This is a genomic window from Kribbella sp. WER1 (genome assembly GCF_054189145.1).
Genome location: NZ_CM135186.1, coordinates 2,189,192 through 2,243,237 on the forward strand (window position 1 = coordinate 2,189,192; position 54,046 = coordinate 2,243,237).

At 69.2% G+C, this 54,046-nt stretch carries 61 protein-coding genes (2 of these 61 cut by a window edge); 17 read left to right on the top strand and 44 right to left on the bottom strand.

The window, feature by feature from the left end; genetic code table 11:
- On the top strand, nt 1-687 hold the end of the coding sequence (locus ACXJJ3_RS10695) for an ABC transporter ATP-binding protein (RefSeq protein ID WP_458169814.1). The gene continues 1,185 nt to the left of window position 1, outside the view; the window shows 687 of its 1,872 coding nt (coding positions 1,186-1,872); its start codon lies off the left edge, out of view; the stop codon is at nt 685-687.
- Nucleotides 688-730: 43 nt separating this feature from the next.
- On the opposite strand, the gene ACXJJ3_RS10700 is transcribed toward ACXJJ3_RS10695, so the two are convergent.
- Entirely contained in the window at nt 731-1,654 is a 924-nt protein-coding gene (locus ACXJJ3_RS10700; RefSeq protein WP_458169815.1) for an RNA polymerase sigma-70 factor, read from the bottom strand.
- The gene (locus ACXJJ3_RS10705) at nt 1,654-2,586 is read right to left on the bottom strand and encodes an NAD-dependent epimerase/dehydratase family protein (RefSeq protein WP_458169816.1); all 933 of its coding nucleotides are present in this window, start codon (nt 2,584-2,586) and stop codon (nt 1,654-1,656) included. Before ACXJJ3_RS10705 ends, ACXJJ3_RS10700 begins: the two co-directional genes overlap by 1 nt.
- A gap of 90 nt (nt 2,587-2,676) precedes the next feature.
- Here ACXJJ3_RS10705 and ACXJJ3_RS10710 point away from each other — a divergent pair, with 90 nt between their 5' ends.
- A complete protein-coding gene (locus tag ACXJJ3_RS10710; protein WP_458169817.1) occupies nt 2,677-3,828 on the top strand; it encodes an AAA family ATPase in 1,152 nt (383 codons plus the stop codon).
- Here ACXJJ3_RS10710 and ACXJJ3_RS10715 read toward each other — a convergent pair.
- From ACXJJ3_RS10715 to ACXJJ3_RS10765, 11 genes are all read right to left on the bottom strand, one after another.
- Nucleotides 3,825-4,661, bottom strand: a complete 837-nt coding sequence (locus ACXJJ3_RS10715; protein WP_458169818.1) for a hypothetical protein — start codon at nt 4,659-4,661, stop codon at nt 3,825-3,827. The two genes, ACXJJ3_RS10710 and ACXJJ3_RS10715, sit on opposite strands and share 4 nt — an antisense overlap.
- Nucleotides 4,661-5,383 carry a CDP-alcohol phosphatidyltransferase family protein gene (locus ACXJJ3_RS10720; protein WP_458169819.1) on the bottom strand — a complete coding sequence of 241 codons (723 nt, stop codon included), beginning with the start codon at nt 5,381-5,383 and terminating at the stop codon, nt 4,661-4,663. The genes ACXJJ3_RS10715 and ACXJJ3_RS10720 overlap by 1 nt, the downstream gene beginning before the upstream one ends.
- A 149-nt stretch (nt 5,384-5,532) precedes the next feature.
- Nucleotides 5,533-5,976, bottom strand: coding sequence for a nitroreductase family deazaflavin-dependent oxidoreductase (locus tag ACXJJ3_RS10725; RefSeq protein WP_458169820.1), 444 nt, complete (start codon nt 5,974-5,976; stop codon nt 5,533-5,535).
- A gap of 25 nt (nt 5,977-6,001) precedes the next feature.
- Nucleotides 6,002-6,463, bottom strand: a complete 462-nt coding sequence (locus tag ACXJJ3_RS10730) for a hypothetical protein (protein WP_458169821.1) — start codon at nt 6,461-6,463, stop codon at nt 6,002-6,004.
- Between the two features lie 48 nt (nt 6,464-6,511).
- A complete protein-coding gene (locus tag ACXJJ3_RS10735) occupies nt 6,512-7,606 on the bottom strand; it encodes a PP2C family protein-serine/threonine phosphatase (RefSeq protein ID WP_458169822.1) in 1,095 nt (364 codons plus the stop codon).
- 63 nt (nt 7,607-7,669) lie between these two features.
- Complete coding sequence (locus ACXJJ3_RS10740) at nt 7,670-8,497, bottom strand: Fpg/Nei family DNA glycosylase (RefSeq protein ID WP_458169823.1); 828 nt, start codon at nt 8,495-8,497, stop codon at nt 7,670-7,672.
- Between the two features lie 51 nt (nt 8,498-8,548).
- A complete protein-coding gene (locus tag ACXJJ3_RS10745; protein ID WP_458171879.1) occupies nt 8,549-8,746 on the bottom strand; it encodes a zinc ribbon domain-containing protein in 198 nt (65 codons plus the stop codon).
- The gene (locus ACXJJ3_RS10750) at nt 8,653-9,537 is read right to left on the bottom strand and encodes an RNA-guided endonuclease InsQ/TnpB family protein (RefSeq protein WP_458169824.1); all 885 of its coding nucleotides are present in this window, start codon (nt 9,535-9,537) and stop codon (nt 8,653-8,655) included. Before ACXJJ3_RS10750 ends, ACXJJ3_RS10745 begins: the two co-directional genes overlap by 94 nt.
- 280 nt (nt 9,538-9,817) lie before the next feature.
- Nucleotides 9,818-10,285, bottom strand: a complete 468-nt coding sequence (locus ACXJJ3_RS10755) for a ribose-5-phosphate isomerase (protein WP_458169825.1) — start codon at nt 10,283-10,285, stop codon at nt 9,818-9,820.
- Between the two features lie 17 nt (nt 10,286-10,302).
- Nucleotides 10,303-11,052: a hypothetical protein gene (locus ACXJJ3_RS10760; RefSeq protein ID WP_458169826.1), complete on the bottom strand. Its 750-nt coding sequence runs from the start codon at nt 11,050-11,052 to the stop codon at nt 10,303-10,305.
- Between the two features lie 82 nt (nt 11,053-11,134).
- A complete protein-coding gene (locus tag ACXJJ3_RS10765) occupies nt 11,135-11,749 on the bottom strand; it encodes a mycothiol-dependent nitroreductase Rv2466c family protein (protein ID WP_458169827.1) in 615 nt (204 codons plus the stop codon).
- 110 nt (nt 11,750-11,859) lie between these two features.
- On the opposite strand from ACXJJ3_RS10765, the gene pepN reads away from it, so the two are divergent.
- Together pepN and ACXJJ3_RS10775 are read left to right on the top strand one after the other, a co-directional pair.
- Nucleotides 11,860-14,433, top strand: a complete 2,574-nt coding sequence (gene pepN, locus ACXJJ3_RS10770) for an aminopeptidase N (protein WP_458169828.1) — start codon at nt 11,860-11,862, stop codon at nt 14,431-14,433.
- Nucleotides 14,434-14,601: 168 nt separating this feature from the next.
- Complete coding sequence (locus tag ACXJJ3_RS10775; RefSeq protein WP_458169829.1) at nt 14,602-15,039, top strand: hypothetical protein; 438 nt, start codon at nt 14,602-14,604, stop codon at nt 15,037-15,039.
- Here the strand turns inward: ACXJJ3_RS10775 and ACXJJ3_RS10780 are convergent.
- On the bottom strand, nt 15,036-16,028 hold the full coding sequence (locus ACXJJ3_RS10780; RefSeq protein WP_458169830.1) for an aldo/keto reductase: 993 nt from the start codon (nt 16,026-16,028) through the stop codon (nt 15,036-15,038). The two genes, ACXJJ3_RS10775 and ACXJJ3_RS10780, sit on opposite strands and share 4 nt — an antisense overlap.
- A gap of 33 nt (nt 16,029-16,061) precedes the next feature.
- Nucleotides 16,062-17,192, bottom strand: a complete 1,131-nt coding sequence (locus ACXJJ3_RS10785; RefSeq protein ID WP_458169831.1) for a serine hydrolase domain-containing protein — start codon at nt 17,190-17,192, stop codon at nt 16,062-16,064.
- Between the two features lie 257 nt (nt 17,193-17,449).
- On the opposite strand from ACXJJ3_RS10785, the gene ACXJJ3_RS10790 reads away from it, so the two are divergent.
- Complete coding sequence (locus ACXJJ3_RS10790; RefSeq protein ID WP_458169832.1) at nt 17,450-18,073, top strand: hypothetical protein; 624 nt, start codon at nt 17,450-17,452, stop codon at nt 18,071-18,073.
- On the opposite strand, the gene ACXJJ3_RS10795 is transcribed toward ACXJJ3_RS10790, so the two are convergent.
- The 6 genes from ACXJJ3_RS10795 to ACXJJ3_RS10820 form a co-directional block, all read right to left on the bottom strand.
- Nucleotides 18,055-18,636, bottom strand: a complete 582-nt coding sequence (locus tag ACXJJ3_RS10795; protein WP_458169833.1) for a GNAT family N-acetyltransferase — start codon at nt 18,634-18,636, stop codon at nt 18,055-18,057. The two genes, ACXJJ3_RS10790 and ACXJJ3_RS10795, sit on opposite strands and share 19 nt — an antisense overlap.
- 4 nt (nt 18,637-18,640) lie before the next feature.
- Complete coding sequence (locus tag ACXJJ3_RS10800) at nt 18,641-19,042, bottom strand: DUF5130 family protein (protein WP_458169834.1); 402 nt, start codon at nt 19,040-19,042, stop codon at nt 18,641-18,643.
- Nucleotides 19,029-19,310 (bottom strand): aa3-type cytochrome oxidase subunit CtaJ, encoded by a 282-nt coding sequence (gene ctaJ / locus ACXJJ3_RS10805; protein ID WP_458169835.1) that lies wholly within the window; start codon nt 19,308-19,310, stop codon nt 19,029-19,031. Before ctaJ ends, ACXJJ3_RS10800 begins: the two co-directional genes overlap by 14 nt.
- A 124-nt stretch (nt 19,311-19,434) precedes the next feature.
- Nucleotides 19,435-19,935, bottom strand: a complete 501-nt coding sequence (locus tag ACXJJ3_RS10810; RefSeq protein ID WP_458169836.1) for a hypothetical protein — start codon at nt 19,933-19,935, stop codon at nt 19,435-19,437.
- A gap of 76 nt (nt 19,936-20,011) precedes the next feature.
- A complete protein-coding gene (malQ, locus tag ACXJJ3_RS10815; protein WP_458169837.1) occupies nt 20,012-22,129 on the bottom strand; it encodes a 4-alpha-glucanotransferase in 2,118 nt (705 codons plus the stop codon).
- Between the two features lie 53 nt (nt 22,130-22,182).
- Nucleotides 22,183-23,190, bottom strand: coding sequence for a hypothetical protein (locus tag ACXJJ3_RS10820; RefSeq protein WP_458169838.1), 1,008 nt, complete (start codon nt 23,188-23,190; stop codon nt 22,183-22,185).
- A gap of 152 nt (nt 23,191-23,342) precedes the next feature.
- Here ACXJJ3_RS10820 and ACXJJ3_RS10825 point away from each other — a divergent pair, with 152 nt between their 5' ends.
- Entirely contained in the window at nt 23,343-23,999 is a 657-nt protein-coding gene (locus ACXJJ3_RS10825) for a mechanosensitive ion channel family protein (protein WP_458169839.1), read from the top strand.
- Between the two features lie 111 nt (nt 24,000-24,110).
- A complete protein-coding gene (locus ACXJJ3_RS10830; protein ID WP_458169840.1) occupies nt 24,111-25,106 on the top strand; it encodes a chitinase in 996 nt (331 codons plus the stop codon).
- 45 nt (nt 25,107-25,151) lie between these two features.
- On the opposite strand, the gene ACXJJ3_RS10835 is transcribed toward ACXJJ3_RS10830, so the two are convergent.
- Genes ACXJJ3_RS10835 through ACXJJ3_RS10850 form a run of 4 tightly spaced genes read right to left on the bottom strand, consistent with a single transcriptional unit; the run spans nt 25,152 to nt 26,895 of the window.
- Entirely contained in the window at nt 25,152-25,580 is a 429-nt protein-coding gene (locus ACXJJ3_RS10835) for an OsmC family protein (RefSeq protein ID WP_458169841.1), read from the bottom strand.
- 26 nt (nt 25,581-25,606) lie between these two features.
- Complete coding sequence (locus ACXJJ3_RS10840; protein WP_458169842.1) at nt 25,607-26,026, bottom strand: globin; 420 nt, start codon at nt 26,024-26,026, stop codon at nt 25,607-25,609.
- Between the two features lie 15 nt (nt 26,027-26,041).
- On the bottom strand, nt 26,042-26,458 hold the full coding sequence (locus ACXJJ3_RS10845; protein WP_458169843.1) for an acyl-CoA thioesterase: 417 nt from the start codon (nt 26,456-26,458) through the stop codon (nt 26,042-26,044).
- Complete coding sequence (locus ACXJJ3_RS10850) at nt 26,458-26,895, bottom strand: acyl-CoA thioesterase (RefSeq protein ID WP_458169844.1); 438 nt, start codon at nt 26,893-26,895, stop codon at nt 26,458-26,460. The genes ACXJJ3_RS10845 and ACXJJ3_RS10850 overlap by 1 nt, the downstream gene beginning before the upstream one ends.
- 78 nt (nt 26,896-26,973) lie before the next feature.
- On the opposite strand from ACXJJ3_RS10850, the gene ACXJJ3_RS10855 reads away from it, so the two are divergent.
- The gene (locus tag ACXJJ3_RS10855; protein WP_458169845.1) at nt 26,974-27,729 is read left to right on the top strand and encodes an SDR family oxidoreductase; all 756 of its coding nucleotides are present in this window, start codon (nt 26,974-26,976) and stop codon (nt 27,727-27,729) included.
- Nucleotides 27,730-27,739: 10 nt separating this feature from the next.
- Nucleotides 27,740-28,195, top strand: coding sequence for a MaoC family dehydratase (locus tag ACXJJ3_RS10860; protein WP_458169846.1), 456 nt, complete (start codon nt 27,740-27,742; stop codon nt 28,193-28,195).
- On the opposite strand, the gene ACXJJ3_RS10865 is transcribed toward ACXJJ3_RS10860, so the two are convergent.
- From ACXJJ3_RS10865 to ACXJJ3_RS10880, 4 genes are all read right to left on the bottom strand, one after another.
- Nucleotides 28,192-29,076 (bottom strand): GNAT family N-acetyltransferase, encoded by an 885-nt coding sequence (locus ACXJJ3_RS10865; RefSeq protein ID WP_458169847.1) that lies wholly within the window; start codon nt 29,074-29,076, stop codon nt 28,192-28,194. The genes ACXJJ3_RS10860 and ACXJJ3_RS10865 overlap by 4 nt on opposite strands.
- Before the next feature lie 91 nt (nt 29,077-29,167).
- The gene (locus ACXJJ3_RS10870; RefSeq protein WP_458169848.1) at nt 29,168-30,079 is read right to left on the bottom strand and encodes a GNAT family N-acetyltransferase; all 912 of its coding nucleotides are present in this window, start codon (nt 30,077-30,079) and stop codon (nt 29,168-29,170) included.
- A 192-nt stretch (nt 30,080-30,271) separates the two neighbouring features.
- The gene (locus ACXJJ3_RS10875) at nt 30,272-30,520 is read right to left on the bottom strand and encodes a WCX domain-containing protein (RefSeq protein WP_458169849.1); all 249 of its coding nucleotides are present in this window, start codon (nt 30,518-30,520) and stop codon (nt 30,272-30,274) included.
- A gap of 32 nt (nt 30,521-30,552) precedes the next feature.
- Nucleotides 30,553-31,251: a helix-turn-helix transcriptional regulator gene (locus ACXJJ3_RS10880; RefSeq protein WP_458169850.1), complete on the bottom strand. Its 699-nt coding sequence runs from the start codon at nt 31,249-31,251 to the stop codon at nt 30,553-30,555.
- Nucleotides 31,252-31,305: 54 nt separating this feature from the next.
- Here ACXJJ3_RS10880 and ACXJJ3_RS10885 point away from each other — a divergent pair, with 54 nt between their 5' ends.
- Entirely contained in the window at nt 31,306-31,881 is a 576-nt protein-coding gene (locus ACXJJ3_RS10885) for a TIGR03086 family metal-binding protein (protein ID WP_458169851.1), read from the top strand.
- Here ACXJJ3_RS10885 and ACXJJ3_RS10890 read toward each other — a convergent pair.
- The 3 genes from ACXJJ3_RS10890 to ACXJJ3_RS10900 are packed head-to-tail and all read right to left on the bottom strand — an operon-like array spanning nt 31,878 to nt 35,009.
- The gene (locus tag ACXJJ3_RS10890; RefSeq protein WP_458169852.1) at nt 31,878-32,630 is read right to left on the bottom strand and encodes an SDR family oxidoreductase; all 753 of its coding nucleotides are present in this window, start codon (nt 32,628-32,630) and stop codon (nt 31,878-31,880) included. The two genes, ACXJJ3_RS10885 and ACXJJ3_RS10890, sit on opposite strands and share 4 nt — an antisense overlap.
- On the bottom strand, nt 32,630-33,850 hold the full coding sequence (locus tag ACXJJ3_RS10895) for an acetyl-CoA C-acetyltransferase (RefSeq protein ID WP_458169853.1): 1,221 nt from the start codon (nt 33,848-33,850) through the stop codon (nt 32,630-32,632). The genes ACXJJ3_RS10890 and ACXJJ3_RS10895 overlap by 1 nt, the downstream gene beginning before the upstream one ends.
- A gap of 13 nt (nt 33,851-33,863) precedes the next feature.
- Nucleotides 33,864-35,009, bottom strand: coding sequence for an acyl-CoA dehydrogenase family protein (locus tag ACXJJ3_RS10900; protein WP_458169854.1), 1,146 nt, complete (start codon nt 35,007-35,009; stop codon nt 33,864-33,866).
- A gap of 74 nt (nt 35,010-35,083) precedes the next feature.
- Here ACXJJ3_RS10900 and ACXJJ3_RS10905 point away from each other — a divergent pair, with 74 nt between their 5' ends.
- Nucleotides 35,084-35,683: a TetR family transcriptional regulator gene (locus ACXJJ3_RS10905; RefSeq protein ID WP_458169855.1), complete on the top strand. Its 600-nt coding sequence runs from the start codon at nt 35,084-35,086 to the stop codon at nt 35,681-35,683.
- A 43-nt stretch (nt 35,684-35,726) separates the two neighbouring features.
- Here the strand turns inward: ACXJJ3_RS10905 and ACXJJ3_RS10910 are convergent, their stop codons facing one another.
- Entirely contained in the window at nt 35,727-36,296 is a 570-nt protein-coding gene (locus ACXJJ3_RS10910) for a YceI family protein (RefSeq protein WP_458169856.1), read from the bottom strand.
- A gap of 153 nt (nt 36,297-36,449) precedes the next feature.
- Between ACXJJ3_RS10910 and ACXJJ3_RS10915 the strand changes: the two genes are divergently transcribed.
- Nucleotides 36,450-36,908 carry a MarR family winged helix-turn-helix transcriptional regulator gene (locus tag ACXJJ3_RS10915; protein ID WP_458171880.1) on the top strand — a complete coding sequence of 153 codons (459 nt, stop codon included), beginning with the start codon at nt 36,450-36,452 and terminating at the stop codon, nt 36,906-36,908.
- A 7-nt stretch (nt 36,909-36,915) separates the two neighbouring features.
- Here ACXJJ3_RS10915 and ACXJJ3_RS10920 read toward each other — a convergent pair whose 3' ends face one another.
- Nucleotides 36,916-38,283, bottom strand: a complete 1,368-nt coding sequence (locus tag ACXJJ3_RS10920; protein WP_458169857.1) for an FAD-dependent oxidoreductase — start codon at nt 38,281-38,283, stop codon at nt 36,916-36,918.
- A gap of 83 nt (nt 38,284-38,366) precedes the next feature.
- Between ACXJJ3_RS10920 and ACXJJ3_RS10925 the strand changes: the two genes are divergently transcribed.
- Entirely contained in the window at nt 38,367-38,807 is a 441-nt protein-coding gene (locus ACXJJ3_RS10925) for a MarR family winged helix-turn-helix transcriptional regulator (RefSeq protein WP_458169858.1), read from the top strand.
- A 41-nt stretch (nt 38,808-38,848) separates the two neighbouring features.
- Complete coding sequence (locus ACXJJ3_RS10930) at nt 38,849-39,712, top strand: aminoglycoside phosphotransferase family protein (RefSeq protein WP_458169859.1); 864 nt, start codon at nt 38,849-38,851, stop codon at nt 39,710-39,712.
- 327 nt (nt 39,713-40,039) lie between these two features.
- On the opposite strand, the gene ACXJJ3_RS10935 is transcribed toward ACXJJ3_RS10930, so the two are convergent.
- The 5 genes from ACXJJ3_RS10935 to ettA all read right to left on the bottom strand — a co-directional run bounded on the left by ACXJJ3_RS10935 (nt 40,040) and on the right by ettA (nt 44,484).
- Nucleotides 40,040-41,065: a M4 family metallopeptidase gene (locus ACXJJ3_RS10935; protein WP_458169860.1), complete on the bottom strand. Its 1,026-nt coding sequence runs from the start codon at nt 41,063-41,065 to the stop codon at nt 40,040-40,042.
- Between the two features lie 224 nt (nt 41,066-41,289).
- On the bottom strand, nt 41,290-41,910 hold the full coding sequence (locus ACXJJ3_RS10940; protein WP_458169861.1) for a dihydrofolate reductase family protein: 621 nt from the start codon (nt 41,908-41,910) through the stop codon (nt 41,290-41,292).
- Nucleotides 41,907-42,383, bottom strand: coding sequence for an SRPBCC domain-containing protein (locus ACXJJ3_RS10945; RefSeq protein ID WP_458169862.1), 477 nt, complete (start codon nt 42,381-42,383; stop codon nt 41,907-41,909). Before ACXJJ3_RS10945 ends, ACXJJ3_RS10940 begins: the two co-directional genes overlap by 4 nt.
- Nucleotides 42,380-42,703, bottom strand: a complete 324-nt coding sequence (locus ACXJJ3_RS10950; protein ID WP_325037668.1) for an ArsR/SmtB family transcription factor — start codon at nt 42,701-42,703, stop codon at nt 42,380-42,382. The genes ACXJJ3_RS10945 and ACXJJ3_RS10950 overlap by 4 nt, the downstream gene beginning before the upstream one ends.
- 98 nt (nt 42,704-42,801) lie before the next feature.
- Nucleotides 42,802-44,484 carry an energy-dependent translational throttle protein EttA gene (ettA, locus tag ACXJJ3_RS10955; RefSeq protein WP_458169863.1) on the bottom strand — a complete coding sequence of 561 codons (1,683 nt, stop codon included), beginning with the start codon at nt 44,482-44,484 and terminating at the stop codon, nt 42,802-42,804.
- A gap of 129 nt (nt 44,485-44,613) precedes the next feature.
- Here ettA and ACXJJ3_RS10960 point away from each other — a divergent pair, with 129 nt between their 5' ends.
- On the top strand, nt 44,614-45,099 hold the full coding sequence (locus tag ACXJJ3_RS10960; RefSeq protein WP_458169864.1) for a single-stranded DNA-binding protein: 486 nt from the start codon (nt 44,614-44,616) through the stop codon (nt 45,097-45,099).
- Nucleotides 45,100-45,180: 81 nt separating this feature from the next.
- Nucleotides 45,181-45,798 carry an SRPBCC family protein gene (locus tag ACXJJ3_RS10965; RefSeq protein WP_458169865.1) on the top strand — a complete coding sequence of 206 codons (618 nt, stop codon included), beginning with the start codon at nt 45,181-45,183 and terminating at the stop codon, nt 45,796-45,798.
- A gap of 59 nt (nt 45,799-45,857) precedes the next feature.
- Here ACXJJ3_RS10965 and ACXJJ3_RS10970 read toward each other — a convergent pair whose 3' ends face one another.
- The 4 genes from ACXJJ3_RS10970 to ACXJJ3_RS10985 form a co-directional block, all read right to left on the bottom strand.
- Entirely contained in the window at nt 45,858-47,537 is a 1,680-nt protein-coding gene (locus tag ACXJJ3_RS10970; RefSeq protein WP_458169866.1) for a GTPase, read from the bottom strand.
- The gene (locus ACXJJ3_RS10975) at nt 47,534-49,453 is read right to left on the bottom strand and encodes an ABC transporter (RefSeq protein WP_458169867.1); all 1,920 of its coding nucleotides are present in this window, start codon (nt 49,451-49,453) and stop codon (nt 47,534-47,536) included. Before ACXJJ3_RS10975 ends, ACXJJ3_RS10970 begins: the two co-directional genes overlap by 4 nt.
- Before the next feature lie 458 nt (nt 49,454-49,911).
- Nucleotides 49,912-50,232: a hypothetical protein gene (locus ACXJJ3_RS10980; protein ID WP_458169868.1), complete on the bottom strand. Its 321-nt coding sequence runs from the start codon at nt 50,230-50,232 to the stop codon at nt 49,912-49,914.
- A 24-nt stretch (nt 50,233-50,256) separates the two neighbouring features.
- Entirely contained in the window at nt 50,257-50,568 is a 312-nt protein-coding gene (locus ACXJJ3_RS10985) for a hypothetical protein (RefSeq protein WP_458169869.1), read from the bottom strand.
- Nucleotides 50,569-50,951: 383 nt separating this feature from the next.
- On the opposite strand from ACXJJ3_RS10985, the gene ACXJJ3_RS10990 reads away from it, so the two are divergent.
- The gene (locus tag ACXJJ3_RS10990) at nt 50,952-52,001 is read left to right on the top strand and encodes a hypothetical protein (RefSeq protein WP_458169870.1); all 1,050 of its coding nucleotides are present in this window, start codon (nt 50,952-50,954) and stop codon (nt 51,999-52,001) included.
- Nucleotides 52,002-52,150: 149 nt separating this feature from the next.
- Here the strand turns inward: ACXJJ3_RS10990 and ACXJJ3_RS10995 are convergent, their stop codons facing one another.
- Nucleotides 52,151-54,046, bottom strand: partial view of a PrsW family intramembrane metalloprotease gene (locus tag ACXJJ3_RS10995; protein ID WP_458169872.1) — the 3' portion only. It continues 12 nt past the right edge of the window; only the last 1,896 of its 1,908 coding nucleotides appear in the window; its start codon lies off the right edge, out of view; it ends in the stop codon at nt 52,151-52,153.

Here is a 54,046-nt window from a genome sequence, read left to right on the forward strand (position 1 = left end):
GTACCCGTGCTGCCCGGACTGCAGCTCGACGTACCGGCGGGCCAGACGCTGGCCCTGGTCGGGACGACGGGTGCGGGCAAGACCACGATCGCGAAGCTGGTGTCGCGGTTCTACGACCCGACCGGCGGCCAGCTGCTGCTCGACGGCGTGGACCTGCGGGACCTGTCCGAGGACGACCTGCGCGAGCGGGTCGTGATGGTGACCCAGGAGAACTTCCTGTTCACCGGATCGGTGGCCGACAACATCCGGTTCGGCAAGCCGGACGCGACGATGGAGGAGGTCGTCGAGGCCGCGAAGGTGATCGGCGCGCACGAGTTCATCTCCGCGCTGCCGAACGGGTACGACACGGCCGTCGAGAAGCGCGGTTCGCGACTCTCGGCCGGTCAGCGGCAGCTGGTCGCGTTCGCCCGGGCGTTCCTGGCGAACCCCTCGGTGCTGATCCTCGACGAGGCGACGTCCAGCCTGGACATCCCGAGCGAGCGGCTGATCCAGCGGGCGCTCAAGACCATCCTGGCCGACCGGACCGCGATCGTGATCGCCCACCGGCTGTCCACGGTCGAGACCGCGGACCGGGTGCTGGTGCTGGAGTACGGCCAGATCATCGAGGACGGCTCCCCCGACCACCTGATCACGGTCGACGGCCACTACGCCGGCCTGCACCAAGCCTGGGAAGAGTCCCTGGCCTGACAGCACGATGAAGAAGGGGCGCAGCTACTCGCTGCGCCCCTTTTCATGTCCGGCGGGCGGCACCTGCGTCGCGGACCACCGACCAGGCGTCGGCGACCGGGCCCACGTGGTGGAGTTTGTCCGGGTTCACGACCGCGCGGATCGCCTGGATCCGGCCGTCGGCGATGTCGAGCGTCCAGGTGTTGACCACCCGCCCGCCGGCGTCCCGGAAGATCGCCCCGGGCTGCCCGTTCACCTCGTGCGGCTCCACCACGCCGCCGATCCACGCGAACGGCTCGGCCAGCCCGGCGAGCATCCGCGCCACGTTCACCGCCCCGGCGATCAGCCCGCGACCCCACTGCGGAGCCTTCCCGCCCGCATCGCCGACCAGCTGTACGTCGGCCGCGAGGAACTCCATCAATGTCCCCACATCCCCGTCCTTGAACGCGTCGAAGAACCGTACGGCGAGCTCGTCCCGCTCCCGCCGATCCGCCGCGAACCGGGGCCGCCCCGCGTCCATGTGCCGCCGCGCCCGCACCACGAGCTGCCGGCACGCCGCCTCCGACCGTCCCACCGCCGCCGCCACCTCGGCGAACCCGAACCCGAACACCTCCCGCAGTACGAACGCCGCCCGCTCCAACGGCGACAGCCGTTCCAGCAGGAGCAACGCCGCCATCGAGACGGAGTCCGCGAGCTCCGCCGCCCGCTCCGGGTCCTGGTACGGGTCGGACAACAGCGGCTCCGGAAACCACGGCCCGACGTACTCCTCCCGCCGGCGCCTGGCGGACCGCAGTACGTCGACGGCGATGCGGGCGACGACCGCGGACAGGAAGGCCTTCGTGGAGACCGGCTCCGTCGAGGTAGCGGCGTACCGGAGCCAGGTGTCCTGTACGGCGTCCTCGGCCTCGCTGACGCTGCCGAGGATCCGGTAGGCGATCGAGAACAGCAGCGGACGCAGCTCCTCGAACTGCTCCTCCTTGGACGGCATCAGCTCAGCTCAGCCTTGAAGCCCTGGCGCCACGACGGGTACTGCAGCTCCCAGCCGAGCTCCCGCTTCGCCTTGACGTTCGAAAAGCCACGCCCCTCGGTCATCATCACCACAGCCTGGTCCCCTGCCAACGGCCGTGCCAGCCACACGGGGATGCGCATCGGCGGCTTCGCACCCGCACACTGCGCCAGATACGGCAGCCAGTCACTGGCCGGAGCAGGGTCGTCGTCAACGATGTTGAACACACCGGTGACCTTCTGCTCGACAGCCAGCACCGTAGCGCTCGCAGCGTCGTCCAGGTGCACCCAAGAACTGTAACCAGTCCCACGACCGACCAACGGGTACTGGCGCTTGCGGACGAGCTCCACCTGATCGTCAATCGCACCCGGCCCGTAGAACGCGCCGTACCGCATGACAGCGCCGCCGATCTTCAGGACGAGGTCCTCGATCCGGCTGAGCGCCTTGAGGCCGATGTTGGCCGCAGTACCTTCGAGGAGGTCCAGCGGGTCGTCCTCGGTCTTGATCCAGCCGCCCTGGCGGATACCGTTCCAGCTCGCGTAGCCCTGGGCAACAAAGTGCGGTACGCCGACAGCCTCCGCGGCGGCCAGCAGGTGGTCCGTGCCTTCCGTCCGCAGCCGGTTGGTCTTCGCGAACCAGCGGTCCGGGTGCTTGATGTCCGGCTTCCCCGCATGCGTCAGCGAGATCGCCGTCATCTGATGCACGATCACGTCCGGCTTCGCCACCGCCACCGCCTCACCGACCGCGGCACCGTCCAGCCCGTCCATCACCACACCCTCGGCCCCGGCAGCCACCAACTGCTGCACCTTGGCCGCGCTGGTGGTGGTCGCCGTCACCTCGTGCCCTCGCGCGACCAACTGCGGCACCAGCCGCCGCCCCAGCACACCACTACCTCCGGCAACAAACACCCGCATCTTCACCACTCCTCGTCTTTACCCCCGAGACGAGACAGCTCCGCGCCCTGTGACACCAGGTTGTCCGAGGGCGTCTGTAGCTTGGTCATCATGCTCACGACGCTGGCAGTGGAGAACTACCGGTCGCTGCGGCGGATCGTCATGCCGCTGCGCGGACTGAACGTCGTGACGGGCGCCAACGGCACCGGGAAGTCGAGCCTCTACAAGGCGCTGCGGTTGCTGGCCGATGCGTCGCGGAACGGCGCTGTGTCGGCCCTGGCGCGGGAGGGCGGGCTGCAGTCGACGCTGTGGGCGGGGCCGGAGCACGTACGCAAGGACCGGCCGACGCAGGGGACGCGGCGGACCGGGCCGGTGACGTTGCGGATGGGGTTCGCGGGCGACGACTACGGCTACCTGATGGACCTCGGGCTGCCGATCGCGCACGGCTCGCAGTTCGACCTGGATCCGGAGATCAAGCGGGAAGCCCTGTGGGCAGGGCCGTTCCTGCGGCCGGCGGCGTTGCTGGTGGAGCGCGGCAACAGCGAGGTGCGGATCCGTTCCGCGAGCGGTGAGTGGCAGCGGGCGGGGTACAAGCTGCAGACGTTCGACAGCATGCTGAGCGAGTTCGCCGATCCCGAGCGGGCGCCGGAGCTGATGCTGGTCCGCGAACGCCTGCGGGGCTGGCGGTTCTACGACCACTTCCGGACCGACGCGACCGCTCCCGCCCGGTTGGTGCAGGTCGGTACGCGGACCGCCGTACTCGCCCCGGACGGCGCGGATGTCGCCGCCGCGCTGCAGACGGTCCGTGAGCTGGGGCCGCGCGGGGCGCTGGACGAGGCGATCGAGCTGGCGTTCCCGGGCAGTCGTGTCGAGGTCGTGAACACCGCGGGCCGTTTCGAGATCGCGTTCCACCAGCACGGGCTGCTCCGGCCGTTGTCCGGCGCCGAGCTGTCGGACGGCACGTTGCGGTACTTGCTGTGGGTCGCCGCCCTGCTCACGCCGCGACCGCCCGAGCTTCTGGTCCTCAACGAACCCGAGACCAGCCTGCACCCCGACCTGCTGCCGGCCCTCGCCAACCTGGTCGTGACTGCCGCCAAGGAGACCCAGGTGATCGTGGTCTCGCACTCGCGCCCGTTCATCAGCGCCCTCGAAGCACTCTCCCCCGACCTCCAGACCATCGAACTGGTCAAGGAGAGAGGCGCCACCACCATCACCGGCCAAGGCCCACTCGACGAGCCGCCCTGGAAGTGGCCGTCCCGTTAGTGCTTGACGCTCTCGAACCGGACGAGGATCACCGAGCCCGCGGCCGAGAGCAGGAAGCCGATGATGGCGGCCGGCCACCAGCCGGAGCGGACGGCGTCGTTGAGAACGAAGACGCCGACGGCAGCGGGTGTGATGGTCTGCAGGGCGATCATCGGGGTCGTTGCCAGCGTCACCGAACCGCGCTGCAACGCCAGCGAGTACAGGATGAACGCGAACGCCCCGCTGATCGGCAGCGTGTACAGCGTCGGGCTGTGGAACAGCTCGCTGATCGACCCGTCCTGGAGCAACCGCGCCGAGATCGCGACCCCGGCGTACCCGAGGCCGGCCAGCAGGCCGAGCAACGCGGTCGACGCGCCGTGCTGCGAACGGCTCGCGACACCACCCAGTACGGCGATGGTCACCAGGCCGACGACGATCCCGACGACGAGTCCGTGGTGCTGAGCGCTCGCACCCGCATCACCCGCGGCCACCGCGAGCAGGCCGAGCCCGACGACGACGCCGATCACCGCGGACCACTCGAGCGTGCTCAGCCGGTCCGACATCAACCGGGTCGCCAGCAACGCCGTGACCACCAGGCTGACCGCGATCCCCGCCTGGGCAAGGTACAGCGGCAGCAGCCGCAGCGCGACGAAGTGCAGGCCGAAACCGGCCAGGTTCAGCGCCAGTGCGCCGAGGAACGCGGGCTGCCTGAGCAGCTTGACCACGAACCCGCCGAGCCGCCGCGGATCCAGCTCCGACTCGGTCGGCACCTTCCGCGAACCGACCGCCTGCAGGATCGCGCCGACACCGAACAGCACCGCGGCGCCAAGCGCCGCCCCCAGACCCAGAGCCACTACGCGACGACCCTACGACGCCAGGTCAGGTACAGGCTCAGGGTCGCGTAGTACACGAGGTAGGCCAGCGAGAGCACGACCACGACCGCGTTCGGGTGCGGCATCTGCGCCAGGAGCACGGCGTACGACGCCAGCCAGATCGCCGTGGTCAGCAGATTCATCGAGCGGAACGCCTTGGTCCGCGACGGGTACACGTACTTCACCGGGATGAACACCAGGATCGAGAACGCGACCAGCAGGACGCCGGTGACGACCGGGCTGAGGCCGAGCACGATGATGTAGAACGCGACCACGTTCCAGTAGCTCGGGAAGCCGAGGAAGAAGTGGTCCTCGGTCTTCGCGTCGACCCGGCAGAACTGGTAACTGGACGCCAGCAGCGGCAGCGCACCGAGGACGGCGCCCCAGGTCCCGGCCGGGAGGTACCCGCCGGTCCAGAGCAGCACGATCGGCGCGAACGCGTACGTGAGGTAGTCGACGATGTTGTCGAGCATCGCGCCGTCGAACCACGGGATCGTCTCCTTGACCCGCAGCCGGCGGGCCAGCATCCCGTCGGTCCCGTCGATCACCAGGGCCGCGAGCCCGAGCCAGAGCGCCCGGACGGCGTCGCCGTCGATGGCGGCGATCACGATCAGCAGCGCGAGCACCGTTCCGCTCGCGGTATAGGCATGCAGTGCAAGTCCGGCCAGACGCAACCGCGTCGACCCGACGAACGGTTCCCGCACCGCGTCGTGTGTGGTCAGGACAACTCCCAGAACTCAGCCGACGCCAGGCGCCGGACCGGGTCAAGGTGAACCCGGCCGCCGCCAGCGTCTCACAGCCCTGGTCCCGCTCCGGTCACCGACCGTCATCCGGAGCGGATCTTTGCAAGGACTTAGTCGACCGGCTCGAGCACGAAGACCGGGATCTTGCGGCTGGTCTTGGTCTGGTACTCCGCGTACGGCGGGTAGGCGGCGACGCCGCGCTCCCACCACTGGCCGTACTCGGCGCCGTCGATCTCGCGGGCGACGTACTCGCCGGTGACGTCGCCGTCCTGGAGGGTGACCTTCGGGTCGGCCTTGAGGTTGTTGTACCAGACCGGGTTCTTCGGGGCGCCGCCGAGCGACGCGAACGCGGCGTACACGCCGTCGTGCTCGACGCGCATCACCGGGACCTTGCGGATCTTCCCGGACTTCACGCCGCGCATCGTCATCAGGACCACCTTCATGCCCTGGACGCTGACCGCGTCGGTGGTGCCGGCCTCGGTGACCTTGTCGACCTGGTCGCGGACCCAGCCGGCGGTGCTCGGCACGTACTCGTCGTCAGATTTCGATGTCATGTCACCAATCCTAGGCGCAAACCCCTCAGGACGCGCAGGACCGCAGCTGAGTGGCGGTGGCGATGGTGCCCTCGATCCACCGGCGGCGCAGGAAGTGCGCCTTCAGCAACCGGTGGATGCCGTCCAGCACGACCAGCCGGCCGCGGTACGCGACCAGGTTGATCGGGAAGTCCAGGTCCGCGTCCATCACCCGCTGGTAGTGCGCGCGGAAGTTCATCGGTGTCTCCGCGACCTGGTGCGGCGTGACCTTGAACCGCTCCCCCTCGAGCTGCCACAGCGGCAGGTCGAACATCCAGACCAGGTCCGCGACCTCGACCGGCTCGACCTTGAGATCCAGCTCCCACACCTTCGCGAGTTGCCAGTGGTACGGCGGAAACACCTCGCGCAGCGCGTCCGGCATCATCGCGACCAGCTCGTCGAACGAGACGTCCGGCGCGGCCCGGTCCGCGTCCGGGTCGAACGTGTCGCCCAGCCCATCGATCGTCACGACGGAGCAGGCTACGCCATCGCACGGACAGTTATGGCGGCTGATGCCTCAGGCATGGGCCTGGCGGTGGATGATCACGATCGCCGAGTCGTCGCCAGGCCCGCCGGCGGTCGCGACCAGCTCCTGGGCGGCGCCCAGGAACCCCTGCGCCACCAGCCGTTCGGCGTGCCCGACCAGTCGGTCGGTGCCGCGGCCGATGTCCCGGCGCGGCGTCTCCACCATCCCGTCGCTGTACAGGAACAACGCGTCGCCGAGCTTCAGCTGCCCGTGGTTCACGTCGAACTCCGGCGCCTCGACCAGCCCGAGCAGCGGCCCGTCCGCGTCCCGCGTCTGCCACCGCCCCGACCACGCGTCGAACTGGATCGCCGGCGGATGCCCGGCCGTCCGGACGTCGAACTCGCCGGTCGCGAGGTCGATCGCGACATGGACGACGGTGGCGAAGTCGTCGTCCCAGTCCTGGCGTCGGAGGTACCGGTTCGCCGACGGCAGGAACTCCTCCTCCGGTACGACGCCCAGCAGCCCGCCGAACGCACCGGACAGCAGCAGCGCCCGGGTGCCGGCGTCGATGCCCTTGCCCGAGACATCGACCAGCGCGACCTCGAGCGTCTGGTCGTGCACCGTCGACACCACGAAGTCACCGGAGAACGTCGACCCGCCGGCGGACTGGATCGCGACCTCGACCCGCCACCCGGCCGGCAGCCGCGGCATCTCGCCCTGCGCGGTGAGCGTGTCCCGCAACTCCATCAGCATCGACTCGCCGCGGGTCCCCGGCACCCCGAGCCGGCTGCGCACCTTGGCGCTGGTGATCATGATCCAGCCGACCACCAGCAGCACCAGCACGAACCCGAACCGGGGCAGCGTCGGGCCGCGGGACAGCACGACGTACGAGCCGAAGATCGCGGTGATCGCGGACAGCGCGACCAGTTCGCGGAACTGCAGCAGGACACCGCCGACCACCAGCGGCACGATCAGGAACGAGGCCGGTACCAGGTTCGGCCAGGCGAGGCTGGCGATCGCGATCACCAGCTGCAGCAGCATCAGCAGGACGAACGCGACCCGGTGCGAACGGCGGGCACGACGGCCCAGCGCCTCGACCCGGCGGCCGATGCGTCGTACCAGCGCAAGACCGCCGCTCTTCCTCATGGTGTGAAGAAGATAACGGCACCACTCGGTCCGCGCATCAATTCGAGACACAACCGAACACTGTCAGCTCTTGCGCGTGAGACCGGTTCGCTGGCATTTGGGACACCAGAACAAGTTACGGCCCGCAAGGACCTTCGTCCGAATCACCGACTGGCAGACGTGGCATCGTTGCCCCTGGCGCCGGTACACGTACACTTCGCCGCCGTGGTCGTCCTGCCGCGGATCGCGTCCCATCGCCTCCGGGGTGTGGTCGTCGGCAACGGTGTCGATCCGCCCGGTCTCGACGCCGTACTTCATCAGCTCGAGCAGGTCGTCCCACATCCCCTGCCACTCGCGCTTCTTCAGCACGTTGCCGGGCGTCATCGGGTTCAGCTTCGCCCGGAACAGCACCTCGGCGCGGTACACGTTGCCGACGCCGCTGAGCACGTCCTGGTTCATCAGCAGCTGCCCGATCGGCAGCTTGCTGCGGTGGATCCGCTTCCAGGCGAGCTCCGGGTCGGCGTCGTCGCGCAGCGGGTCCGGGCCGAGCCGGCCGATGAGCTTCTCGCGCTCCTCGTCGGTGATCACCTCACACACCGTCGCGCCGCGCAGATCGGCGTACGCCGTGGCGTTCTGCAGCCGGACCCGGACCGCGCCGACCGGCTCGGGAACCGGGGCCGGCCTGATGTCCATCTTGCCGATCAGGCCGAGGTGGATGTGCAGCCAGCCGCCGCCCTCGAAGTCGGCCAGGAAATGCTTGCCGTGGGCCTCGGTCTGCCGGAGCACGCGGCCGTCGAGCAACGCGGCGCCGTCCACGAACCGGCCCTGCGGGCTGGACGTCCGGACGACGCGGCCGCCGAACGCGTCCCAGACGTCGTTCGCCAGCCGGTGCAGGGTGTGACCTTCAGGCATGATTCCTCATTTGGCGTCCTCCCCGACCTCACGGCCAGGGATTTCTCACTGCTACGCAGACGGAGCAGGTTGTGGTTCACACTTCAGCGAGACCTGTACGGGCGTCTCTCGGCGTGCACTGACGGCTCGTCCAGCCGCGATATTAACTGGCGCGTTCACATCCGCGTTCGCCTGGTGGCCGCAGCCCACGCATCGGAATACCGTTTGACTCTCGCGGCTTCCCGATGCGCAGTGACCGCAGACAGCCAGGACGCCGCGGCTGAGTCCGGCCTTGGCACGGCGCCGGTTGGGCAGGTACGCACCTGGCCGTTCGGGTTGGGCCTGGACTTCGGTCTCCGGGTCATCTGGCCGATCCGAAGGTCCTCCCCACGGATCACGTCGAAGCGCCGGGCGAGGTCGGTGCTCGTCTTCTCCGTCCAATCCTTACGCCGGTCACCGTCCCGTGCGCACAGCTTCGCAATCGCAGCCTTCACCCGCTGACGGCGCTTGGAACCCGGACTGCAGCGGGCAAGGCGGCGCTGCAGGTGTTTGAGGCGAACCTGCTCATACCCAGACAGGTCAGGGCACTTGAGCAGCTCGCCGGTGGACAGTGCTGCCGAGACGGTGACGCCACGATCCACACCGACGACTGCGCCGGTGCCGGGCCCGGGGATCGGCATCGGCTGAGCAGCAAACGCAAGATGCCAGCGGCCGGCCCGGTCACGCGTGATCCGATAAGACTTGGCTTCAGATACGGCTCGGGACAGCCGAAACCGCACCCAGCCGATCTTGGGCACGTTCACAGCCGCCCACCTCCGGTTCAGCTTGACCGCCTGGTCGAAGTCTCGCAGTGCTTGCTGCTGAATGATCTGTGCTCCCCCGCGCAACCAGTCGAACGCGGCGCGCGCCTCCGTCAGTTGCCGACACTGCTTGACATAGCTCGGCGTGGGCCCTTTCTCGGGGGTCCACATCGACCATTGCTCGACCGCAAGATTCCAAACGTACCGAGCATGCTTGCACTGCTCGAGCAACGCAGCCCCCTGCACGGGCGTCGGATACATTCGGAACCGGGACATCCTTCTACCCAATCAGCCACTACCGACAGTTCCTCTTGAAGGGAGGCAGTCGCGGCGCTGGCCGCCCGGAGCGGCGGGCAGATCCGCGGCCGACCCAAATGACGGACGGAGCGAAAGCGCGCCTGGCCGGCCCGGCCGTGGTCGGCACCGGGCGGAGCATGCGGGCGAGGGACGTGTCCAAGCCCCGGCAGCCCGTGCACCGCCGGCCGGTCCTGCCGGAGCCCGCACCGAACGACCAGGGCAGTGACAGTCAGCGCAGTAGCAGTCAGGGCAGGGGCGGGAGCTCGCCGGTCGACTCGTAGCCGGAGAGCATCTCGATCCTGCGGGTGTGCCGCTCCTCGCCGGAGTAGTCGGTCGCCAGGAACGTGTCGACGAACCCGGTGGCCTCCTCCTCGCTGTGCATCCGGGCGCCGACGCTGATCACGTTGGCGTTGTTGTGCTCGCGGCCGAGCCGGGCGGTGTCGGTGCTCCAGGCCAGGATCGCCCGGACGCCCTTCACCTTGTTGGCGGCGATCTGCTCGCCGTTGCCCGAACCACCGATCACGATGCCCAGGCTGCCCGGCTCGCCGACCACGGCCTGCCCGGTGCGCAGGCAGAACGGCGGGTAGTCGTCGACGGCGTCGTACGCCGCCGGACCGTGGTCCACGACGTCGTGCCCGGCAGCGGTCAGGTGCTGCACCAGGTGGTTCTTCAGTTCGAATCCGGCGTGGTCACAGCCGATGTGCACTCGCATGGCCAGCAATCTACTTGTCAGCCCACCGGCACCCGTACGCCGCCCGGTACCGTCAGGCCCGCGGTCAGCCGGTTCACGTCGGCATAGGCCTGCTCGTACGGCGTTCCGGACGGATGCAGCGTGTACACGGCAACGATCGTACGGTCGTCCGTCCCGACGGTCCCCGTCGTGTGCAGGGCCTCGCTGACGAGGTCAACGGAGGACTCGGGCTTGGCCATGTCGGTCCGGTAGCCGCTGGAGCCGTGGAACCCGGACCAGCCCTGCTTGATGCTGAACCCGGGCGCGAACACCGACGCGATCCCGAAGTACTGGTCGAAGCCGTCGGTGCCGTTCCGCGTCGCCTGGTGCAGTTGGCCCATCACGAACTCCCGGACCGGCCGCGGTGCCTCTTCCAGCAGATACCGGTAGATGCGGACCGTGTCGGCGGCCGTGATCGCGACGTACCCCCAGAAGCCCGGGTGGGTCGCGGGCGGCCCGGCCGTGTGTGTCAGCCCGAGCCGCCCGACCATCCGCTCCACCAACGCCGCGCCGTCGCGCTCTTCCCAGTAGTAACTGGCCGCGTCGTCGTCGCTACTGCGCAGCATCACCTCGAGCCGCGCCCGGTCCGCGTCCGGTACGGCGTACTCCGGGCCGCGGTCCCAGAAGAAGTCGAGCGCGATCAGCAGCTTCACCACCGACGCCGAGCGGAACTGCTGCTCGGCGTCCTGCTGCTGGACGAACCGACCGGTCTGCCGGTCGAACACCGCAATGCCTGCCGTCAAGGCCATCTGAAACCTACTCACCCACTGGACGGATTCCTGAGTGAGCAACTTTCACCGTAGTGACGGCTCCAGTTCAAGCCCTGAACCGTCAGTCGAAGATCGGACCGCGGTCCCGGGTGCGCTTGATCTCGAAGAATCCTTCGGTTCCAGCCACCAGCCGGACGCCGTCCCAGAGCTTGCCGGCCGCCTCGCCCTTCGGCGCGGGCGTCACCACCGGGCCGAAGAACGCGGTGCCCTCGACCGCGATCACCGGCGTACCGACCTCCATGCCGACCTGGTCCATGCCGGCGTGGTGGGACTTCTTCAGCGCGTCGTCGTACTTGTCGGTGCCGGCCGCCTCGGCCAGCGACTCGGGCAGCCCGACCTCGGCCAGCGCCTCCCGGATCAGCCCGTCGACGCCGTCCACGATGCCGCGGCCCTCGATGTGGATCCGCTTGCCGAGCGCGGTGTAGAGCGGCAGCAGTACGTCGTTGCCGTGGGCTTCCTCGGCCGCGATCAGCACCCGCACCGGGCCCCACGCGTTGGTCAGGAAACTCCGGTAGTTCTCCGGGAGCTCGTCCCGGCCGTCGTTCAGGACGGCGAGGCTCATCACGTGCCAGGTCGTCTTCACGTCCCGGACCTGCTCGACCTCGAGCATCCAGCGAGACGTCATCCACGCCCAGGGGCAGGCGGGGTCGAACCAGAAATCAGCGGAGGCTGTCATATTCACCATCATACAAAGTTGAAGAACACGGATACCGTCTTGGTATCCAATACCCAATGTCGCGGGGAAACCCTCGGCGAACCTGAGAACCCCGTGCATAGGATGCGGACATGCCTGGAACCAACCTGACGCGCGACGAGGCGCGTTCCCGTGCGGCTGTGGTCAGTGACGTGAGTTACGCGATCGAGCTCGATCTGGCCAACGCCCCGACCGGCGCACCGACGTTCCCGTCGGTGACCACCATCACATTCGCCGCCGAGGCCGGCGCGAGCACCTTCGCCGACCTGATCGCGGACCACGTCCGCGAGGTGACGCTGAACGGTGCCGCCCTGGACCCGGACGCGGTCTACGACGGCGCCCGCCTGCAGCTCGACGGGCTGGCGGCGCGCAACGAGCTCGTCGTGGTGGCGGACTGCCTGTACTCGCGCACCGGTGAAGGGCTGCACCGTTCGGTCGACCCGGCCGACAAGGAGACCTACCTCTACACCCAGTTCGAGGTGCCGGACGCCCGCCGGGTGTTCGCGACCTTCGAGCAGCCCGACCTCAAGGCCCCGTTCACGTTCACCGTCTCCGCCCCGGCCCGCTGGGTCGTGATCTCGAACGCGCCGACCCCGGAGCCGGCGCCGTACCAGGGCCCGAACGGCGAGGAGCTGGCCCGCTGGGAGTTCCCGCCGACCGAGCGGATCTCGACGTACATCACCGCGGTCGTCGCCGGTCCGTACCACGTCGTCACGGACGTGTACGAAGGCCCGCACGGGTCGTACCCGCTGTCGCTGCTGTGCCGGCCGTCGCTGCAGGGCGCGCTGGACGTCGACGACCTGTTCGAGGTCACCAAGCAGGGCTTCGCGCTGTTCGAGGAGGCCTTCGGCACGCCGTACCCGTTCCACAAGTACGACCAGGCCTTCGTGCCGGAGTACAACATGGGCGCGATGGAGAACGCGGGCTGCGTGACGCTCCGGGACGAGTACCTGTTCCGCAGCCGGACGACGCACGCGGAGATGGAAGCCCGCGCGAACACCGTGCTGCACGAGCTGGCGCACATGTGGTTCGGCGACCTGGTGACGATGACCTGGTGGGACGACCTGTGGTTGAACGAGTCGTTCGCGGAATGGGCCAGCCACTGGGCGCAGGTGGTCGCGACGACGAAGTACAACGACGCCTGGACGACGTTCTGCAACGCCCGGAAGAACTGGGCGTACCGGCAGGACCAGCTGCCGTCGACGCACCCGATCGCCGCGGACATGATCGACTTCCACGCGGTCGAGGTGAACTTCGACGGCATCACCTACGCCAAGGGCGCCTCGACGCTGCGGCAGCTGGTCGCGTTCGTCGGTGAGGACACCTTCGTCAGCGCGCTGAAGGAGTACTTCAAGGATCACGCGTTCGGGAACACCGAGCTCGCCGATCTGCTGAAGCCGCTGGAGAAAGCGTCCGGCCGCGACCTCGACGACTGGACCGAGCGCTGGCTGCGGACCGCCGGCGTGAACACGCTGCGCGCCGACTTCGCGGTCGACGCCGAGGGCGCGTTCACCTCGTTCGCGATCGAGCAGACGGCCGCGGAGAAGTTCCCGGTACTGCGTCCGCACCGCCTCGCCGTCGGGCTCTACCGGCGGACCGACGCCGGCCTGGTCCGGACCGAGCGGTTCGAGGTCGACATCGACGGCCCGCGCACCGAGCTGCCCGAGCTGACCGGCGCCACCCAGCCGGACCTGGTGCTGCTCAACGACGACGACCTCACCTACGCGAAGATCCGGCTGGACGAGCGGTCCCGGGCGACCCTGGTGGAGTCGATCGACCAGCTCACCGAATCGTTGCCGAGGGCCCTCGCCTGGGGTTCGGCGTGGGACATGACCCGGGACGCCGAGATGCCGGCCAGCCAGTACGTCGGGATCGTGCTGCGCGGGATCCGGGCCGAGACCGACCTGACCGGTGTCCGCTCGCTGCTGAACCAGGCGAGCACCGCGATCAACCAGTACGCCGCCCCGCCGAACCGGCCCGCTCTCCGGGCGCAGCTCGAGGAGGCGCTGGCCGGTCTGGTCGCCGACGCCGAGCCGGGTAGCGACCACCAGCTCGCGTTCGTCCGGGCGTACAGCTCGGCGGTGTTCTCCGACGCGGGTGCGGACCGGATCGCGGGCTGGCTGGACGGTCGCGACCTGCCGGAAGGCCTGGCCGTCGACACCGATCTGCGCTGGACGCTGATCGTGGCGCTGGCCCGGCTCGGCCGGATCGACGCCGCCGAGATCGACGACGAACTGACCCGCGACACCACGATCACCGGTCAGGAGCGGGCCGCCCAGGCTCGTGCGGCCCGGCCGACCGCGGAGGCCAAGGAAGCGGCCTGGCGGGTCGCGGTGGAGTCCCAGGACACCCCGAACGAGACCCAGTTCCGGACCATCCTCGGCTTCCAGCAGCCCGGCCAGGAGGCCCTGCTGCGGCCGTACGTCGACAAGTATCTGAGCGCGGCCAAGGACGTGTACACGCGGCTCGGCTCGTCCATGGGCGAGAACGTGCTGGTGTACCTGTCGCCGCGACACCTGGCCGACCAAGCGACGCTGGATGCGCTGACCGGCTGGCTGGCCGCGGAGTCGTCGTCGGTGGACGCCCCGACGCTGCGGTACGTCACGGAGGCTCAGGCCGACCTGACCCGCGCGATCGCGGCACAGGCGACCGACACCGTCTCCTGAGGTTTCTGACAGGCCGGTCTCACTGTGAGACCGGCCCTGTCGCTTTGAACCTCGCAGTGCGGTAAGACTGGAGCGGTGCCCGCCTCTGACCCCGCCTTGGCCGGTGCGGCAGCTGTAGCGCTGACCGGACTCGCAGAGGCGTACAGACCCCGCCCCGTCACTCCCCTGATGCCCTGGCGCTATCCCAACCGCCTGGTGAAGCCGTACATCGTCACGGCCCGCGGCCGGCAGTGGGACGACCAGATGGTCGAGATCGCCCGCAGTACGGCGACCCGGCAGCTCGACTTCGACGACGCGATGGGCGCGGTCGGGCTGGGAGTCGTCGTACTGCATCTGGGCGACGACGGCGTCTATCTGGTGGTGCAGAGCTGGGCGCGGGACTTCCAGTCCCGGCTGAGCCTCTTCAGCGGGATCGAGGTCGACGACCTGCGCCCGGCCCCGATCGGCGCCGGACCGTGCGTCTGGGAGCTGGAGGTGCTCAGCCACGAGCGGACGGCGTACGTGAGCCACATCCTGTCTGCCGAGGTCGACGTCGACGGCTGGCTCGACGACGCCCTCGACACCCGGCCGACCGTTCGGTACGACGGGATCCCTTCAGGGACCTAGTTGTTGCCGGCCGCGTCCAGCCGTTGGCGCTGGTCCGGTGTGAGCTCCAGGTCGGCCGCGGCGAGGCTCTCGTCGATCTGGGCGACCGATGACGCGCCTACGAGTGCCACGGTCGGGATCTCGCCACCTGTCAGCCAGGAAAGCACTACCTGGTTGGCCGTTGCGCCTGTCTCCTTCACGACCTCGTCGAGTGCGCTCTTACGAGCTCTCGTACCGGCGTGGTCGTAAGACTCGTCCAACGGCCTGTCGGCTCGCACGTACCTGCCGCTGAGCAGCGGTGTGTACGCAACCAGCGTGGGACCGGGCTCACCGCGCAGATAGCTCAGCAGGTTGCCGTCGGTGACGCCGATGGTCCCGTCCTTCGAACGGAGACCACCGAGGTCGGTCCTGGCCCGGAAGTACGTGTGGTGGTACTGCAGCAGGTCGTGCGACGGCAGACCGGCCGCGGCCGCCACCGACCGGTACCGCTCGAGCCGCCAGGTCCAGTAGTTGCTCAGCCCGACCAGCCCGACCAGGCCTTCCTGCACGAGCGATCCGAACGTCTCCACCTGCTCCTCGATCGGTACGGCGGGGTCGTCGATGTGGGCGTAGTACACGTCCACGTGGTCGCGGCCGAGGTTGTCCAGGCTGCGGGCCAGTGATTCCTTCACCACCGGCGCCGACAGCCCTTCCAGGTTCTCGCTCAACTGCTTGGCCGGCTGCGGCGGCCGCCCACCCACCTTGGTCGCGATGGTGAGCTCGTCGCCCACCCCGCGGCTCTTCAGCCAGTGGCCGAGCAGCTGCTCGCTCTCGCCGCCCTGGGTACCGTTGACCCAGAACGCATAGTTGTTGGCGGTGTCCACGAACGTCCCGCCGGCCTCGACGTACCGGTCCAGGACCGCGAACGAGGTCGCCTCGTCGGTCACCGTTCCCATCAGCATCGCCCCGAGGGCGATCACGCTGACCCGGCGCTGTCGCGCGGGGTCGCTCCCAATCGTCAGCTCTCGCATGCGGTCAGCCAAACAACTAGAGCGCTGTCTAGGTCAAGCCCCTTGGCAGAATGCGTCGTCGATGAGGTCCTTGGCCGCCTTCTCCTGCGCCATGGCGTCCGGCAGCGAGTCGTTGAGCTGGGTGGACATCGAGACGACGACACTGCGCCGGCCGTCCGCGCTGACACCCGTCCGCGTCCGGTAGCCGATCTGGTCGCCGCTCGGGATCCACACCGTGCCGCCGCACGGGAGGTCCCGGGAGAAGACGCCCAGACCGTACCGCGCGTCCGGCCAGAAGTCGTCCGTACTGCCGTCGGTCCGCACCGTGCGCATCAGCTCCCGCCGTTCCGCGGGCCGCAACAGCCGGCCGTCGAACACCGCGCGCACGATCGCGTCCAGGTCCTTCAGGGTGGAGATGTACCCGCCGGACGCGTCCGCGTCGATCAGCTCGGTGGTGTCGGTGTACGTCGCGGCCGCGAAGCGCGTGTACCCGTGCGCGTACGGCGGGGCGATCCGCGGGTCGGTCCTCGGGAAGTACGTGTTCGCGAGCCGTAGCGGGCGGACGATCCGGCGGTCGACCTCGTCGTACCAGGTCCGTCCGGTGACCGCCTTGATCACCAGACCGGCCAGGTCGTAGCCCGTGTTCGAGTAGCTCCAGCCCTGGCCCGGCTGGAAGTCCGGGCGGTGGCTGAGCCCGGCGCGGACGATCTCGTCCTCGGTGTGGACCGTGTAGCGGCGTTCGTAGTACTGCTGCGCGTTCTCGATCAGCGGGAACTTGCCGTCGTAGATGCCGGCGGTGTGCTGCAGCAACTGCCGGACGGTGATGCGTTGCCCGTCGTACCCGTTGCCCTGCACGAGTCCGGGCAGCCAGCGCTCGACCGGGTCGTCGAGCCGCATCCGGTGCTCCGCCACGAGCTGCAGGACCACCGTGGCGACGAGCAACTTGTTGGTACTTCCAATCCGGAAATGTCCATCGGGTCGCGGCGGCCGACCGCCCAGCTCGCCGACTCCGCTGACGACGGTCCGCGAGCGGGCACCGGTCGTCTCGCGGACGATCACGCCGGTCACACCGGTCGCGCGGATCGCGTCGGCATCTCGCTGGAGGGACGACCGGCCGGTCGCGACAGCCGTCGCCGGTGCGATGGTTGCGGCGAGTACGAGGGTGATGGCGAGCAGACGCTTCATCGGGGTGACTCCTTCCAAGCCGTTGGCCCCGACCTTTCCAAGCCGTCCGCGCGCGGACCATCGCCTTCGGACCCGGGCTGTGGTCGCGCGGGCGCTACCCGCGAGGGTCAAACGATTGTTGGTCGGCGGATCGTGAGGACGCGTGTGCGGTCCGCGATTTCCCTTGTGGGAAAGAGATTCTTGCCACCTGAAAGCTGCTCACTTTCCCTGGAGTTCGGTTTAAGCTGCACCGGAGTTCTTGGGGAGGGACCGTTGTCGTGACACGTGTCGGGCATCGCCGGAAGAAGAAGCGGTCGCGGAGTGCGATCAGCGCGGGCATCGTGGCCGGGCTGGCGCTGGCTGCCGTGTTCGCGGTCATCCTGACGCGCGGCACCACCACGGATCCGACGGCCGACGGGCTGGGGATCGGCTCGGGGATGGGCGCAGGAATGGGCTCTGGGACCGACGACGGGGCCGCGGCGCCGACCGCGAGCGCGTCCGGGAGCGTCACGAAGGCGGACCGCCGGCCGCCGGTGTCGCAGACCAAGCCGACCGCCAAGGCGCAGACCACGACCCTGCCGCCGGTGAACACCGGCCCGGAGTCCCCGAAGTTCATGCACGGCCAGTGGATCGCCGTCCTCGACAAGTACCCGGCCGAGGCAGGCGACACCGCGAAGGCGACCGCCACCAAGGTCACCCGGTCCGGGATCCCCGCGAAGGCGATGCTGGTCAACGGCCAGTACCGCGGCCTGACCGACAGCTCCCTGGCGCCGATCACCGGGACCTGGGTCGTGTACCTCGGCCCGGGCACGTCGTCCGAGCAGATGCTCAACCTCTGCCAAGACCCGCGCACGCAAGCGGCGTACCCAGGCCCCTGCCCGACCTACGAACCAGCCGGCTGAGGTACATCGTCCGTTGCGAGGCGGGCGTGGAGGTGGGAGTCGTGTCGCTGGCCGGTCGGCTCGACGTAGTAGTCGCGCATCACGCCTTCGAGGCGGAAGCCGGCCCGGAGTGCGACGTGGCAGGAGCCCTCGTTGACGAGCGAATGGTCGAGCGAGATGCGGTGCAGGCGGAGGCCGTCGGTGGCGAAGCCCCACCGGGCCGCCGCGTCCAGGGCGCGGGCACCGAGCCGGCGTCCGCGGGCGACCGGGCTCACCCAGTACGCCGCGACGGCCTGGTCGGGCACCCGGTGCACATCCCGCAGCGAGACGTTGCCGATCACCTGGTCGGTGTCCCACTCGGCGATCGCGAAGACCGCGTTGCCGCGCGCCCAGCCGTCGATCCGCGGCTCCAGCCACCGCCGGGCCCGGAGGTCCGCCGGAGAGCTGATCACCGCGGTCCCGGCCGTCCAGCGCAGGATGCCGGGATCCTGCAGCGCGGCGGCCACCGCGGCCTCGTCGGACGCGACGAACGGGCGGAGGACCACATCGCCCAGCTCGATGCGATGTGGTCGCAGTGCTGCCATGGTTCTAGAGCTTGTGCGGCTCGTTGTTCGCGTGCAGCAGCGGCGCCTGGTGCGCGTGCGCCCCGAGCTGCTGGACGCCGGTGACCAGACCGCCGGCGAGGTCGCCGGTCGCGAACGACGTCTGCATGGTCAGCGCGGCCAGGCCGGCGGACGCGTCCGACAGCTGGCGGCGGGCCTGCTCGCCGGTCACGATCTCCAGCCGGCGCCCGGCCGGGTCGACGTACACCAGGACGGTGCTGTCCGGGTCGTCCAGCTCGTTGAGCAGCTCGATCGCGAACGGACGGGTCTCGGAGTCGGCGCCACCGACGTACACCGAGAAGTGCAGGCCGGACGCCTCCTCGGCGTTCCGGACCGCGCGCTCGATGTCGTAGAGCTGATCAGGGGTGAAAGCGTCACCAGCTGGCACTTGCGCCTCCGATGGTGCGGGCGACGCCGGCACCGGCCGTCGCGGTGGCCGGAGCGGCGGGCTCCAGCTCGGGCAGGTGGGCGGGGTCGGGCTTGGTCGCCGTCGGGCCGTTGATCCAGACCGGCGGTGCCCACCAGGACAGCCCCGGACGGTACCGCGGGCCGTTCGCGATCGAGGAGGCGAACGTCAGCAACGCCACCACCGCGATCACCAGCACCGGAATCCCGACGAACACCAGCAACGAGTGCCCGGACAATTCAGCAATCACGCCAGAAGCCTAGTACCTGACAGCTGCCGGAGGAGCCACCGCCCCTCCAGCAGCCCTCTGCAACGTCAGCAGCCGCCGCAGTCTCCCCGCCAACCCGCGCGAAGCGCGGCTGCTTGTTCTTCTCTCAGCAGCCGCCGCAGTTGTAGTACGTCACGTCCCAGTGGGAGCCTTCGTCGGCGTAGATGTTGCCGGCGCCGGACTGCCACTGCGGGTAGCCGTCGCCCCGGTTCGCGATCCGGGTGAACCCGTGGATGTAGTTCGTGATGCAGGTGTTCTTCCCGAGGTCGACCTTGTACCCGTTCCAGTGGCTGTACGTACCACTGGCATGCCCGGTCTCGGTCCCACCGGTGATGTTGATCGCGCACCCGCTCGCGGTCTTGAGCGTGCGGACGCCGTACACGGTGCTGTCGTTGATCTGGTCGAAGGAGGTACAGGTCGCCACGTTGCGGTTCGAGCAGTTGCCGCTGGACGACCAGGTGATACCGGCGGCGCGGAAGATCGCGGTCGCCTGGGCGTGCGTCATCTTGGTGACCGCGGAGGCCTGTTCGACCATCACCACACCGGGCAGCAACCCAGCCAGGACGGCGACCAGCGGTACGACGACGCGTCGGAGCACAGATTTCATGGGGGACACTCCTTGAAACGGGGCGGTTTTTCAAGAAGTGAGTTTCCCGCGAAAGATATTTCCGAAACGCGGTGCCCTAGATGTTCAGCGCGCCGATCAGGCGGCGTAGCCGCAGGTTGTTCGGGAGGTCCTCGACCAGCACCGGCTCGCCCTCCGGTCCACCGAGCGGCACCCGCCAGTTCGGGTACTCGTCGGTGGTGCCCGGCTGGTTCTGGGTACGACGCTCCCCCACGGCGTCCGTCAGCGCGACACCGACCAGCTTCGACGGCGTGTGCGCGACGTACCGGTGCAGCGCCTCGACGATCCGCTCGACGTCGCCGTCGGTGTTGCTGAGCAGGTGGCGCTCCCGGAGCGCGTTGAGCCACGCGTCCCGGTCAGCCTCGTCAACAGCGAGCTCCTCGGCCACAGGTCGCGTCAGCAGGCCCAATCGGTTCCGGAGCTCCACATGGTCGCCGGCCAGGTACCCAGCCGTCGGCGGCAGGTCATGCGTCGTCACTGTGGCCAGACAGAGCTCCCGCCACCTCTCCGGCGCCAGGGGCTTCCCGTTGGCGTCCCGCTCGAACCAGAGCACCGACGTACCGAGAACGCCGCGTTCGGTGAGGTAGTCGCGGACCCACGGCTCGACAGTGCCCAGGTCCTCACCGATCACCGTGACCCCGGCGCGCTGCGCCTCCAGCACCAGGATGCCCACCAGCGCCTCGTGGTCGTACCGGACGTACGTGCCCTCGGTAGGACGCTCCGGCGACGTCACCCACCACAGCCGGAACATGCCGAGGATGTGGTCGATCCGCAGCCCGCCACCGTGCCGCATCACCGCTCGCACCAGGTCCCGCCAGGCGGCGTACCCGGTCTCGGCCAGCGCGTTCGGGCGCCACGGCGGCTGCGACCAGTCCTGCCCCTGCTGGTTGAACGCGTCCGGCGGGGCACCCACGTGGATGTTCTGCGCGAGCACGTGCTGCAATGCCCACGCGTCGGCCCCGTCGGGATGTACGCCGACGGCCAGGTCGTGCACGACGCCCAACGCCATCCCGGCCGCCTTCGCCCGCGCCTGCGTACGCCCGAGCTGCTCGTCCAGCTGCCACTGCAGCCAGCAGTGGAACTCGACCGCGTCCGGGTTCTCGTTGCGGAAGGCAACAACAGCCGGTGACATCGGCTCCTGCAGTTCCTCCGGCCACTTGCTCCACTCCGGGCCGTGGACGTCGGCGATCGCGGCCCAGGTCGCGAAGTCGATCAGCCCCTGGCTCTCGCGGTCGCAGTACGCGCCGTACTCCGCGATCCGCCCGACCGACGGCTGCACGCGGAACAGCACCTGGAGGGCCTCGCGCTTCGCGGCCCAGACGGTGTCCCGGTCGAGCGCGGTCGAGTCCTCGCTGAGCGCCCGCGCCTGCAGCGCCAATGCCCGGACCTGGTCGCGCTCCATCGGCGCGAGGTCGCCGTACTCGTCGATGTCCTCGATGCGCAGGTAGATCGGGTTCCCGAACCGCCGGGACGCCGGGAGGTACGGCGACGGTTCCATCCGGCCGGCCAGCTCGGCCGCGTGCAGGGGGTTCACCAGGACGAAGCCGGCACCCAGGTCGTGCGCCGACCAGGCAGCCAGGTCCCCCAGGTCGTGCAGGTCGCCGATCCCCCAGGAGCGCCGGGAGCGGACGGAGTACAGCTGCAGGACCCAGCCCCACGTGCGCGGCAGCTTCTCGGGCTCCAGCTTCCGCGGCGTGACGATCAGCGTGCTGACCGAGATCTCCGGGTTGGTACCGATCCGCGCGCACAGCCGGTGATACCCGAGCGGCAGGTCGCCGGGCAGCTGGAACGTCGCCTCACCGACCTGTACGCCGTCGACCCACTCCGGCTCGACCCAGTGGTCCTGCTGCGGGATGTCCCGCCGCTGACCGCCGTCCTCGAGGTCCACCCACACCTCCGCGGCCGACCCGTGCGGTACGTGGACGGCGAACCAGGGCGTCCAGCCCTCACGCATCACGACCGTGGCCGGCAGCGTCCGGCGCCAGCGCGCCTGCTGGTGCTCAGCCAGCGCAAGGGCGGCCTTCTCCGGCGTGGACGCATCGACACCGAGTGCCGCGAGTACGTCGGACACGACCTCGCTGGAAACGACCACGTGCTCGCCTTGCCAGTTCCAGTACTCCGTGGCCACGCCATGGGCGACTGCAAGCTCGACAAGGGCCGGAGTGGGAGCTGTCACCCCAGCGAGTCTGCCGTATCAACCGCGCGTACGGCCAAACGGCGCGCGTTGCGTTACTCGTTCGAGCGACGACGGCTCAGCATCAGCACCGCCAGCAGCAGTACGCCGCTCGCGACGACCAGGCCGATCGCGACACCGCCGAGGTTGTCGGTCAGCTGGTACAGGGCCGTCGGCCAGATCACCAGGAGGATCGCGCAGCCCACCACGGCGTACGCCGAGCGCCGGGTCCGCCCGTACGCGACCAGCAGCGCGGCCGGTCCCGCCGTACCGACGGCCAGCGCCATGATCTCGCCGCGCTCCTGCACCAGCCAGCAGATCGACGAGCTGAACATCGCGGCTCCGGCCAGTGACCACGACGTCACCTGGTCGCGCACCAGGCCGAGCATCGCGAACACGAACGCGACCACGATGAAACCGGTCCCGGCGATGCCGGCGCTGTTCGCGGCCGACCCGGTGTCCGGAGTCAGGACGTCCGAGGTGATCACCAGCACACCGACGGCCAGGATCCCAAACGTTGCCACCAGCAACGAAGACTCCTTGAGCCACCACAGTCCGCCGGCCGCCAGCGCGAGCGCCACGACCACCCCGGCGACCCGCCCGGGCTCCCCCTCGATCGCCACGTAGGTCGCGAACCCGGTCACGCAGCAGCCCAGCGACGCGAGCGCCGCACTCAGCTGCGCACGACGCCCGAGCAGCGCCAGCAGCACCGCGACACCGAGCAGTACGACGGCGGCCGTCGTACCGGTGGTGATCCGCGCGGCACGGCCCATCTCACCCCAGTTCGCCAAGGTCAGGAGCGCGACGGCGCCGAGCAGCAGCGCGCCGCCGACGTACCCGAGGACCTCGACCAGCGCGTTGGTATGGACCGGTGCCGGGCGGGTCTTCGGCGGAGCCGGTTCGGCCGGTTCGGCGGGCTCTGCCGGGGGCCGGGGCCGGCCCGGGTCCGCGAGGGCCGCGTCGATCTCGGCGTCGGCGGCGTCCCGGATCGAGTCGGCCTGGTACTGGCGCAGCACACCAGCACTCACGAGCCTGGAAAGCTCGTCGTCCAGCCGACTCGACATGCGATCGCTTCTCCTTGTCAGCCCTACTACCATCGGGCGGCGAGATGCCTATTCTGACCAGCTACCTTGCGTCCCTAGTCAGTCACCCCCTGTTTTCGCTGCCGAGCTCCTTCCCGACCTTCTTCCGGACGGACTCGAGCGGCAAGCTGGAGATGACCGATCAGATCATCGTCGTACCGGCCCGGATCGCCGGTCTGATCATCGGTTTCTTCGTGCTCCGCTGGGTGTTGCACAAGATCATCCGCCGGTTCGCCCGGCGGACCGGGAACGGCGCCGTCGCCGGCGTGCTCGCGAAGTCCAAGCGCGGCCAGGAGTTCGTCGAGAACACGCTGGCCAACGAACGCCGGGCGCAGCGGGCGGAGACGATCGCGTCGCTGCTCACCAGCGCCGTGACGATCGTGCTCACCGCCGTCCTGGTGGTGATGGTGCTGGCCGAGCTCGGGTTCAACATCCTGCCGGTGATCGCCTCGGCGAGCATCATCGGCGTCGCGCTCGGCTTCGGCGCCCAGACGCTGGTGAAGGACTTCCTGGCCGGCGTGTTCATGATCTTCGAGGACCAGTACGGCGTCGGCGACCTGATCGACATGGAGAAGGCGACCGGCACCGTGGTCGCGGTCGGCCTGCGGATCACCACGCTCCGCGGTGAGGACGGCACCACCTGGTACGTCCGCAACGGCGAGGTACTCCGGGTCGGCAACCTGACCACCCGCGACCCGAACAGCGGCGGCTCCTCCGGTGTCGGCTCCGGCATGGAGAAGGAAGAAGAGGCCAAGGCCGACGAGGGACCGGCGCACGGGTCCCAGGACTGAGATCCGGCAGCTGTTGACGCCTTGCGACCGGAGGGTCATGATCGAGCAGAATCATTAGGAAACCTTCCTATTGATTCGAGACTCTGACCGCCCCCCGATCCAAGGAGAGTCATGAAGATCCTCGTGAGCGCGGTGACCGCCGCGTGCCTGGCGACCGGCATCGCGTCCGTCGCACAGGCGAGCACCCGGCCGGTACCCACCCCGCAGGTCCGAGCCGATGCAGCCGCCATGCCCGCGGCGCCGTACCTGTATCTCGGCTGGGGGAACCCGCAGAAGCCGGCCGACGTGATGAAGGCCGCCGGGAACAAGTGGTTCACGCTCGCCTTCGTGCTGTCCGACGGCGGCTGCAACCCGAAATGGGACGGCAGCCGGCCGCTCACCGGCGGGTCCGACCAGTCCGCGATCAACAGTATCCGGGCGGCCGGCGGCGACGTGATCCCGTCGTTCGGCGGCTGGTCCGGCAACAAGCTCGGCGAGAAGTGCAGCTCTGCCTCGGCGCTGGCCGGCGCGTACCAGAAGGTCATCGACGCCTACCAGCTGAAGGCGATCGACATCGACATCGAGGACACCGAGTTCCACAGCTCGGCCGCCCGGCAGCGGGTGGTGAGCGCGCTGAAGATCGTGAAGAGTAAGAACCCGGGGATCACGACGTACATCACGATGGGCACCGACCAGAGCGGGCCGGACGCCTCGGGCGTCGACCTGATCAAGAAGGGCGCGGCCGCCGGGCTGGCGAACGACGGCTGGGTGCTGATGCCGTTCGACTTCGGTGGCGGCTCGACGAACATGGCCACGCTCACCAAGCAGGCGGAGGAAGGCCTCAAGGGCCGGCTGAAGAGCGCGTACGGCTACTCCGACGACGAGGCGTACCGGCACATGGGCATCTCGTCGATGAACGGCAAGACCGACGACGCCGGCGAGACCGTCCGGCTGTCCGACTTCAAGACGCTGCTCGCGTACGCCCAGCAGCACCACCTGGCCCGGTTCACGTTCTGGGCCGTCAACCGCGACCGGCAGTGCTCCGGCGGCGGCGACGGTGACACGTGCAGCGGGATCTCTCAGAACGCGTACGACTTCACCAAGGTGATCGCGCAGTACCGGCGCTGAACATGCGAGTGCCCCGGCCGACCGGCCGGGGCACTCGGCAGAACGTCAGGCGGTGAAGGTGACGTCCAGCGTGATCGGGACCGCGGACAGCGCCTGCGAGACCGGGCAGTTCTTCTTCGCGCCCTCGGCGAACTCCGCGAACTCGTCGGCGGTCAGGCCGGGGACGTTGCCGTTCACGGCCAGCTTGATGCCGGTGATGCCCTCACCCGGCTGGAACGTGACGTCGGCCTGGGTGTCGATCGAGGCCGGCGCGTGGCCGCCCTGGGCGAGCGCGTGCGACAGCGCCATCGAGAAGCAGGTCGAGTGCGCGGCCGCGATCAGCTCTTCCGGGCTGGTCTTGCCGTTGGCATCGTTCGCGCGGGAGGCCCAGGTGACGTCGTAGGTGCCGACGCCCGAGGACTCGAGGGCGACCTGGCCGGCGCCCTCCATCAGCGAGCCTTCCCAGTGCGCCTTCGCCGTACGGATGGTAGCCATGCTCGTGTTGTCTCCTTAGAAGAGGTTCAGCGTCCGGACACGTCGATCGCGCCGGGATAGTTGGGTTCGTCGGTGTTCACCATGCTGTGCGCGGCCATCACCATGTAGGTCCAGATCTGCTCGTCCTGCTCGGGTGTCAGGCCGAGCTCGTCCAGCGCGGCCCGCATGTGGCCGAGCCACCGGTCCCGTTGGCTCGGGGTGACGGCGAACGGGGCGTGCCGCATCCGCAGCCGGGGGTGCCCGCGCTGCTCGGAATACGTCCGCGGACCGCCCCAGTACTGCTCGAGGAACATCCGGAACCGCACCTCGGCCGGGCCGAGGTCCTCCTCCGGATACATCGCCCGCAGCTCCGGGTCGGCGGCAACGCCGCGGTAGAACGCGGCCACCAAGCGGTGGAAGGTGTCCGCCCCACCGACGGCATCGTAGAAGCTCTGCTGCTCAGTCATCTCGGATCCAGTCTCTCAAGTGGTCGAAACGTGCTGCAGCAGGGCTGCCCGTTCGTCGTCCCCGAGGGACCGTTTCGCGTGCGTCGCACCGTCGACGGCGACGATCACGGACTCCGCCTTCGCGTACACGTCGTCGGACTCGCCACTGCGGTCCACGATCCGGGAGCCGAGCGTGTACGACGACGTACCGACGGCGCTGATCCACACGTCCACGTCGTACGGCGGGTGCCGGAGCAGGATCGGGCGGAGGTAGTCGACCGTCTGGCTGACCAGGACGCACGGATACTGCTCGAAGTAGTCGCCGGTCGCGGCCATCAGCTGGGTGAGGAACGCGATCCGCGCTTCCTGCAGGTAGTCGAAGTACCGGACGTTGTTGACGTGGTCGTACGAGTCGATGTCGGACCACCGGACCTGGACCTGGTACGTGTACATCAGGCGCCCACCAGCTTCTCGAGCGCGGTCCGCTCCTGCGGGGTGATCCGGCGCAGGCGGTTCGCCGCGAAGTCGAACGGCACCAGCCGGGTGCGGGCCTCGACGTACGTACGGCGTTCCGGCTCGGCGTCCAGGATCTCGTAGTCGACCGTGAACGACGCCGCCTTGATCTCGCTGATCCACAGCTCGATCCGGACCGGCTCCGCGCGGAAGTGCAGCGGCGCGCGGTACTGCACCTCGTGCCGGGCGACCAGCAGCCCGGTCTCGAGCGTGTCGGCGCCGAGCTCCTTCGCGGTCCGGAACAGGAAGTCGACGCGGGCGTCCTGGAGGTAGTCGACGTACCGGCCGTTGTTCACATGACCGAGCGCGTCCATGTCGCCCCAGCGCAACGGACAGTGGTAGACGTGGCGGTTGTGATGATCCACACCCACGATCATGTCATCCGGGGTACCTCCGGCGTGACAGACCGTGGGTAATGTCATCTTCGGCAGACCAGTGGACGATTGGAGTGGTTGATGAGCGAGCAGCGGGTGGCGATCGTGACCGGGGCGGCCCGGGGAATCGGCGCGGCGGTCGCGCAGCGGCTCGCCGCGGACGGGAACGCCGTCGCGGTCGTCGACCTCGACGAGGGTGCCTGCGCCGCGACCGTGCAGGCGATCACCGACGCCGGCGGCAAGGCGATCGCGGTCGGTGCCGACGTCAGCAAGTCCGACCAGGTCGCGGCCGCGGTCGAGCGGGTGGCGTCCGAGCTGGGCGCGCCGACGATCCTGGTGAACAACGCCGGCGTGCTGCGCGACAACCTGCTGTTCAAGATGTCCGAGGACGACTGGGACACGGTCATGTCGGTGCACCTCAAGGGCAGCTTCCTGATGTCGAAGGCCTGCCAGGCGCACATGGTCGAGGCGAAGTACGGCCGGATGGTGTTCCTGTCGTCGACCTCGGCGCTCGGCAACCGCGGCCAGGCGAACTACGCGTCCGCGAAGGCCGGCCTGCAGGGGCTGGCGAAGACGCTGGCGATCGAGCTGGGCAAGTTCGGCGTCACCGCGAACGCGATCGCGCCGGGCTTCATCGAGACCGACATGACGGCGGCCACCGCGGCCCGGGTCGGCGTCGACTTCGAGGAGTTCAAAAAGGCGACCGCCGCGACCATCCCGGTGCAGCGCACCGGCAAGCCGGAGGACATCGCCGCCGCCGCGTCGTTCTTCTGCAGCGAGGAGGCCGGTTTCGTCTCCGGCCAGGTGCTGTACGTCGCCGGCGGACCCCGCAACTAGAGGAGCCCTCATGCCGCAGACCTTCAACGGTGCCGACGAGGTGTCGCACGCCGTCGGTACCCAGCTCGGTGAGACCGAATGGCTGGAGATCACCCAGGAGCAGGTGAACCAGTTCGCCGACGCGACCGGTGACCACCAGTGGATCCACGTCGACGTCGAGCGCGCCGCGAAGGGCCCGTACGGCGGGACGATCGCGCACGGTTACCTGACGCTGAGCCTGATCGCGCGCTTCGGCGACGAGCTGTTCAAGGTCGACGGCGTGACGGCCAAGCTGAACTACGGCGTGAACAAGGTCCGCTTCCCGGCGCCGGTCCCGGTGGGCACCCGGGTCCGCGCCGGCGCGTCGATCTCGAACGCCGTCGAGACCCCGGCCGGCGTCCAGGTGTCGCTCAACTGGGTGATCGAGCTGGAGAACTCGACGAAGCCCGCCTGCGTCGCGGAGACCGTCGTACTGCTCGTTCCCTAGAGGGGGCAGATCAGCACCGCGTGCGTGGCGATGCGGTGATAGCCGAGCCAGTCGTTGACCGCGAGCATCGGCGCGTTGCCGTCGTAGTTGGCGGTGTACGCGCCGCGCACGCCGGCCCCGGCGGCACGCCGCAGGGCGGTGGCCTTCACCAGCTTCGCGAGGCCGCGGCCGCGGTACTCCGGCAGCGTCGAGGTCATCTTGGACCAGATCATCGTGTGATCGCCGAGGCCCATCGTGAACGCCACGATCTGGTCGCGGTAGGTCGCCGCCACGCTCAGGTCGAGGACCGTGTCCGCGGACTGCCAGACGGCGGCCAGCCATTCGTCGTACGGCCGCGCGGAGATCTTCGCGTCCCCCGGCTTGGTGCGCTGGGCGACCACGTCCGCGGCGTACAGGTCCTCGGGCCGTACGTCGGTGAGCGCGACCAGCTGGACGGCGGACGGCGGCTCGGGGTGCTCGGCAACCTTCCGCGGGTCGATGCCCGCGTAGTGCACCTGCCGCGTCTGCCGGTACCCGAACCGCGCGGCCCACTCCACCGACGCCGGGTCCGCGAACACGCGCGCACTCGTCGCCCCGGCCGCCCGCAGGTTCGCGTGCGTTGCCTCCAGCAACTGCGTGCCGATCCCGCGGCGCCGGTGCTCCGGCCGGACCAGCAACCTGAGCTGGCCGTCCAGTGGATCCGAACCGGCGATCAGCCCGGTCGTTGCCCAGCCCACCAGTTCACCGCCGTCGAGCGCGACGTACGTCGCCCGCCCCGGCACGCCCGGCCGGGCCAGGTCGCGGGTCAGCATGCCACGTGTGGTCGCCAGATACGGAACCAGCGCGTCGTGCAGCGCCACGGCCTGATCGACATCCCCCGGACCGGCCGCCCTGATCTCCATCCAAAACTCCTTGGGCACTCCAACAACGAGTCCCCCGGAATCTAACGCTCTTTCAGGTGCATACCGGAAGTAAAGGGATTACAGCTCTGTCTCAGAGGGTTCGCAGCAGGCCCAGCTCGGTCTGCACGCGGCGGTAGCCGAGCCAGTTGTTGACGGCAAGCATCGGCCCGTTGGCGTCGTCGTTCGAGGTGTACGCCGACGTGATCCCGGCCGCGATCGCCTGCCGGAGCGCGACCGACTTCACCACCTTCGCCAGCCCCTTGCCGCGGTACGCCGGGATCGTGCCGGTCATCCCGGACCACATCCGGTCACCCGCTGTCTCGACGACCGTGAACGCCGCCACCTCGGCACCGGCCATCGCCGCGACGCTGAGCGACTTGTCCAGCGACGGGCTGTTCCAGATCTCCTCGAGCCATTGGCCGTACTCCACTGCGTCCAGCGGCGAGTCGCTCGGCTCGTCCAGCGACGCGATCGAGTCGGCCTCGTACGCCGCGTGCGGGTCGACCTTGTCGAACCGGACCAGCTCGATCCCGTCCGGCGTCGGCGGCTGCTCCGGCAACCCGGTCGGCTCCGTCAGCTCCAGCCCGGCGTAGTGCATCTGCCGCGTCCCGTCGTACCCGAGCTTGCGGGCGAACTCGAGGCCCTCCGGCTGGACGAACGTGCGAACCCGCACGGCGCCGACCTCGGTCAGATGCTGGTGCAGGCGCTCGGCGAGCTCGCTGCCGATGCCCTGCTTGCGGTGGTCCGGGTGCACGAACACGAGCATCCCGGCCTGCCCGGGTTCGCTGGTCCACACGTTCAGCCCGGCCGACGCCCAGGCAACGATCTCGCCGTCGCGTTCGGCGACCAGCGGGAGGAACCGCTCCCCCGGTGCCTGCACAGTCAGCATGTGCCGGGCCGCCGCGACCGACATCACCTTGTACGGCGCCACCACCCGCCGTACCGCCGCCACCGCCTCGGCGTCGTCCGCCACAGCCTGCCGTACTACCGCCCGAGTCCTCATGCTCCGCGACCCTAGCCAGCGGGCCGTACGCACGCCACGCATTAAGAGACGTGATCGCGCGAGTCCCGTGATTCGGCTGTGGGGCGAACTCGTATTAAAGTAGCGCGGTGCTGTCGGACTGAATGCCCCGACCGCCGGAAGTGCCATCGTGGTTGCACGCGACGGGGTCACCGGCGGCGGGGCGTCCGCATCTCAGCCGTACCTCGCCACCGCGGCCCGCGCCAACTCCAGCATCCGGCCCCGCAGGTCCGCAGGCTCCAGCACCTCCAGATCACCCGCGAACCCGAGCAGTACGCCGCTCGCCGCCTCCCGGATCCGGAAGTGCAACCGCAGGTGCGGCCACTCGTCGTCGGACGGCACCGCCCGCGGCACCTCCCCCTTGCCCAGCATCGGCGCGGCGATCCGCCGGATGACGCCGACGCTCTCCGGCCGGACCCGCACCAGGACGTCGACGCCGACCGGCGCGTGCCGCTCTAGCCCGGACCGCAGCCGCTCCCACTCGGCCCGTACGTCCAGCCCGTCCGGCCGCTCGGCGGCTCGGCGGCCTCGTCCAGGAGATCCGCCTGCTCGACCCGCGACACCCGGTACATCCGCGCCGCCCCGCGATGCGCCGCCACCAGGTACCAACGGCCGGCCTGCTCCACGAGCCCCCACGGGTCGACCGTTCGTTGCTGGACGCCCCCACTGGCCGACGCGTACCGCAGTCGGACCCGACGGCGTTTGACGACCGCTTGCCGTAGTACCGGCAAGGCGCCGGTGTCCTCGGCGTCCGCGAACCAGCGACGCCGGTCGAGCACGATCGCCCCGGAGAGCGCGTCAGCGTCTCCCTGCAGCTCGGCCGGCAGAGTCGCGGACAGCTTGCCCATTGCGGAGTGGAGCGCGTCCTGCAGCCCGAGCTCGTCCGACAGCGCAGCACGCCCCGACCATGCGAACAACGCCTGCGCCTCCCGCGGCGTGAGCTCGCTGACGTCCGCCCGGTACCCCGGGAGCAGCACACAGCCGCCGTTGCGCCCGCGCTCGCAGTACACCGGCACGCCGGCCGCGGACAGCGCCTCCATGTCCCGCATCACCGTCCGCGAGGACACTTCCAGCCGCTCTGCGAGCTCCCGCGCACTCAACCGCTCGTGCCGCTGCAACAACAAGATGATCTGCAACAACCGGTCCGCCCGCATGTCCCCAACAATATGGGACAGAAGATGTCGTATATATCCCACGATGCTCTCTTCATGACTTTCGTTGAGAACGATCCCCGACCGCTCTTCGTCCGCGCCCTCGACCAGACAGAGCAGCTCGTCAACGCCACCAGCCCGGACGACCTCGCCCTGCCGACGCCGTGCGACGAGTACGACGTGAACACGCTGCTGGGGCACCTGCTGACCGTCATCGCGCGCATCAACCTCGCGTTGCAGGGCGGCGACCCGCTGACGATCCCCATGGTGACCACGGGCGTCGACGACGTACCCGCTGCGTGGAAGGAGCGTCGTGTCGCGCTCGACACCACGCTGACCGACGACACCGTGCTCGGCCGGATCTGCAAGCTGCCCTGGGCAACGCTGCCGGGCGCTGCCGCCATCGTCGGCTACACGGGCGAGCTCACGACGCACTCCTGGGACCTGGCGAAGGCCACGGGTCGCCTGAGCGAACTGGACGACGACCTGGCGACACAGGTGCTGCCGTTGGTCCAGCAGTTCATTCCGGCCGACCAGCGTGGCGGCCACGTCCCGTTCGGCCCGGTGGTGCAGGTCGCCACCGACGCGTCGCCGTACGACCAGCTGGCCGCCTGGCAGGGTCGTCAGCCCTAGACGATCCCGCCGTTCAGGGTGAGGCCGCCGTCGATCGTGATGGTCTGGCCGGTGATCCAGGACGCCTCGTCGGACAGCAGGAACCACACCAGCGACGCGACGTCCTCCGGCCGGCCCAGACGACCCAACGGGTACGTCGCCGCGACCTTGTCTTCACGCCCTTCGTAGAGCGCTCCGGCGAACTTGGTCTTCACCACCGCCGGAGCCACGGCGTTCACCCGGATCTCCGGAGCCAGTTCCACGGCCAACTCCTGCGTCACGCGTGACAGCATCGCCTTGGTGGCGCCGTACCACCCGATGCCGGGCGACGGCGCCAGCCCGGCCACCGAGGACAGGTTCACCACTGATCCGCCGTTGGTGCCCATCCACGCGTCCCGGCACGCCTTCACCCAGGCAATAGCAGCCAGCACGTTCGTGTCGACCATCTTGGAGGCCACGGCCTGATCCACGTCCAGCAGCTTCCCGTAGATCGGGTTGATGCCGGTGTTGTTCACCAACAGATCCACCGAGCCGTACCTTGCCACCGCGGCCGCCACGACCGCACCGCGATGCGTGGCGTCCGCGGCGTTGCCCGCGATCCCAAGGGCGTGCTCACGACCGCCCAAGCTCTGCACGGCCTCGTCCAGCGTCTCCTGGGTCCGCCCGGTGACGACGACACGCGCGCCGTCGGCCACTAGCCGCTGGGCGACTGCCAACCCGATCCCACGCGAGGCTCCGGTGACGATCGCCGTCCGGCCGTCCAAACTCATCAGCTGAGACGCTCGAGCACGATCGCCATACCCTGGCCGCCACCGACGCACATGGTTTCGAGGCCGAACTGCTTGTCCTCGAACTGCAGGCCGTTCACCAGCGTGGTCATGATCCGCGCACCGGTCGACCCGAACGGGTGGCCGAGCGCGATCGCGCCGCCGTGCACGTTCAGCCGGTCCTCGTCGATGCCGAGCTCGCGCGCGGACCCGATCACCTGGACCGCGAACGCCTCGTTGATCTCGACCAGGTCGATGTCGTTGATGCTCATCCCGGCCCGGGCCAGCGCCTGCTTCGACGCCTCGACGGGACCGAGCCCCATGATCTCCGGCGACAGCCCGCTGACACCGGTCGACACGATCCGCGCCAGCGGCGTCAGCCCGAGCTCGCGCGCCTTGGTGTCGCTCATGATCACGACCGCGGCGGCCCCGTCGTTCAGCGGGCAGCAGTTGCCGGCCGTCACCGTTCCGTCCGGGCGGAACACCGGCTTGAGGCCGCTGACCCCCTCGAGCGTCGTCCCCGGGCGCGGCCCGTCGTCCTTGCTCACGACGGTCCCGTCCGGCAGCGTCACCGGCGTGATCTCCCGCTCGAAGAACCCGTTGTCGATCGCCTTCTCCGCCAGGTTCTGCGAGCGGACGCCGAACACGTCCTGGTCCGCGCGGGAGATCCCGCGCAGCGTCGCGACGTTCTCCGCGGTCTGCCCCATCGAGATGTAGATGTCCGGGAGCAGCCCGTCCTGCCGCGGGTCGTGCCAGGTGTCGTTGGTCTCGGCGTACTTCTCGGTCCGCGCCACCGCGTCGGAGAAGAGCGGGTTGAACGAGCTCGGGTCCCCGACGCCCGCCGACCCGAAGTTCTTGTACCGCGAGACGCACTCGACGCCGGCGCTGACGAAGATGTCGCCCTCGCCGGCCTTGATCGCGTGGTACGCCATCCGCGCGGTCTGCGTCGACGACGCGCAGAACCGGTTCACGGTCGTCGCGGGCGTGTTGTCCCAGCCGAGCTGCACCGCGACCCGGCGCGCCATGTTCCCGCCGTGCTCGTCGTGCGGCTCCGCGCAGCCGAGCGCCAGATCCTCGATCTGGTCACCGGTGAGGCCGACCTTCTCGGTGGCCGCCTTGATCATCTGGACCGCGAGGTCGTCGGGCCGGATCGTGGTCAGCGATCCCTTGTTCGCACGGCCGATCGGCGACCGGGCCGTCGAGACGATGACTGCTTCAGGCATGTGTCGTTCCCTTTCAGAGGCCCAGGTCGCGGCCGATGAGTTCCTTCATGATCTCGTTCGAGCCGGCCCAGATCTTCGTCACCCGGGCGTCGCGCCAGGCGCGGGCCACCCGGTACTCGTTCATGTAGCCGTAGCCGCCGTGCAGCTGGACGCACGCGTCCAGGATCTCGTTCTGCACGTGCGCGCTCCACCACTTGGTCTTCGCCGCGTCCACCGCGGACAGCCGGTCCTCGTCGTGCGCGACGATCGCGTTGTCGACGTACGCCTGGGTCACCTCGGCCTTGGTGACCAGCTCGGCGATCAGGAACTTGTTGTACTGGAACGAGCCGACCGGCTGGCCGAACGCCTTGCGCTGCTTCACGTACTCGACCGTCTCGGCCAGGATCTGGGTGGCGTGCGCGATGTTCGACACCGCGGCGCCGATCCGCTCCTGCGCGAGCCGCTCCATCATGTGGATGAAGCCCCGGTCCACCTCGCCCAGGACGTTGTCATCGGCAACGAAGACGTCCTCGAAGAACAGCTCCGAGGTACCGGACTCGGTCTGGCCGACCTTGTCCAGCTTGCGGCCGCGGGCGAACCCGGCCATCCCCTCCTCGACCACGAACAGCGTGATGCCCTTCGCGCCCTTGGACGGGTCGGTGCGGGCGGCGACGATCACCAGGTCGGCCATGTCGCCGTTCGTGATGAACGTCTTCGACCCGTTCAGCACCCAGCCGCCGTCGGTCTTCTTCGCCGACGTCTTCAGCGCGGCCAGGTCCGACCCGCCGGACGGCTCGGTCATCCCGATCGCGGCGACGTACTCGCCGGAGCAGAACTTCGGCAGCCAGCGCTGCTTCTGCTCCTCGGTGCCGAGGTCCACGAAGTACGGCGCGGCGCAGTCGTAGTGGATGCCGAAACAGCTCGACAGCGACGCGGAGACCTTCGACACCTCCTCCGCGAACACCGCGTTGAACCGGTAGTCGCCGACACTCGAACCGCCGTACTCCTCCGGCACGTCCAGCCCGAGGAAGCCCTGCTTGCCGGCTTCCAGCCAGACGGCGCGGTCGATCGTCTTCTCGTCGAGGAACTGCTCCATCCGCGGCACCAGCGAGCGGTCGCAGTACTCCTTCGCGCTGGCACGGAAAGCGTGGTGGTCCTCGTTGAAGATGACGCGCTCCATCCGGGCCTCCCCAAGGTGTGAGATGGTTTGCTAAGCGCTTGCTTAGCTTCACGCGTTTGGTGCAAGGTGTCAACGTGTCCGCAGTCACCGACCCCCTGGTCTGGGAGCACGTCCAGCCCGCCGCAGCCCGCCGGCTACTGACCGGCGCCGTCGACGCGTTCGCCGAGCGCGGATACCAGGCGACCACGACCCGCGACATCGCCTCCCGCGCGGGCATGAGCCCCGCCGCGCTCTACATGCACTACCCGTCCAAGGAACGCCTGCTCTTCGAGATCAGCCTCTACGGCCACAAGGCAGCCCTCGAGGTACTGCGTTCCGCGGACACCGACCCGGCGCCTGCCGACCGGCTGCACTCCTTGGTGGCCGCCTTCACCGCCTGGCACGCGGAGCACCACACGATCGCCCGCGTGGTCCAGTACGAGCTGGCCGCCCTGTCCCCCGAGCACCTGGCCGAGGTCGCGACGATCCGCCGCGCCATCTCCACCCAGATCGAGCGGGTCCTCGCCGACGGGGTCACGGACGGCTCGTTCGCCGTCACGGACCTCCCTGGTACGACGCTCGCCGTACTGTCCCTGTCGATCGACGTCGCCCGCTGGTACACCCCGCACCGCGGCGACCCGGCCGCCCTCGGCAAGCTGTACGCCGACCTCGCGCACCGGATGGTCCAGGCATAGCAAAACCCCGCACCACCTGGGTGCGGGGTTTTCGCCGGGAAGCTCAGGCCTGCAGCGCGGCCTGGACGTCGAGGTGGATGTCCACCTTGTCGCCGATCAGCAGCTTGCCGCCCTCCAGCGGGACGTTGAAGTCGATGCCCCACTCCTTGCGGCTGATCGACGCGGAGGCCTCGAAACCGATGATGGTCTGGCCGTACGCGTTCTGGTCGACACCGAGGAACTCGAACGCGAGCTCGATCGGCTTGGTGACGTCCTTGATGGTCAGGTCGCCGGCGAGCACGTAGTCGTCACCCTCCGCCTTGACGGCGGTGCTGACGAAGGTCATCTTCGGGCTCTTCTCGGCGTCGAAGAAGTCGCCGGAGCGCAGGTGCCCGTCGCGCTGCTCGTTGCGGGTGTGCACGGAAGCCAGCTCCACGGAGACGTTCGTCACGGAGTCCTCGATGGTGTCCTTGACGACGATCTCGCCGCTGAAGTCCTCGAACGTGCCGCGGACCTTGGTCATCAGGTGCCGGACGGTGAAGCCGATCTCGGTGTGCGCGGCGTCGATGGCGTAGGTACCGGCGGCCAGGCCGGGGATGGTGCTGGTCAGGGTGCCGGTGGTGGTGTCGCTCATGAGGTCCTCTCGGGAAGGTGGTGCCACTGGTCGGGGGCGACGCAGCCTGGTTCAATAGTTAAAGCTTCAACCGATGACTACGACGGTAGGCAATAACAGTTTAAATGTCAACCACATTCCCGGTACACTGATCTGGTGACGATGGAGACTGAGATGGACAGGGGGACTCGGTGGCTCGACGCCGAGCAGCAGGTGGCGTGGCGGGCCTACCTGCTGGGGACCGCACGCCTGATGGCGAAGCTCGATGACGACCTTCGTCAGTTCGGCCTGGGGATCAACGACTACGAGATCCTCGTCCGGCTCTCCGAGGCGCCCGACCGGCGTCTCCGGATGGCCGACCTGGCCGACCGGCTGCACCAGAGCCGGTCGCGCCTGACCCACACCGTCGGCCGCCTCGAGGCCGCCGAACTCGTCCGCCGGACGTCGTGCACGAGCGACAAGCGCGGCGTCTGGGCCGAGCTCACCGACGCCGGCTTCGCCCTGCTCGAGCAGGCCGCGCCGTACCACGTGGACGGCGTCCGGGAGAACCTCGTCGACCTCGCCAGCCCCGACGACTTCGCCGCGGTCGGGCGGGTCTTCGACGCCGTCTCCGAGCACATCGGCCAGCGCTGACAGCTGCTCACCTGCCGGTCGGGGCCGGGCTGATCTCCAGCACGGCCTCGTCCCGGTCGGCACCCCGGTAGGCCAGCATCGCGTCCCGCATCCGCCGTTTCAGCGGCGGCACGTGGTTGACCGTGCGCATCGCCGTCCGCATGCCGGCCAGCGCCAGCCGCCCGATCACCGGCTTGTGCACCGGGTCGTCCGCCGTCATCTGGGCGCGCGACTTGATCACGGCGTCGAAACCGTACTCGATCATCTTCGTCTCGTAGTCGCGGACCGCCGCGACCAGCTCCCGGCGGCCGTCCCGGACGTCGATCAGCGCACGACAGAGGTTCACGGCGTCCCGCAGCGCGGTGTTCGCGCCGACGCCGCGGCCCGGGGTCATCGTATGAATCGCGTCACCGATCAGCGTGACGTTCGTACTCTCCCAGGGCTCCAGCGGGACCGAGGTCCAGATGTTCACCGGGAAGCACGTGCCCCGATCGGTGAGCTCGAACAGGCGGCGTAGGTTCGGGTGCCAGTCGGGCGTCAGGTCGAGCGCGACCTTGATCAGCTCGTCGCCCTTGAGGTCCATGATGTTCGCGGGCAGCTTGTCCCGGGTCGCCGACAGGCCCCAGTTGATGTAGTCGCGGGTGTTGTCGAACTGCAGCCCGGGCCATTGCCGGATCAGTTCCTCCGTGTTGCCGCCGATCCCGTGCTTCACCCGGCCGTCGCGGTCCCACTGGAACTCCATCACGTGGATGATGCAGAACAGCCCGCGAGGGGCGTTGATCATCGAGATGCCCTCGAACACCTTCGGCGACAGCAGCTCGGCGCTCTCGTCGGTGATCGGCAGCTTCCCCGCGATCGCGACGATCCCGGTCTCCTCGGTCTGCGCCTGCGGCAGGTACTGCCGGCGTACCCGGGAGCCGGAGCCGTCGGCGGCCACCAGCAGGTCCCCGGTCGCCTCGGTACCGTCGGCGAAGTACGCCGTCACGTGGTCGTCGTACTGCTCGAAGCGCTGGAACTCCTTGCCGAACTCGACGACGTCCTCCAGGCCGGTCAGCAGCACCTGGCGGAGCGTCATCCGGCTGATCGACTTCTCGCTCTCGACCGGGTCCGTCGACGGCGGGACCTCCATCGACAGGACCTCCTTGAAGCCCTCGGTGAGCATGTTGAAGTACTTCGGGTCGCGCGCCTTCGTGGCGACGAACGTGTCGTACAGCTCGGGCGGCAGCAGTGAGTGCAGCGCGCGACTGCCGTCCGGGTCGATCCCGACCCGGTAGCCGTGCAGTCCGTCGGTGCGCAGGGCGTCGCGCTCGAACACCGCCACCTCGACCCCGGCGCGGAGCAGACCGTGCGCCAGCGCGAGCCCGCCGGTTCCGCCGCCGATTACCAGCACCTTCATGTTCTCTCGTCCCTTCGAGTATCTTGGTATTCCGAGTATCTTGGAGATCCGAGAGAAATGCAAGCCCTATGCTGAGGCGGACCATGACAAGTACCCGTGACGAGCTGACCGGCGAGATCCAGCAGCGAATGGTCCGGCTGATCGCCCAGGTCGTGCTGTTCAACCACGCGATCTCGGCCAAGGTCGGGCTCGGCGCCAGCGACTCGCAGTTCATGACGCTGCTGCAGACGTACGGACCGCTGACCCCGCGCCAGCTCACCGAACACACCGGCCTCACCTCCGGCACGGTCACCGGCGTCATCGACCGGCTCGAGGCGCACGGCTTCGTCAGCCGCCGGCCGGATCCGGCCGACCGCCGCAAGGTCGTCGTCACACCGTCGCTGGAGGCGATCAACGAGCGGCTCGCCCCGCTGTACGCGGACCAGGGCAACCGGCTGGCCGGCGTCCTCGCGACCCGTACCGTCGAGGAGCTCGAAACGATCTCGGCGTTCCTCAACGACTCGGTCGCTGAAGCCAGGGACTAAACCGTTTGAGGACGGCACCGCCGTCCGGGACCCTGCTGCACGTGACCGAACCTCATCAGGACGGCCGCGCCGGCATCGATGCGGCGCTGGTACGGCGACTCATCGCCCATCAGTTCCCGCAATGGGCCGACCTACCGGTGACACCGGTCGCGGTCGACGGCTGGGACAACCGCACGTACCGGCTGGGCCCCGAGCTCACCGCCCGCCTGCCGACGGCCGCGGCGTACGTCGCCGCCGTCGCGAAGGAACACACCTGGCTCCCGCGGCTGGCCCCGGAACTGCCGGTCGAGATCCCCGAGCCCGTGGCTCTCGGCGAACCCGGGTTCGGCTATCCACACCCGTGGGCGATCCGGCGCTGGATCTCGGGCGAGACGGTGACGACCGTGGACGACCACGACGAGTTCGCCCGTTCGGTCGCCGACTTCGTCCTCGCGCTGCAGAACGTCGACGCGACCGGCGGCCCGCTCGCCGGAGCGCACAGCTTCTACCGGGGCGCGTCGCTGGAGCACTACCACGACGAGACGGTCGACGCCCTCGCCGTACTGAAGGGCCGCATCGACACGGACCGCTGCCGCGAGATCTGGGACGCGGCACTCGCGGCGCCGTGGGACGGGCCGCCGGTGTGGTTCCACGGCGACATCGCCAGCGGCAACCTCCTCGTCCGCGACGGCCGGCTCTCCGCGGTCATCGACTTCGGTACGTCGGGCGTCGGCGACCCCGCGTGCGACCTGGTGATCGCGTACACGTTCTTCTCCGGCTCCTCCCGCGCCACCTTCCGCGAAGCCGTCGCCCAGGACGACGAGATGTGGGCGCGCGCCCGCGGCTGGGCACTCTGGAAGGCCCTCATCACCTACGAGACACCCGCCAGCCGTCGGGTGATCGACGACGTGCTCGCAAACGCTTGACCCTGGTGCGGGGCGCACACTGGGAGCATCCCTCCATGAAAAGAGCAGATCGATGAGCAGCCCCATCCAGCCCCCGGATGGCAGCGCCCAACTACCGGCCCAAGTGCCGGAAGGCCACGTTCTGGTCAGCAGCAGATGCTGGTCCTGCGGAGCCTTGTTGGGTAAGCATGTCCCCCTCCGGCAGCGCCGTCACCAACATTTCACCTGGACCTGTGAGACCTGCGACGTCGGCTGGGCCGGACCAGGGTCGGATCTGGCCCGTTCCGCCTGAGCCGGCGGAAGGTTCGGACGGGGTCGGCCGCCGGGACCGGCCCCGCCCATGGCGTGTCAGCTGATGCCGACCTCGTGGAAGGCTGCCCTGACGGTCTGCGGTGCCTGGCGGGCGACCACGCCGTCACGCGCCAGGATGCGCGCCATCTCGCTCGCCACATGGGCCGTGTCGGCGAACACCGCCGTCGGCCACAGGTTCTGCAGGGTCGCGTACCAGAGCTTGGCCGCAGGGAAGCTGCCGAGGTCGGTCGCGATCAGGTAGAACACCCGGTTGATAATCCCGCTGTTGACGTGCGGGTCGCCGTTCGGCACGTAGCCCGCCATACTGTCCGGCTGCGGGTCCTTGCCGAGCAGCGGATCGTCGTACGCCGTCCCCGGATGCGCCATCGACCGGATCGCTTCGCCGTACAGGTCGTCGGCCATCACGCCTTCACCGATCAGCCAGTTGAACGTCCCGGCATCCTGGCCGCTGACGTACTGGTCGATGCACGCGCCCATGATGTCCGACGTGGCTTCGTTGAGCGCCCCGGTCTGGTCGGTGTACCCGAGGCCGGCGGTGTACTGCGTGACGCCGTGGGTCAGCTCGTGACCGGGGACGTCGACGTCATTCGTGAAATCCTTGAAGATGACGTTGTCGCCGTTCCCGAACACCATTTCGGAGCCGTCCCAGAACGCATTGTCGTACTGGACACCGAAATTGACGTTTCCGTCGATGGTCAGGCCCGCATTGTCGATCGACTCGCGGCCGAGCACGTCGTGGTAGAACTTCCGGGTCGCGGCCAGCGCGTCGTACGCGGCGTTGACGTTCGCGCCCGCGACCGGCGGGTCGTCGGGGCCGCGAACCAGTTGGACGTTGACGTTCCACTGGTTCTGGTCGTCGTAGATGGCGATGTCACTCTTGCCCGGCTGGGGCTGAGTAAGCGTTTGAAGGGTCGCGTAGGTCGCGCTCTTGCGCTGTTGCCGTAAGGCCTGGTCGGCAATGGCGCCGCGGACGGCGTTCTGCTCCCGGCCCTGCCGCTGCGCGGACCTGGCGATATGGTCGGTGATGTGTGGCGGAACGAAGAAACATGTTGGTGTTGCCATCATTGATACTCCTGGACTCCGAGTGGCGGATGTAGCTGCGGCACTCCGCGCACACGGCGGACCGCGCGCACGCGCGGCCGTCCACCCGAAACCTGCCATAGCCCCCCACCACCCCACGGCCGCGGGGCGGAACGGTTACACCCAGTTGATACCCGGAAACGACAGTTGTCCAGACCGGGGGCTATTCGTTGCAAATACCAACAATTGCCATTCGCATTTATTGATCAAACCAGCGCGGTAACGCCTTCGTATTCACCGATCGGCGCACTTCCGACGGCCTCGTACTCGAGCAGGAGCAGCCCGCCCGGGGTCGCCTCGTGCTTCGTGAGCTTCAGCCCCGCGGTCTCCCCCGGCTGCTCGAACAACCGGCGTCCGTCGCCGATCACCGTCGGCGCCACCACCAGCCGGATCACGTCCAGCAACCCGGCCGCAGCGAGTGCTCGCCCCAGTCGTCCGCTCCCGTGCACCTGCAACTCGGATCCAGGTCGATCCTTGAGCTGCCCGACAGCTTCCAAGGACCTCAGCACGGTCACCGGCTGCCAACCGGCCTCGCCGATCGTCGTACTGACGACGTACTTCGGCAGCGAGTTCATCAGCTCGGTGAAGGGATCATCCGGATCGGTGATCGCCGGCCAGTCCCGCGCGAACGCCTCGTACGTCCGCCGGCCGAGCACCAGCCCGTCCGCGAGCCGCAGCCACTCGGCGGCCCGCCGTACGAAGGTCTCGTCCATGTACGGCACCAGCCAACCGCCCCGGGTGAACCCGTCACTCATGTCCTCGGTCGGCGAGCCCGGACCCTGATACACCCCATCCAGCGTCACGAACTCCGTCAGTACCAGCCTCATCCCTCGACCACCGCCGCGAGCTGCTTGGTCACGGTGCCCCACCCGTCCGCGAACCCGAGCTCCGCGTGCAGCCGCCGGCTGGCCGGATCCCCGTGCCGCGCGATCATCCGGTACTCCGTACCCTCCGGGTGCTCGGCCAGCAGCACCTCGGCCGTGACCGCGATCGGCTGCGGGGCCGCCGGCCGCCAGGCGCTGTCGATCGCATTCGTGAACACGATCCGCTCGAGCTCGTCGACCACCAGGAAGCTCGCGTCGAGATGCGGCCCGAACGTCGTGCCGTCGTCGCTCAGCTCGGTCACCATCGCGCCACCTGGGCGCACCTCGAGACGGCGTACCCGGCAGATCGCCGGCGCCGGAACCCACCACTGCGCGAACCGTTCCGGATCACTCCACGCCCGCCAGACCTTCTCCCGTGGCGCCCGGATCACCCGCTCCACAACCAGATCCAGCTCCGGATCGAACTCCGACTTCACACGTCCTCCTCGGTGACGAAGCGCTCCAACCGATCGGTGCGCTCTTCCCAGATCCGCCGCTGCTCGGCCAGCCAGTCGTCGACGACGGCGAGCCGTTCACGGTTCAGCACGCAGGTCCGCACCCGGCCGGTCTTGACCGTGCGGATCAGCCCGTTCGACTCGAGCGTCCGGACGTGCTTCATGAACGACGGCAGCGTGATCGGGTACTCCGCGGCGAGTTCACCCACGCTCGTCGGGCCACGACCGAGCCGCCGGATCACGCTCCGGCGGGTCGGGTCGGCCAGTGCGACGAACACCCCGTCGACCTCATACTGTGCCATGAGGCTAAGTATTGCGTTGTCTCGATACTTAGCGCAAGGGCTAAGTATTCGGCGCCGAAAAACCCCGCCTCCGGTACTCGGAGACGGGGTCGTTTCGGTCAGTCGCGGGTGAGCCGGCGGTGCGTCACCCGGTGCGGGCGGGCCGCCTCCGGGCCGAGGCGCTCGATCTTGTTCGCCTCGTAGGACGCGAAGTTGCCCTCGAACCAGAACCACTGGGCCTCGTCCTCGGCGGTGCCCTCCCAGGCGAGGATGTGGGTCGCGACGCGGTCCAGGAACCACCGGTCGTGGGACACGACCACCGCACAGCCCGGGAACTCCAGCAGCGCGTCCTCCAGGGACTGCAGGGTCTCGACGTCCAGGTCGTTGGTCGGCTCGTCGAGGAGCAGCAGGTTGCCGCCCATCTTCAGGGTCAGCGCCAGGTTCAGCCGGTTCCGCTCACCGCCGGACAGGACGCCGGTCGGCTTCTGCTGGTCCGGGCCCTTGAACCCGAACGAGGCGACGTACGCCCGGCTCGGCATCTCGAAGTTCGCGACCTTGATGTGGTCGAGGCCGTCGGACACCTGCTCCCAGACGGTCTTCTTCGGGTCCAGGCCGCCGCGCGACTGGTCGACGTACGAGATCTTGACCGTCTCACCGAGCTTGAGCGAGCCCGCGTCGGGCTGCTCCTCGCCGACGATCATCCGGAACAGCGTCGACTTGCCGACGCCGTTCGGACCGACGATGCCGACGATGCCGGCCCGCGGCAGGCTGAAGCTCAGCCCGTCGATCAGCTTGCGGTCGCCGAAGCCCTTGACCAGCTTCGAGACCTCGAGCACGGTGCTGCCCAGCCGCGGACCGGCCGGGATGTTGATCTCGTCGATGTCCAGCTTCCGCGACCGCTCGGCCTCGGCGGCGAGCTCCTCGTAGCGCGCCAGCCGGGCCTTGCTCTTGGTCTGCCGGGCCTTCGCGTTCGACCGGACCCACTCGAGCTCGCGCTCCAGGATCTTCTGCCGCTTGGCGTCCTTCTGCCCCTCGACCACCAGCCGCTGCTGCTTGGTCTCCAGGTACTTCGAGTAGTTGCCCTCGTAGCCGTACGTCCGGCCGCGGTCGAGCTCCAGGATCCACTCGGCGACGTTGTCCAGGAAGTACCGGTCGTGGGTGATCGCCATGACGGCGCCCGGGTACTTCTGCAGGTGCTGCTCCAGCCACAGCACGGACTCGGCGTCCAGGTGGTTGGTGGGCTCGTCGAGCAGCAGCAGGTCCGGCTGCTGGAGCAGCAGCTTGCAGAGCGCGACCCGGCGGCGCTCACCACCGGACAGGTTGTCGACGATCGCGTCCGGCGGCGGGCAGCGCAGCGCATCCATCGCCTGCTCGAGCTGGGCGTCGATGTCCCACGCGTTGCGGTGGTCCAGCTCGGTCTGCAGGTCACCCATCTCGGCCAGCAGCGTGTCGTAGTCCGCGTCCGGGTCGGCCAGCTCGGCGGAGATCTCGTTGAAGCGGTCGAGCTTCTGCTTGGTGTCGCCGACCCCTTCCTCGACGTTCTCCAGCACGGTCTTGCCCTCGGTCAGCGGCGGCTCCTGCAGCAGGATCCCGACCGTCGAGTCGTCGGCCAGCCGCGCCTCGCCGTTGTTCGGGTGCTCGAGCCCGGCCATGATCTTGAACAGCGAGGACTTGCCGGTGCCGTTCGGGCCGACCACGCCGATCTTCGCCCCGATCAGGAAGTTCAGCGTGACGTTGTCGAGAACGACCTTGTCGCCGTACGCCTTCCGGACGTTGCGAAGCGTGTAGATGAATTCCGCCATACCCAGAGCCTATGTGCTCCGCCACCCCGTTTCCCAACCGGTTGTCCACACCCCCGAACTTCACCCGCCGGCCCGAGCCCCGTTCGGTGCACCTTCTCCGTCGACATCCACGAACGGAAGGCACACGCCATGAGCCTCGGCGACACTCATCTCACAGTCCTGGGCTGGATCGGCAGCGATCCCGACTTCAAGGAGATTCGGCAGACCCCGCAGACCTCCTTCCGCCTCGGGTCCACACCACGCCAGTTCGACAAGACCCTCAACTCCTACGTCGACAAACCCACTACGTGGTACACGGTCCAGTGCTGGCGAAGCCTTGCCCGCAACGCCTTCGAGTCCATCAAGGTCGGCCAGCCGGTGATCGTCACCGGCCGCCTCCGCACGCACGAGTGGACCGACGACTCCGGCGAGCAGCACAGCCGCGTGATCCTCGAAGCCTTCTCACTCGGCCACGACCTCAGCCGCGGCACCACGACCTTCATCAAGAGCGCACCACGCTCCGAATCGTTCGAATCCGCTTCACACACACCCGAGGTGGCCGCCGCGCCGTACCCACCCGACGAGTTCACCGCCACTCCACTCCCCCTCTCCGCCGAACACCCAGCGGCCGCCTGATTATGTCACCGTTGACTTATATAAGCCCCGCCCGGCATTCTGGTGCCCTACCCAGCGACCCACCAGGAGAGGGAATCACCCGTGATCGACATCCTCGAGCACATCAACGCGATCCAGCGCGAGGTCAGCCGGACCGGCGAGACCGTGACGGTGCTGATGCGCCGCACCTACCGGGCCGAGCCCGAGGAGCTGTGGGACGCGCTCACGGACCCGGAGCGGATGCGCCGCTGGTTCTGGCCGGTGAGCGGCGACTTCCGGGTCGGCGGCAGCTTCCAGCTCGAGCAGAACGCCGGCGGCGAGATCCTCGAGTGCGAGCCGCCGAAGCGGTTCAAGGTCACCTTCGGCGGACCGACCAGCCTGCTGGAGCTGCGCCTGCTGCGCGGCTCCGGCTCGTCGACGGACCTGGAGCTCGAGCATTCGATGGCCGAGGCTCCCGCTCCGGGCGGCGCAGGAGCGCTCTGGGTCGGCCCCGGGTGGGACGGCGGCTTGCTCGGCCTCGCCCTCTACGTGGACGGCGAGCTCCCGGCGGACAGCAACCCCGTCGAGATGGCGGACTCGCCGGAAGTCCTGCAGTTCAACGAGAAATCCGTCCGGGCCTGGATCGAGTCGATCCGCGCCTCCGGCACGACCGAGGAGAAGGACCTGCTCGAGGCCGCCAAGGTCTCGATGGCACAGTTCGCCCCTGGCACCGAGCTGTAACCACCCGCAGTCCGCGAGCGCGCGTCCGGGGTCCGTGGCGCGCGCTCGTCGCTCTGCAACTACTGCCGAGCGGTCGCCAAGCTGTCGCGGCACGTGGTGTACGCCGCCAGCTCGTCCCGCGCCGGCGCCACAACGTGGCTCTCGGCAACTTTCTCCAGCTCTTCCCGGAGCGCCTTCGACACCTGCCGGGAGCGACGCAGTGCCCCGTTGGTGGCGAAGACCCGGCAGAGGAAGGAGAGCGCCACCCCCAGGACGGCACCACCGACCAGCATGATCCAGGCGTACGGGATGCCGTTCCACTCGGGCAGCGGCGGGTCGTTCAGATGCGCGATTCGCGTTACCAGCAAGGCGATCAGCCATGCCGCACCGCCGAGCGTCACCAGGAACAGCAGCCACTGGACGATCCGGGCGAAACTCCACCAGCCCGGATTGCTGGACACGCCGAGGTCGGTCCGCGCGACAGCCTGGTCGAGCTCGTCGCCGAGCGACTCCTCGCGCCGCCGGATCGCAGTACGCACCGAGTCCGCCCACGGCCGGGACAGCCCTTCGGCGGCTTTGGTCGTGATCGTCCGCACCGCGGCGTCCATCCGGGCCCGCTGCACCGGAGTTGCCGCAGGCAACGAGGAGCGTGCGATCGCGACCTCGCTGGACGCCGACTTACGCAACGCCTTGCCCTGCTCGCGGGACACCTGGTCACCGTGCAGCCGACGCAGCGGATCCGGCCGGAACCGTCCGATCCACTTCGTCAACGGCCACCCGGTCGCCGCCCGCGCCCGCTGCAGGTACGAGCGCCGTACGGCGTCGGACACGACGGTCAGCCCGCTCGCGTCCGACAGCGACTCGACGAGCTCGGTGACGTCGGCCTCGGCGATCTCCGGTGTCTTCGCGGTGCCGCACTGACTCGCCATCCGGTCCGAGACCCGGTCGACGTCGGCGGCGAGCCGCTCCCGCGCGGAGCGCTTGTTGCTGACCCGCTTCACCAGCAGGGAGCGGATCTCTTCGAGCCCGTCACCGCTGACCGCCGACGTGGCGACGATCGTCGGGGACTTCAGGCCGTCCGACTTGATCAGCTTGTCGAGGTCCTCGAGGCAGCTCTTGCGCTGCTCGGGCGTCAGCTTGTCGATGTGGTTCAGCGCGAACACCATCACCCCGGAATGCGAGGCGAACGGCTTGATGTACCGGTTGTGCAGCGCGGCGTCGGCGTACTTCTGCGGATCGACCACCCAGATCAGCAGGTCGACCAGCTCGACCAGGCGGTCGACGATCAGCCGGTGCTCGACCTCGGTCGAGTCGTGGTCCGGAAGGTCGAGCAGGACCAGGCCGTCGAGGTCCTCGGAGTGCGCGTCTTCGAGCGAACTGCGGTGCTGCACCTGGTGCCGGCGCGGAATCCCCAGCCAGCTCAGCACCTCACCGGCCGGCTCGTCACCCCACACACACGCCAGCGGCATCGAGCTGGTCGGCCGCCGGGTGCCGATCGCGGCCAGGTCGAGCCCGGTCAGCGCGTTGAACAACGACGACTTCCCGGACCCGGTCGCACCGGCCAGCGCGACCACTGTCAGGTCGCCCGACATCCGCAGCCGTTGCCCGGCACGGTCGACGATCTGCGCAGCCTCGGTGAGCACCACGGGGTCCAAGCGGCCGTCGCCGGCCTTGGCGGCCGCTTCGAGGGCATCGATCTTCTTCAGGACATCGGTCTCCGCCCGGGCGGGCGTCTCGACCGTATCCACAGTTTCCGTCACGTGCAGTCCTCCACCGCGCGGGCGGCCTCGGTCAGGTGCTTGGCCGTCTCGGCGTCGACCGGATGCTGGTCAAGGACAGCCAGATAGCGGGCGAATTCGGCATCCATCAGGGCATGAACCTTACCGTCAAGGTCCTCGCGTGCCTTGTCGACCATGCCCTGAACTGCCTTGTCGCCGAAAACTGCCTCCAGCAACCGTTGCCCGACGACCGCACTTCCCGCGCCGGCGCTCGCCTGCGCACCCTTCGGGATACCGGCGGCGCTGGCGAACATCACCACCATCAGCGAAAGGCCCAGCCCGTTGACGCCGTACTCCAGGATCTTCGCCGTCGACTTCTTGTCCGCGCCCTCCGTGCGGACCAGGTCGAGTACGAACGCCTGCCACTCCCGCACCGTCCGGCTCGCCGCCGCCGGGAACTGCTCCGACAGGGTCCCGAGCGAAGGCACCACATCGTTGCCCCCAGCACCGGCCTTCCCCCCGGGCCCAGCGCCCTTGGCACCGTCTACAGCGCCACCCGCGGCGGAACTCGCCCCCGCGACACGCCGCCCGGAGGCACCGCCGTTGCCGCCTGCCGCCGCGCTCCCACCCGCAGCACTACGCGCGCCAGCTGCGCCCGACGCCGCGCTCACACCGGAGACCGCACCGTTCCCGCCTGCCGAACCATCCGCGTCAGCGGCCGCCAGCAGCTGGCGGCCCGGAGCAGTGCCCTGCCACAACTTCTCCGCCCGCTCCGCCGAAGCCGTCGCGTGCTCAGTCAGCAACGACTCGAGACCGGACTGGATCGCATCACTGACATCACGCGTCTCGGTCGGCTTGTTCCCCAGCGAACTCTTCAGCCGGTCACGCAACCGCCCACCGTTGGACTGCAGCCCCTTCAGCAGCTCACCAGTCCCGACGAACTGCTGCCACCGCGCCAGCACCTCTCCGCGCAGCAATGTCCCGTCCTGGCTCGCCTTCGCGATGTCCTTGACGCCCTCGTCGTACGCCGACTCCACCGACGACCGCAACTCGAGCGCGGTCTCCGCCTGCGCCTTCACCGCAGCCGCAAACGGCGGCGTCTTCTTCACCATCGCACTGACCGCACCCTGCAACGTCCGCCGCACTACCCCGGCCCGCGCCTCGGCATCGGCCGCCAGGTCCACCAGCCAGTCCTTGATCCCGGCAACGACCGCCGACGGCAACATCCCGTTGCCATCGACAACCGTCTCCTGGATCGAGAACAGCGGCGAGTCACCCAGTCCTCGCTCGAGCAGCATCTGCGCCAGATGCCCTGTGATGTCGTCGATCGTCTCGCTCGGCGCCCGATCCAGCACCACGGCGACCGCCGTACTGCGATCCGAAGCGCTCTGCAGGAACTCCCACGGCACCGCGTCCGAGTACCGCGCCGCCGTCGTCACGAACAACCAAAGGTCAGCCGCCGCAAGCAATTGCGTCGCAAGATCCCGGTTCGCCTCGACAACGGAGTCGATGTCCGGCGCATCCAGGATCGCCAGCCCCCGCGGCACACTGTCCGCCGCCACCAGCCGCAACTGCCCCGGATCCTCCATCCCACCCGGCTCTTCAGACGCGGTCCGCGCCATCCCCGGCAACACCCGGTCCCCCACGAACCAGTCCGCATCCGCCGGGTGATGAATCAAAACCGGCGACCGCGTAGTAGGCCGCAACACACCCGGCTCACTGACAACCTTGCCGATCACCGTATTCACCAGCGTCGACTTACCGGCCCCGGTAGACCCACCCACAACCGCCAGAATCGGAGCTTCCAACTGCACCAGCCGAGGCAACAGATAGTCGTCCAGCTGATCCAGCATCGCCTTCTGCTGCTGCCGAGCCTCATCAGCCCCCACCACTTCCAGCGGCAACTGACTCCCAGCCAACACCCCCCGCAACTTCATCAGCGCAGTAATCAAAGCCATAGCAGCCTGCTCAGCCGCCAACTTCCCAGCCAGCTCCTCCGCAGTCAGCTCCGGCTCATCCCCACCCCCAGACTCACCATCACCAACCCGCTCAGACCCCTCGCCACTCTCAGACCCCTCGCCACTCTCAGAGCCCTCACCACCCTCAGAGCCCTCGCCACCGTCAGCGCTGCTGCCGCCCTCAGACCCTTCGGCACCCTCAGAACTGCTGCCGCCCTCGGAGTCGCCGCCGCCCTCACCGCCGTCGCCAGCCGCACGCTCCGAGTCGCCACCCCGCGCCCGCTCAGCGTCCCTTTCGCCTACGCTCCCGACGCCGTCCGCTCCGCTCCCGGCCGCAGCACCATCCCCGCCACCAGCCTGAGCTCCCGCATCGCCCTCCCGAGCCCCAGCAGAGCCGGCGGATGCACCCTCAACACCAACAACCACACCATCGGAGCCCGCACTTCCAGCCGAGCCCTCTACGCCTCCATCGCCGTCCACACGAGCGGCTGCACCAGCACCCACCCCGTCAGCCGCACCATCCCCACCCGCAGCACCGCCCGCCGACAACTCCGCCCCACCAGCAGCATGCCGCCCAACCTGCTCCCCCACCCCGAGAGCACCATCCGCATCCCCAGAAGCCGCAGCACCGTCGTCCCCGCCCGCGCCGCCAAGCCCACCGCTCGCAGCCCCGCCGTTCGCAGCTCCGCGGTTCGCAGACCCACCGCTCGCAACGTCATCGGCTGCGGCGTCGTCGGGTGCCGCGTCTGCGCCGTCCACCAGTCCGGCCCCAGCCACATGGGCGTCACCGTCCGCGGGCTCGCCTACGACGGCCGCACCGTCAACTGGCGTGGATCCTGCTCCATCGCCCGCCCCGCCAGCCGCGTCGTCTCCGGCCGCCGCAGGAGCGCCGTCTCCAGAGTCCCCAGCGGCAGCATCCACCGAGGCCTGACCTGTCGTGTCGGCCGCCTCGTCTGTTGAACCACCCGCAGCCGCGCCGTCCAGAGCGCCGGCGTCGCCGCGCGTTGGAGCGTGCTCATCCGCGGTGGCGGCCGCTTGCTCGTCCTCGCGAGCGTGAGCCTGCTCGCCCACCTCAGCAGATGCTTGCCGGTCCGCGAGAGCTGGTTCCTGCTCACCAGCGGTAGCGGGTACTTGCCCGTCCGCAAAGGCTGCTGCCCGCTCGCCCGCCTCAGCGGATGCCTGCCCGTCCGCGACACCGCGTGCCTGCTCGTCCGCCGAGGCGGATGCTTGTCCGGGCGTGTCCGCCCCAGTCGTGTTTGCGGGCGTCTGCTCGGAAGTCTCCGCCTCGGTCTGCTCGGGCACGTCCTCTGAACTGTTGCCGGTCGCGGCCGCCGTGCTGGGCGATGCAGTTGCCGGGGCTGCGGAGCCGGACGGGCTCGTCGTCGCGGGCTGGTTGGGGTCCTTCGGGAGGCCCACGATGATGTTGCCGTACTCGAGGGGAAACCCGTCCGGGGAGTCCTCGGGCTCGTACACGACACCTACGGGCGGACGGGCCGGAGTGTCTGCAGGCTTCGGTACGGCGGTCTCGTCTGCTGTTCCTGCCGCGGGACCGTCCGTCGCCGCCGTACCGGTTGAGACGGCGGCGTTCGGCGTGCTCGTCTCGGGTGAGGTGGAATCGGCGGAGGCGCCGTTCGCCGGCGCGGTTTCGCTCGATGAGGTATCGGTCGGCTTGGCGGTTGAGGTGGTTGCGTCCGCCGTTGCAGGTGCGGAGGTTGCTGCGTTGGATGCCGTGCCGTCCGCGGCGTCACCTGCACCAGCCTTCGCTGAGGCGGCGCTGTCCGTACCCGATGAGGCGGCGGGGTTGGTCACATCAGCCGTTTCCGGCGAGGCGCCTGCCGCGGAGCCGCCGTCCGATGCCGTGGCGTTGCTCGACGCCGAGCCGTCGCTCGATCCGGGGTCGCTGGGTGCCGAGGCGTCATTGGCCCCAGACGAGTCGCTCGACCGCGACGCGTCGCTCGCCCCAGAGACGTCGCTGGACGCGGGGCCGTCGCTGGACGCGGGGGCGATGCCGGACGTCGGGGCGTCGGTGAGGGTATCGCTCGAGGCGGAGGTGTCGCCGCGCGTTGGGGCGGCGGCGGTCGCGGGCGTCGCGGTCTGCGTGGAGACGTCGCTCGAGGAGGAGGCGTCGCCGGGGGCGGCGTCGTCGGGTGCTGAGGACGTGCCCGGTGTGGATGCGTCGCCGGGGGAAGAGGCGGGGTCGGGTGTAGCTGTGTCACCGGAGGCGGCGTCTTTGGCGGACGCCTGGGTGTCGCCGGGCGCGTTGGACGGCGGGGCGTCGCTGGACGCGGAGGTCGCGTCGGACGGCGGGGTGTCGCCGGGCGCGGAGGGCGCGTTGGGCGTTGGGGTGTCGCTGGACGCGGAGGGCGCGTTGGGGGTTGGGGTGTTGTTGGACGCGGGGTCGCCGGCGGGTGGGGCGTCCGTGGTTGGGGTGGCGGAGGACGCGTCCGGGGTGGGGGGTTCGGGGGTGCGTTTGCGGCGGCGGCGCCAGAAGCCTCGGGGTTTGGGGGTGGACTGGGCGATCAGGTTCGCCAGCTCCTGGGCAGGCTGATCCTGGTTCGGAACCTGCGGTTCCGAACCTTCACCTGCTGCTGACCTGGTGTCAGCCACGACGTCCGCCCACGAGCACAGAGTGCCCGGTCGGACAGCGCAGAAGCAAAGTCATCGTCATCCCCGTTTGGCGGCGTGGACGGGTGGCAGTCACTGCGGTGGAGGATACGGACCGTATCCTCCCGGCGGTCCTTGGTGGCCGGGGGGTCCCGGCGGGTATCCGGGATGGCCCGTTTGCCCGCTGGATTGTCCCGCCGAATACTCCTGGCGCTCGGGCGGCACCACGTCCTGCGGACGCGCCTGCTCGCCGTCGGGAACACCCGGCGCCGAAGCACCTGGCTCTCGTCCGTCGGACGCCGGAGACGGGCCTGGCGGCACCTGGCCGCCGGGTCCTGCCGGTACTCCGGGGGCCGTCGAGCCGAGCGGGTCGCCCGGGCGGCCGGCGAGCGGGTACCCGTCGGGTCCATGCGCGACGCCGGACGCCGTCTGAGCGCCCGGGCCTGAGGCAGCACCCGGACCCATCGGGCCACCCGGTCCCAGCGGAGCACCTGGTGCCGCAGGACTGCCTGGACCCATCGGCGCGCCGGGCTCCATCGAGCCGCCAGGGCCCATAGGAGCACCCGGGCCCATCGGGCCTCCTGGACCCATCGGAGCACCTGGTCCCATCGGAGCACCTGGTCCCATCGGGCCTCCTGGACCCATCGGAGCACCTGGGCCCATCGGGCCTGGCCCCATCGGTGCGCCGGGACCCACAGGGCCGCCTGGGCCCATTGGGCCGCTGGGGCCCATGGGGGCGGCGTAGGTGGGGGCTGCTTGGGCGAAGGCGGGCATCGGGGGGAACGGCACGCTGGGGCGGCGTTGGCGGAGTTCGTCGAGGAGGGACTTCTCGGTTTCCAGGGCGTCGGGGCCGATGACCTGGCGGACGATCTTGTCGCGGAGGTACGCCAGTTCGGTCGCGTTGTGCTGGAACGCCTTTGCGGCGGCCTCGGCCTGGGGGCCGTAGCGGCGGGCGTTCTGGCGGAGTGCCTTGCGGCCGCGGAGGGTGGCGATCAGGGGTACGTCCTGCGGTATCAGCCAGCCGAACCGCACGTAGTCGTACAACCTGGACGCAATCATCTGCCCCTCCCGTGATCGCATCACCAGCGCGAACACCACCAGGCAGATGAACAGCGGCACCATCAGGCACAGGTACGCGAGGATGAAGCCGCCCCCGCCGGCCCAGCTGGCCGACGCGTTCCACGAGGCGTGCGCCAGTACGGCGGCCAGGTACCCGACGACCGGGGCGAGGAAACGCACGACGGTACTTCGGTGCCGTACGGCGACGCCGATGCCGATCGCGGTGAACGACGTGAACAGCGGATGCGCGAACGGCGAGATCACGCCGCGGACGATGAACAGCGCGAACGCGCCCTTGAGGCCCGCGTCGCTGCCGGCCTCCTCGGAGAGCGTGTTGAAGACGCGGCCGTAGTACAGGATGTTCTCGGTGAAGGCGAAGCCGACGCCGACCATGCCGGCGTACACGAGGCCGTCGATGATGCCGTCGAACTCCTTGCGGCGCAGCAGCGCCAGCAGCAGGATCACGGAGCCCTTCGCGAACTCCTCGACCGGCGGCGCGACGAAGACCGCGGACCGGTCGCCGCCGACGCCGGTCTCGGCCAGCCGGTGCGACACCTCGGTGTTGATGAAGATCGCGACCAGGGTCGCGATGAAGGCGCCCCAGCAGAGCGCGAAGACGATGTACCTGGTCGGCTCGGGCTCGTAGCGGTCCAGCCAGAGGTACAGCGCGATCACCGGGATGACCGGGACGAACGCGAATACCAGGCCCCAGGTGAAGCCGCCGGCGCCGGTCGACTTGGCCACCACACCGAAGATCACCAGGCCGGCGATCGCGAACAGTACGGCGATCACGATGCCGATCAGCACCCCCCGGTTCCGCCGCTGGCCGGGCACGGGGTGGTTCCCGAGCGCGTTGGCCTGCGGGTAGTGGCCGCCGGGCGGGTTCGCCGGCCCAGCCGCGGGTTGCGGCGCGCCGGACGGGCCTGGTGA

What these genes read in the sequence shown, in the direction of transcription:
- ACXJJ3_RS10890 (WP_458169852.1), bottom strand. Translation starts at nt 32,630, where the DNA reads ATGAGTTTGGACGGCCGGACGGCGATCGTCACCGGAGCCTCGCGTGGG.
- ACXJJ3_RS10885 (WP_458169851.1), top strand. Translation starts at nt 31,306, where the DNA reads ATGACTTTCGTTGAGAACGATCCCCGACCGCTCTTCGTCCGCGCCCTC.
- ACXJJ3_RS10960 (WP_458169864.1), top strand. Translation starts at nt 44,614, where the DNA reads ATGAGCCTCGGCGACACTCATCTCACAGTCCTGGGCTGGATCGGCAGC.
- ACXJJ3_RS10755 (WP_458169825.1), bottom strand. Translation starts at nt 10,285, where the DNA reads ATGCGAGTGCACATCGGCTGTGACCACGCCGGATTCGAACTGAAGAAC.
- ACXJJ3_RS10785 (WP_458169831.1), bottom strand. Translation starts at nt 17,192, where the DNA reads ATGAAGCGTCTGCTCGCCATCACCCTCGTACTCGCCGCAACCATCGCA.
- ACXJJ3_RS10830 (WP_458169840.1), top strand. Translation starts at nt 24,111, where the DNA reads ATGAAGATCCTCGTGAGCGCGGTGACCGCCGCGTGCCTGGCGACCGGC.
- ACXJJ3_RS10840 (WP_458169842.1), bottom strand. Translation starts at nt 26,026, where the DNA reads ATGACTGAGCAGCAGAGCTTCTACGATGCCGTCGGTGGGGCGGACACC.
- ACXJJ3_RS10835 (WP_458169841.1), bottom strand. Translation starts at nt 25,580, where the DNA reads ATGGCTACCATCCGTACGGCGAAGGCGCACTGGGAAGGCTCGCTGATG.
- ACXJJ3_RS10975 (WP_458169867.1), bottom strand. Translation starts at nt 49,453, where the DNA reads ATGGCTTTGATTACTGCGCTGATGAAGTTGCGGGGGGTGTTGGCTGGG.
- ACXJJ3_RS10820 (WP_458169838.1), bottom strand. Translation starts at nt 23,190, where the DNA reads ATGTCGAGTCGGCTGGACGACGAGCTTTCCAGGCTCGTGAGTGCTGGT.
- ACXJJ3_RS10860 (WP_458169846.1), top strand. Translation starts at nt 27,740, where the DNA reads ATGCCGCAGACCTTCAACGGTGCCGACGAGGTGTCGCACGCCGTCGGT.
- ACXJJ3_RS10880 (WP_458169850.1), bottom strand. Translation starts at nt 31,251, where the DNA reads ATGCGGGCGGACCGGTTGTTGCAGATCATCTTGTTGTTGCAGCGGCAC.
- ACXJJ3_RS10915 (WP_458171880.1), top strand. Translation starts at nt 36,450, where the DNA reads ATGGACAGGGGGACTCGGTGGCTCGACGCCGAGCAGCAGGTGGCGTGG.
- ACXJJ3_RS10760 (WP_458169826.1), bottom strand. Translation starts at nt 11,052, where the DNA reads ATGGCCTTGACGGCAGGCATTGCGGTGTTCGACCGGCAGACCGGTCGG.
- ACXJJ3_RS10850 (WP_458169844.1), bottom strand. Translation starts at nt 26,895, where the DNA reads ATGATCGTGGGTGTGGATCATCACAACCGCCACGTCTACCACTGTCCG.
- ACXJJ3_RS10750 (WP_458169824.1), bottom strand. Translation starts at nt 9,537, where the DNA reads ATGTATCCGACGCCCGTGCAGGGGGCTGCGTTGCTCGAGCAGTGCAAG.
- ACXJJ3_RS10735 (WP_458169822.1), bottom strand. Translation starts at nt 7,606, where the DNA reads ATGAGGAAGAGCGGCGGTCTTGCGCTGGTACGACGCATCGGCCGCCGG.
- ACXJJ3_RS10825 (WP_458169839.1), top strand. Translation starts at nt 23,343, where the DNA reads ATGACCGATCAGATCATCGTCGTACCGGCCCGGATCGCCGGTCTGATC.
- ACXJJ3_RS10870 (WP_458169848.1), bottom strand. Translation starts at nt 30,079, where the DNA reads ATGAGGACTCGGGCGGTAGTACGGCAGGCTGTGGCGGACGACGCCGAG.
- ettA (WP_458169863.1), bottom strand. Translation starts at nt 44,484, where the DNA reads ATGGCGGAATTCATCTACACGCTTCGCAACGTCCGGAAGGCGTACGGC.
- ACXJJ3_RS10925 (WP_458169858.1), top strand. Translation starts at nt 38,367, where the DNA reads ATGACAAGTACCCGTGACGAGCTGACCGGCGAGATCCAGCAGCGAATG.
- ACXJJ3_RS10780 (WP_458169830.1), bottom strand. Translation starts at nt 16,028, where the DNA reads ATGCGAGAGCTGACGATTGGGAGCGACCCCGCGCGACAGCGCCGGGTC.
- ACXJJ3_RS10910 (WP_458169856.1), bottom strand. Translation starts at nt 36,296, where the DNA reads ATGAGCGACACCACCACCGGCACCCTGACCAGCACCATCCCCGGCCTG.
- ACXJJ3_RS10765 (WP_458169827.1), bottom strand. Translation starts at nt 11,749, where the DNA reads ATGACAGCCTCCGCTGATTTCTGGTTCGACCCCGCCTGCCCCTGGGCG.
- ACXJJ3_RS10725 (WP_458169820.1), bottom strand. Translation starts at nt 5,976, where the DNA reads ATGACATCGAAATCTGACGACGAGTACGTGCCGAGCACCGCCGGCTGG.
- ACXJJ3_RS10795 (WP_458169833.1), bottom strand. Translation starts at nt 18,636, where the DNA reads ATGGCAGCACTGCGACCACATCGCATCGAGCTGGGCGATGTGGTCCTC.
- ACXJJ3_RS10810 (WP_458169836.1), bottom strand. Translation starts at nt 19,935, where the DNA reads ATGAAATCTGTGCTCCGACGCGTCGTCGTACCGCTGGTCGCCGTCCTG.
- ACXJJ3_RS10895 (WP_458169853.1), bottom strand. Translation starts at nt 33,850, where the DNA reads ATGCCTGAAGCAGTCATCGTCTCGACGGCCCGGTCGCCGATCGGCCGT.
- ACXJJ3_RS10855 (WP_458169845.1), top strand. Translation starts at nt 26,974, where the DNA reads ATGAGCGAGCAGCGGGTGGCGATCGTGACCGGGGCGGCCCGGGGAATC.
- pepN (WP_458169828.1), top strand. Translation starts at nt 11,860, where the DNA reads ATGCCTGGAACCAACCTGACGCGCGACGAGGCGCGTTCCCGTGCGGCT.
- ACXJJ3_RS10935 (WP_458169860.1), bottom strand. Translation starts at nt 41,065, where the DNA reads ATGGCAACACCAACATGTTTCTTCGTTCCGCCACACATCACCGACCAT.
- ACXJJ3_RS10710 (WP_458169817.1), top strand. Translation starts at nt 2,677, where the DNA reads ATGCTCACGACGCTGGCAGTGGAGAACTACCGGTCGCTGCGGCGGATC.
- ACXJJ3_RS10950 (WP_325037668.1), bottom strand. Translation starts at nt 42,703, where the DNA reads ATGGCACAGTATGAGGTCGACGGGGTGTTCGTCGCACTGGCCGACCCG.
- ACXJJ3_RS10700 (WP_458169815.1), bottom strand. Translation starts at nt 1,654, where the DNA reads ATGCCGTCCAAGGAGGAGCAGTTCGAGGAGCTGCGTCCGCTGCTGTTC.
- ACXJJ3_RS10980 (WP_458169868.1), bottom strand. Translation starts at nt 50,232, where the DNA reads ATGTGGCTGGGGCCGGACTGGTGGACGGCGCAGACGCGGCACCCGACG.
- ACXJJ3_RS10705 (WP_458169816.1), bottom strand. Translation starts at nt 2,586, where the DNA reads ATGCGGGTGTTTGTTGCCGGAGGTAGTGGTGTGCTGGGGCGGCGGCTG.
- ACXJJ3_RS10900 (WP_458169854.1), bottom strand. Translation starts at nt 35,009, where the DNA reads ATGGAGCGCGTCATCTTCAACGAGGACCACCACGCTTTCCGTGCCAGC.
- ACXJJ3_RS10740 (WP_458169823.1), bottom strand. Translation starts at nt 8,497, where the DNA reads ATGCCTGAAGGTCACACCCTGCACCGGCTGGCGAACGACGTCTGGGAC.
- ACXJJ3_RS10940 (WP_458169861.1), bottom strand. Translation starts at nt 41,910, where the DNA reads ATGAGGCTGGTACTGACGGAGTTCGTGACGCTGGATGGGGTGTATCAG.
- ACXJJ3_RS10845 (WP_458169843.1), bottom strand. Translation starts at nt 26,458, where the DNA reads ATGTACACGTACCAGGTCCAGGTCCGGTGGTCCGACATCGACTCGTAC.
- ACXJJ3_RS10865 (WP_458169847.1), bottom strand. Translation starts at nt 29,076, where the DNA reads ATGGAGATCAGGGCGGCCGGTCCGGGGGATGTCGATCAGGCCGTGGCG.
- ACXJJ3_RS10920 (WP_458169857.1), bottom strand. Translation starts at nt 38,283, where the DNA reads ATGAAGGTGCTGGTAATCGGCGGCGGAACCGGCGGGCTCGCGCTGGCG.
- ACXJJ3_RS10775 (WP_458169829.1), top strand. Translation starts at nt 14,602, where the DNA reads ATGCCCTGGCGCTATCCCAACCGCCTGGTGAAGCCGTACATCGTCACG.